This is a genomic window from Bariatricus sp. TF06-38A, from assembly GCF_027690675.1.
In the GTDB taxonomy this organism is placed as follows: Bacteria; Bacillota; Clostridia; order Lachnospirales; family Lachnospiraceae; genus Allocoprococcus; species Allocoprococcus comes.
In genome coordinates this window covers 230686-288356 of record NZ_JAQFCE010000002.1, presented here as the reverse complement: position 1 = coordinate 288356, position 57671 = coordinate 230686, and the positions used below count along the sequence as shown (strand labels likewise).

Sequence of the window (57671 nt, the reverse complement as noted above, 5' to 3'; positions counted from 1 at the left end):
CCAGCTGGAAATGATGGATCAACTGTTCTACCATTTTCTGCTTATCTTCTTTGTTTCCGGTAAATCCAATCCCGATATTCTGCTCCACGGTCATGTTCGGAAACAACGCATAATTCTGAAAAAGATAACCGACTTTCCTTTTTTGTGGCTTCAGAAAAATCTTTTTTCCGGCATCAAAAAGGGTAACTCCGTCAATCACGATCCGCCCTTTTTCCGGTCTTTCGATCCCGGCAATACTTTTCAAGGTCAGGCTTTTCCCACATCCGGAAGCGCCCAGGATTCCGATCCGCTTTTTTTCACTTTTAAAGGCGACATCCAGCCTGAATTTTCCATACTGTTTTTTTATCTCTAGTTCTACCATTGCTTTGTATGTTTCATTCCCTTTCCAAATGCCAGATTCATAAGCACTACTATTCCGAATGCGATCAGGATTACAATTCCGACCCACACGCCTGCCGTCTGATAATCACCGTCCTGGATGACCATTGCAACCCTCTGGGAAATGGTTGCCGTCTTTCCTGGAATATTGCCCGCAAGCATGGAGGTCGCACCGTATTCTCCAAGCGCTCTTGCAAATGCAAGAATTGTACCGGATGCAACTCCAGGACCTGCCGCCGGCATGATCACCCTCCAGAAAATTTTCCACTCCGGCATACCGAGCGTCTGCGCCGCATAGATCAGGTTCACATCCACCTGTTCAAATGCTGCTCTTGCATTCCGGTACATCAGTGGAAATGCAATCACAGTTGCCGCGATCACGCATCCTGCCCAGGACTGTACGATCTTGATATCAAATGTCGTATAAAGATACGATCCAACGGTTCTTCTCGTACTGAAAATGAGCAGCAGGAAAAATCCTGCAACCGTCGGCGGAAGCACCAGCGGCAGTGTCAGAATCCCATCCAGCACAGCCCTGAGACCCGTCTTCGCTTTCAGCACCTTTCTTGCTGCCCATATTCCCAGGAAGAATGACACGATCGTTGCTGCGATTCCTGTTTTGATTGAAATGAAAAGCGGACTCCAGTCAAGTCCTGCAAGGATCTGTCTTATTTCTTCCATATCGTTCCTCTTTTACTCTACGTTTGTATCGAAATAGTAGCTGTCAAAGATCTTCTTTGCGTCATCGGATGTTACATATGCAAGGAAATCATCGGCTGCTTTTTTCTTTGCATCATCTGCCTCTTTATTTTCCACACGGCAGATCGGATAACTCACGTTACCTGTCAGATCATAGCTTACTGTCTGAAGGATCTTGATCTGATCCTCATATCCGTATGTATCAGAATAATAAGTTGTTCCAACTTCGCATGCACCCTCTGTAACGGCGATCAGCACCTTGCTTACATTTGCCTGCTCACTGATTTCTGCTCCACCAAGAGCTTCAGAAACCTGTTCTGTTGTGATGGTAGACGCATCGTCTACTTTGTCCAGAATTCCGAGATTCATCAACGCCTGACGAGTGTATTTTCCAACTGGTACACTTCCGCCTGCAAGTGCAATGCTCTTTGCCTCATTTAAGTTTTCAAGCCCGGTTACTGCTGTATCACTGTCCTTTAATGTGATAACAACTACCTGATTGTTCACTACATTATGGCGTGTTCCTTCTACTACCAGTCCGTCAGCCTCAAGCTGATCCATCTGTTTCTGTGCTGCGGAGAAGAACAGGTCACACTCATATCCTTCTTCGATCTGTGTCAGCAGAGTTCCTGAGCTGTCTGCATTGTAGACGATCTTCACATTCGGATGCTCTTTTTCATAACGCTCTGCAATATCTGTCATTGCCGTATTCAGGCTGGCTGCGATAAATACCTGAAGCTCTACATCCTCTTCTTTGTCAGCCTTTGTTTCTGTCTTTTTGTCTTCTGTTTTTGTGTCGGTCTTTTTACCGTCACATGCAGCAAGTGATGCTGTCATCAGCAGAACCAGACCTGCTGCCACTGTTTTCTTAAATAAGTTATTCTTTCTCATGATTTTAATATCCTCCTTTTCCAAATCCACAGTTTGGAAAAGTACACACCGGACAGGACAGACAAAGTCCTCCCTGTCCAAGAAGCTGGAAATCTTTTTCATGCAGCTTTTCATCACACATAATCCTCGGAAGAACCAGATCAAAAATCGTCCGTTTTGCATACATCACGCATCCCGGAAGACCCATGACCGGAATCTGTCTGCCTTCTTTTTCACAATAAGCAAGCATAAACATGGCTCCCGGAAGAACCGGTGCCCCATAAGTCACCACTTCCGTACAGGCATTTTTGATCGCAAGCGAAGTCCTGTCATCCGGATCTACACTCATTCCACCGGTACAGACGATCAGGTCAGAACCATCCTCGATCAGAGTCTGGATTGCTTCTGTGATCATCTCATGATCATCGTTGCACTGGATCTGCTTCACCTCTGTAACGCCACATTCTTTCAGTTTTTCAATCACAACCGGAGTAAATTTATCCTCGATCCGGTGATAATACACTTCGCTTCCCGTCGTTACGATTCCCGCTTTTTTCTTCTGGTACGGAAGAATCCGGAAAATCGGTTCTTTTCCTGCCACTTCACAGGCCTTCTGCATCTTTTCTTCTTCGATCACAAGCGGAATGATCCTTGTTCCTGCAATCTTATCTCCGGTTTTCACCGGAAAATTTCCATGTCTGGATGCGATCATCATCTCACCAAGACTGTTCACCGCATTCAGCTTTTCGATATTGATCTTCAATACCCCTTCACAGTCGGCGATCAGTTCGATTTTTCCTTCCTTCACTTCGGAAGGATGCATATGCTCACCCTGACAGATCTGACGCAAGATCTCAGCCGCCTCATTTTCATGAAGCATACCTTCCTGTTTTTCCCAGATATAAAGATTCTCTTTTCCCACAGATAAAAGTACCGGAATGTCTTCTTCGGTAACAATATGTCCCTTCCGGAAAACAGCATCCTTTACAACTCCCGGAATAATCTGTGTAATGTCATGGCACAGCACCTGCCCCACTGCATCTTCTGTTCTTACCAGTTTCATTTTTTGTTCCTCACTTTATATGGATTATGGCATAAAAATACCTGCCGTCACTGCGGCAGGTATTCTGCCCAAACCTTTTTATATTTTACCATAAAAAGGATGGATAAATAAGTTGTCCAGACAACTTTTTTATTTTGTTTTATAGACAAAATCGATTGCTTCCGCAACTCCGTTTCCGATCTTTCGTGCTTTATCCGAAATCGTATAACAAAGTTTTTCCTCTATCCTTGCATCCACATCTCCGATCTTCAATCCTTTTTTGACCGGTACACCTTCCTGGAGCATCCCACGGACAATCCCGTGGAGCCTCGCATAGACAGGTTCATCTCCGCACCTTGCAACAATCTGCCCTTTTTTCACCACATCACCAATTCTCGCGACCGGATGCATGATTCCGTCTGCGGATGCCTTTAAAAGGCGTTCCACCGTATAGCCGCCAATATTTCCCGGAATTCCGGTGTTGGGGATTGCACTTCCCTCGCGGATCACTTCGCCCAGATGCTCACCTCTTTGCGTTTCAATCACAAAATGGCAGTCTCCGGCTGCCGTAAAGCCCGGTCCGATACCGATAACAAGAGGAGCGTCACTGATCCGGGTCCCAAGATTCTTTTTTGCCATGATCCCGTCAACCAGTACATCCGGCAGATATTCTTTCCGCACTTCTGCTTTTTCATCCACCATGACAGCAATTTTCCGCGTTGCCATAATTGTTTCTGCTTCTTCAAAATTTTCGGCAAGAACTGCTTCCATTCCTTCTACCACTGCATGTTCTTCGTACACCGCTCTTGAAAATGCCACCTCACGTCTGACGGTGAGTGGGATGGCAACATCCGTCATCAGGATCTGATGTCCTCTTTCCCACAGCTCTGCCGCAATTCCTGTGGCAAGATCCCCGGCTCCTCTTATCAGGATCTTCATTTACTCTTCTTTCTCCTTTGGTAAAACCAGATTCAGGAACACTGCAACCAGAGTAGACAGTGCAACCGGTGATTTACCGAAAATGGTTGTTACCCATGCAGGGAGCTGTGCAAGTGCTGCATTTGCCTGTGTCACACCCATTCCAAGTGCAATGGCAAGTCCTACGATGGATGTATTTCTATAATTCATCTTTGAATTATTGATCAGTTTGATACCCGTCATGGAAATCATTGCAAATACAGAGATTGTTGCGCCTCCAAGCACACATGACGGAATAGTTAGAAGAATATATGCGATCTTTGGCATGATTCCTGCAACCAGCATGATCATCGCTGCAATTCCAAATACTCTCTTTGCTACTACTTTCGTAGAACTTACGATTCCGACATTCTGACTGTAGGTTGCTGTCGGGAGTCCGCTGAAAAATGCGCAGACAATATTGCTGACTCCATAACCAATGATACCACCGCTTAATTCCTCATCCGTCGGCATACGGTCCATTCCTCCGGTCGTCGTTGCTGAAAAGTCTCCGATTGCCTGAATAGAGCTGATTGCAAACAATACCGCAATCGCAACACATGAGGATGGCTCGAATTTAATTCCGAAATGCATCGGCTGTGGGAACTGTACCCATTTTGCCGTTAATACGGAAGAAAAATCCACCATTCCAAAGCCAAGCGCAACTACATATCCAACTATGATTCCGATCAGAACGGAAGAAAGCTTTAAAAAGCCCTTTCCAAAATGATTCAGTCCTGTTACGACTGCCAGTGTGATGATCGCAACAAGCCAGTTCTGCCATGAACCATAATCCGCACTTCCTGCTCCACCTGCCATATAATTGACTGCGGTCGGATACAGCGAAAGTCCGATTGCAAATACAACCGTTCCCGTAACCAGTGGCGGGAAAAGATGACGGATCTGCTTGATAAATATTCCTACAATAATCGCAACAATACCGCCCACGATCTGTGCACCAAGTATTGTTCCAACATCTGCATCCTGTGCAATTGACTGCATGATCGGCACATACGCAAAGCTGATTCCCATAATAACCGGAAGCCCGGCTCCTATCTGATAAGACTTAAATTTGATAAACGGAAAAAGCTGGATGAATGTCGAAATCGCTGACATTGCAAGAGATGCCTGAATCAGGACAACCGTGTCTGATTCTGAAAGTCCGGACACACCGGCAAGAATGATCGCCGGTGCAACACAGCCAATGATCATCGCCACTACATGCTGGAATGCCAGCGGAAGTGCCTGACCAAAGGATGGTTTTCCGTTAAGGTTAAATAGTTCCTGTGAAGTATTACTATTCTTCGTACTCACTTTTTTGCCTCCTTCTCTACCCACTTACAACTTTCGTTGTCAAAGCTATCGTATCTATGATAGCACGAATGGTTTTCAATGACAATTCGGCAATGTTCCATTTTTCAACACACAATTGCTTTATTTTTCCAAAATATTAACGAAATGATGTAATCCGTACTTTTTCACCAGAATCCCGTTCTACTCTTAAGGCGATTCTCTCTGCCATTTTCAGACGTTTTTCGTCATCTGCTTTGTTTAGCACAATATAGAAATCCATTTCCGGCAGGACATTCTTTTTCCCGCCTTTTGCCGAAACAGCCAGCCCTGCCAGATCCTCCTCCGTCAGAACCTCTTCCACTGCTTTTCCAAGTACCTGTGCCACAAGCTCAGGCCGGAAACAGCAGTCTTTTATCCTTTGTCCGATGGCATCGAGTCCATATACAGAAAGGACTATCTGGATCTGCTTTGGAATAACCGGTTCTTTCTCCCCCGGCACTTTCGCCGGAAGCATCCGTGCACCATCCGCTTCCACAAGAACCGGCGCAGGAAGCTCCCAGATCTTTTCCATTACCGGTACAGAAAGGCTTTTGATCCTGCCTCCTCCTGCATCCAGACCGGCGATCACCATGCCTTCTCTTTTATGCACTTCCAGAATTTTTCCGATAGAATCCTCCATTACAAAATAAGGGGCAGTCTCTTTTTTCATATGGGTTGTGGTCACCAGAACCGGGAGGGCACCCTTCTCTTGGTATTCAGCAAGCAGCTGTTTCAAAAGAGAAGTCTTACCTCCCGCACCCACGGCAGCAATTCTCGGTACCATCTGCTCCGTAAGTCCAAGTGCCATAAGCAGAGACTCTTTCCTTTGAAGCTTTCCATTTTCGATGACATATACATGGAAAGTTTTCTCTGTTCCTCCTTCTGTTATCCGCATTTTTTCTATTTCCGGCATATAATCAATATCTTCCAACTCTTTTTCCAGGCTCACCTCGTAAAATACTGCTTTTTCCCGGTATCTGCGGAACACCTTTCTTCCTCCGGCATCTCCTTCCAGTTCCAGAAGTTCTTTCCCGTACTTTGCCGGAAACCAGACCGGATTGCCTTCCTGTCCATTCCAGGTCACACATCCCGGTACAACTTTTGCCTCCCGCTCCATCTTTTCCAGGAATCCTTCCACGCTTTCTTCTGTAAAATAAGGCTGATCCGCCACAAAAAATGCATAGGCATCAGCATCTCCTGCCGCACGGATCCCTGCTTTTACCGAATAGGCTGCTCCTTTATAGCTGTCTTTTGAAATCACTGTTTTTACCGGGAAACGTTCACCTTGCTGCTCGTTTTCCTGAAGTGCTTTTACTTGATGCTCAATCTCCGGATACTGTGTTACCACAATCATTTCCCATTCCGGATGCCTTTGACAGACTTTTACCAGACGGTCGAATAAATAGCGGAACATCGGCTTTTCATCCAACAGATAAAGCAGTTTGTTCTCTGCTTCTGATTGTGGCGGTTCTGTATTTTGCATCCTTTGGCTGTTAAAACGGCGGCTGTTTCCAGCCGCCAGATAAATCAGTTTAATTTTCATTTTCCATAATTCCCATTGCAATCTGTTCACTTGTAATCGGAAGTTCACGGAACCACAGACCTGTTGCATTTGCGATTGCATGCGTCAATGCCGGAGCCGGTGTATTGATGACGATTTCGCCAATCGATTTTGCACCAAACGGTCCGGTCGGCTCATAGCTGCTCTCAAATTCCACATGCAGATTTCCCATATCCATTCGGGTCGGAATCTTGTACTGCATAAATGAATTGTTCAGAAGCTGTCCTTTTTCCGTGTACTGAATATTCTCATAAAGAGTCATGCCGATTCCTTGCACGATTCCGCCTTCCGCCTGTACCCTCGCAAGATTCGGGTTAATAACAGTTCCGCAGTCAACCACTGCATAGTAATCCAGGATCTCGACATGTCCTGTCTCCGGATCCAATTCGATTTCAACAGCGCCTGCCATATAAGGCGGCGGAGATACCGGCGAACTGTGGCTTTCTGTTACCTGAAGCGCAATATCACTTCCACACATTGCCCCTGCTCCGATTGCCGCAAGTGTCACCTCTTCTCCGGTCTTATCGCTTCTTGCAATGTGTCCATCGAAATCAACCTCATCCACTTCACATTTCAGCATCTTCGCTGCCTGTCTGACGATCCGCTTTTTCAGTTCCTCACCGGCTCTTGTCACCGCCATACCGGCCACATAAGTCGTACTTGATGCATAAGAGCCTGAATCATACGGCGAAGTATCGGTATCTGCTCCGGATACTGCAATATCATCCAGATCACAGTCCAGACATTCTGCTGCCATCTGTGCAAGAATCGTATCACACCCGGTTCCCATGTCTGCTGCCGCGATTGACATATTGTAGACACCATCCTCGCCCAGTTTGATCGTTGCAGATCCGACATCTACATTGGAAATGCAGGATCCCTGCATGGCAAGTGCTACTCCGACGCTGCGGATTTTGCCATCCGGCATAACTTTTCTTGGATACTTTTCATCCCATCCGGACATTTCTTTTACTCTCGCAAGGCATTTATCAAGTGCACAGCTATTCGCTGTCTCCCCATAATATGCCGGCATGAACTGTCCTTCTTTGACCATATTCTTCATACGGATCTCCATCGGATCCATGCCAAGTTTTTCTGCCAGTTCGTTAACAGATGTCTCAACCGCAAAGATTCCCTGCGTCGCTCCATATCCACGATAAGCTCCTGCTGCCATCCGGTTGGTATAGACCACATCGTAACGGAACCGGTATGCATCTAATGAACCATAAAGCGGAATCGCCTTATGTCCGGAAAGTCCGACCGTTGTCGGTCCATGTTCCCCGTATGCTCCTGTGTTAGAAAGTGTATACAGATCAATTGCCCGGATATTTCCCTCTTTATCTGCTCCCATGCGAACCGTCACCGCCATATCATGACGCGGTGAGGATGCAATCTGGGATTCCTCTCTTGTAAATACAATTTTCGATGGCTTTCCGGTTTTCCAGGTTACAAACGCCGGATAAACCTCACTTACCGCCGTCTGTTTTGCCCCAAATCCACCACCGATCCTCGGTTTAAACGCACGGATCTTGGATTTTGGTATGCCAAGTGCATTGGAAACAATACGGCGCACATGGTAAACGATCTGCGTAGAACTCATCACATTCAGTCTTCCATACATATCCATAAAGCAGACCGTCTGAAATGGTTCCATCATTGCCTGCTGTGCCGCTTTGACATGATATGTATGTTCTACAACAACATCGCATTCTGCAAGAACTTTCTCTACATCCCCATGTCCATCTTCTGCCTGTGCACAAAGATTCCGCTTGTTATCTGCTCCTACCGGGCACAATGCCTTCCAGCTATCCTCCGGATGCACCAGAATTGGACCATCCAGCGCTTCCTCAGGATCTAATACTGCCGGAAGGACCTCGTATTTGACCTTGATCATCTTCATTGCACGTTCTACGCAGGCTTCATTTTCTCCGGCAATGATCGCTACCGGATCTCCTACAAAGCGAACATGCTGGTCCAGGATCAACCGGTCATACGGACTAGGCTCCGGCCAGGTCTGTCCTGCAATTGTAAAACGCTGCTGCGGTACATCCTTCCAGGTATAGATTGCTTCAATCCCCGGCACACGCATTGCCACATCTGTCTTGATCTCCTGGATCATCGCATTGGCATGCGGACTTCTTAGAAGCTTAACGATCAGACAATCCTTTGGTGCCAGATCATTTGTATATACCGGCTTTCCAGTCACCAGTGCTTTCGCATCTTTTTTTACAAATGGTACTCCTACTGCTTTCATCTGGCTCCTCCTTTTCTTTTGTACTCCAGAAAATCATGGATTCCTCTGAGCTGTCCCTCGTAGCCTGAACAGCGGCAGAGATTCCCCGCAAGGTATTCCCGGATCTCGTCATCACTTGGATCCGGATTCTCGCGGAAAAGTGCGATTGCATTCATGATCATACCCGGATTACAGAATCCGCACTGCTCCGCCCCCTGTCCTGCGATAAAAAAGCCAAATTCTTCTGCTTCCTCCTGCAGTCCTTCCAACGTATCTACCTTGTGCCCGTCTGCTCTTGCAGCAAGCACGGAACAGGAAAGTACCGGCTTCTCATCTAAAAATACGGTACAAAGTCCACAGTTGGAAGTCTCACAGCCGCGCTTTACGCTGTAACATCCATGATTTCTCACGAAATCGATCAGAAGCAGATCAGCTGCGATCTCTTCTGTAATCTTTTTTCCATTCAGTGTCAGACTAATCTGCATTCTTTTCACCTCCGTTTGTGATTCTCTCTAATGCTCTGCGGATCAGAACCTCTGCAAGATGGGTACGATACGCTGCACTTCCACGCATATTGCTTCCCATCGGCACCTGGGTTGCAAGCTCTTTTGCAAATTTTTTCAGATCTGTGCACGCATCCAGCTGTTCTGCCGGAACGTGAATACAGACTGCTTTCATCGGTCTTGCCCCAACTGCCACCTTCAGTTCATCTCCATAACGGTCAGCAGCAACCGCCAGTACCGGAAAATCCGTCTTGGTATTACGGTGTGACTGATAGCTTCCCTTTCCTAGTGTTTTCTTTACGATCACACGGACAAGGATATCATTATCTCTCTCCATCTTTACAAACTCTTCCAGAGAAATGATCCCACCTTTATAAAGTTCTACTTCTGTATCCAGTGCAAGGAAACAGGTCAGTACATCCGAAAATCCAAACCGTCCGAAAATACTTCCGCCGATCGTCGCAAGATTCCGGAACTGTACACCGACAATACTTCTCACACTTTCTCTGATCATATTGCAGCTCAATTCATTTAATCCTTCGTGTAACTCCAGATCACGAAGGGATACCATACATCCAATCTTCCATGCATCCTCCGTCTCTTCAATCTGATCCAGTCCGAGTCCGGACAGATCGATCGCAGTCTGGATCTGCGCAGTACTCATTTTCAGCCAGAGCATTCCACCGACGATCCGGTTCGTCTTTTTCTGGTTCAGTTCATACGCCTGCTCCAGACTCTCTGCTTTCACATATTGTTTTATCTTCAGCATCGTCTCTTTCCTTTCTATTCTTCGTTCTTGTCAAATCCAAGATGGGTATACGCAAGATCTGTGACCACCCTTCCTCTTGGTGTTCTCTGTAAAAAGCCATTCTTCAGAAGATATGGCTCATAGACATCTTCTACGGTTCCGGCATCTTCCCCGATCGCTGCCGCAAGGGTATCCAGTCCTACCGGACCTCCTTGAAATTTTTCAATCATGGTCGTCAAAAGATTACGGTCTACATGATCAAGTCCAAGCCGGTCCACATCCAGAAGATCCAGTGCCTGCCTTGCCACCTCTTCGGTGATCACCCCCTCGTATTTGACCTGGGCAAAATCCCGGACTCTTTTCAAAAGCCGGTTGGCAAGCCTTGGCGTTCCTCTGGAACGTCTTGCCATCTCAAGGGCTCCCTTTTCATCGATCTCCACATCCAGCACGCCTGCTGAACGGATGATGATGGTCTGCAGTTCTTTTTCCGTATAAAATTCCAGACGGTTCACAACCCCGAAACGATCCCGGAGCGGAGCTGTCAGCATTCCGGCACGGGTGGTTGCCCCTACCAGTGTAAAATGCGGCAGATCCAGACGGATCGACCTTGCCGAAGCCCCTTTTCCGATCATAATATCGATTGCAAAATCTTCCATCGCCGGATAAAGTACTTCCTCCACCTGCCGGTTCAGCCGGTGGATCTCATCTACAAAAAGCACATCTCCTTCCTGGAGATTATTAAGGATTGCCGCCATTTCCCCAGGTTTCTCGATCGCAGGACCTGACGTGATCTTGATATTTACGCCCATTTCATTCGCAATGATCCCGGCGAGGGTTGTCTTTCCAAGTCCCGGCGGACCGTAAAACAACACATGATCCAGTGCCTCTCCCCTGCTTTTTGCCGCTTCTATATAAATCTTAAGAGTCTCTTTTGCCTTCGCCTGTCCAATATAATCTTCCAGAAGCTGAGGTCTTAAATGGCTCTCAATTTTTACATCCTCTTCCAGATTCTCTGTGGTAATAATTCTTCTTCCCATCCTAATCCTCTTATATCAAATATTTGAGTGCACCCTTCAGCAGATCTTCCACCGTCGTGCTCTCATCCATTTCCACTTTTCGTACTGCCTGCAGTGCCTCAGTACTTCCATAGCCAAGCGCCGTAAGTGCCTGTACCGCATCTGCCTGAAGTCCTTGTGCATTTACCGTATCTTCAGCGGCTCCATTTGCCGCTTCCACCTGGTGATCCAGTACGTCCTCAATCTTCAGCTTATCCTTCAGTTCCACGATCAGCTTCTCCGCCGTCTTCTTGCCAATTCCCGGTGCTGCTGAAATTGCCTTGATGTCCTTCGACATCACGGCAAATCGAAGTTCGTCTGGTGTAAGCTGCGCCAGAATCCCAAGACCTCCTTTCGGTCCGATCCCACTGACACCGATCAGAAGCTTGAACACAGAAAGCGCATCACGGTTTAAAAATCCATACAGCTGCATAGCATCTTCTTTGACATTCAGATAGGTGTGGATCTTCACTTTACTCCCAACCGGCGGAAGCTGTCCCATCGCCTGTCCGGACATAAAAATCCCGTAGCCCACGCCGCCTACATCTACAATCGCTTTATCTTCTTCGAGAGCTACAAGCTCCCCTCTTATATATGAAATCATCTCTTCCTCCCACGCTATGACAATACGATGCTGCCAAGTCTTTTGAGCATTTCATTTGCCACAACTCCGATAATAAATCCGGTGATCACTCCTGCGATCAGAAGCACCGGCACATAATAGGCGACGCTGAATGTCTCCACGACCAGCATCGCTACGATCAGCTGACCGACATTATGAAAGACACCACCTGCCATGCTGACTCCAAAAACACTGAATGATCCCCGCTTTTTCAAAATCACCATCACTGCAAGGCTTAAAAGTCCGCCTGCCAGACTGTATAAAATACTAAACAGACTGGCAAAAATAAATCCGGACAGCACGATACGCGTCACCGAAAGCAACAGGGCATCCTTTCCACCCATCTTGTACAGTGCCACCACAACGATCAGATTCGCCAGTCCAAGCTTAACCCCCGGAATCCCGATCTGAAACGGGATCAGAGTCTCTACATAACTAAATATCAGCGCAAGGGCAGTAAATACACCAAACCACGCTATTCTGACTGTATTTTTCTTCATATCTTAATTCGTCACCGCATCCAGTTCGGCTTCTTCTCCATCGACAATTTTCAGAACGATCTTATTCGGAAGGCAGATAATACTCTCTCCGTTCCTTGAAATTGCTTTCTGGTGTACACAGATCTGATCCAGACAGTTGGCCGCTGCCATTTTCACTTTTCCGTTCTCGATCTGCACGGTGTTCGTTCCTCCGTTGATCTTAAATGCACGCTCTTTCTGCAGATCCAGTGTCTCTACCACTTTCCCGTCAATCTGTATTTCTACAACGCCTGCGCTTTTCTGGCTCGTGAATAGATGTCCTGCAAAAAAAATGCCTGCCGCAGCAAATACAAGGAGGACAAGAATCAGATCATTCTTTTTGAAACCGGATGCTTTCTCCTCATGGCTCTTATTTTCTTTATGCCTCATAGGGTTCTCCTTTTTCTTTGTTTATTCTAACACATCATTTTATCTAATGCAATCAAGTGTTCGATTGATTTTTTTCATAGGGGAACGTATAATGGGGTAATTGACGAATGGGACGGTTTGTGGAAGAAGAGAATGGGGACGCCGTGAGGGAAGCGAAAGTCCTGCACGCCTCAAGTTGTGCAAACCATTCCGATGAACCACTTAGGGCGAAAATCGTGTTCAGCAATGGCTTCCACGATTTTTGTGTTTCATCTCCATTGCACAAAATAGAGGCGTGCAGGACTTTCGCTTCCCTCACGGCTGTGCATTGGCTGATTGCACAGACCTGAGATTCGTAAATTTTCATTATGTCGTTTTTAGGAAGTTTATGAAAAAAACAATGCTGTAGGTTATGGTTTGAGGAGGTTTGCGATGAAAATAAAAAGTTTGGGAATTGGTATTTGTTTGAGTTTGTTTGGGACTTTTTGTCTGGGTGGATGTTCTGGGAGTTCGCCACAGCCGGTGTCGCGGACGGTGACGGTGTTTGATACGGTGGTGACGATTACGGTTTATGATAAGGATTCAGAGGATGTTCTGGATGCTTGTGTGGCGAAATGTGAGGATTATAATGCGCGGTTTAGCCGGACTTCGGAAGGAAGCGAGATTTATGAGCTGAACCATGCAAACGGGGAGCCTGTGACACTTTCGGGTGATACGGTGGATTTGATTCAGAAAGGCGTGGAATACAGCCGTCTGGCAGATGGAAAGTTTGATATTACGATCGCTCCACTTAGTGACTTGTGGGATTTTAAGAATAATACGGGGACCGTTCCGGATGATGCGGCGATTCAGGAAGCGAAAAGTCATATCGGATATGAGAATGTGAGGGTTGATGGAAATACGGTTCAGCTTCTGGATCCGGAGGCGTCTATTGATCTTGGCGGAATTGCAAAGGGATATATTGCGGATCAGCTGAAAGCATATCTGAAAGAGCAGAATGTATCCCATGCACTGATCAATCTGGGCGGAAATGTGCTGGCTCTTGGCGGCAAACCGGATGGTTCGAATTATAATATCGGTATCCAGAAGCCGTTTGCACAGAATGGAGAAGCGATCACCAGTGTAAAGATCAAGGATCAATCTGTGGTTTCTTCCGGGATTTATGAGCGGTATTTTAAGGTGGGCGACAAGATTTATCACCATATCTTAGATCCGAAAACCGGGTATCCTTATGAAAATGATCTGCTTGGGGTGAGTATTGTCTGTGACTCTTCTACGGAAGCGGACGCACTTAGTACGACCTGCTTTGCGATGGGGTTAGATGATGGATTGAAATATATCGAAGGAATCAAGGGGGCAGAGGCACTCTTTATCACGGATGATTATGAGATTCATTACTCCAGCGGATTTCCAAAGTAAAAAAGTTGAATGATGTAGGTTGTGAGACAAATCAGAAAAATAAATGGTACCAGATTCAGTTGTAAAAAAATTTGAATCCGGTACCATTTATTTTTCTTATGCTTCCTGCTTCACTGTCTCTTCTCCCGGCAAAGCCCAGCGGATTTCGGCTTTGAAGAGGTCTGCTTCGGTTTCGATATGGAAGCTTCCACCTTGGAGACCTACGAAGCTTTTTACGATTGCAAGGCCAAGACCGGAGCCTTCGGTATTGCGGGACTCATCTCCGCGGACGAAGCGTTCTGTAATTTCTTCCGGATTGAAGGTGAGCTCGGTTGCAGAAATATTTTTCAGGCGGATAAATACATCTTTCTCCGTCTTTTCGATTTCCACATAAACTCTTGTTCCCGGAAGTGCATATTTTACAATGTTATTCAGAAGATTCTCAAAGATCCGGTAGGTCTTCTGACTGTCCAGACGAAGAATCACTTTTTCCTCCGGGAAAGTGATCCTGAACTCCAGACCTTTTTCTTCGAACTTATCTTCCAGCTCAAATTTTACCTGTTTAAACAGATTGACGATATCCACATTCATCAAATTCAGGTTTACATTCTGGCTGCTTGCTTTGCTGATCTCAAAGAGGTCTTCGATCAGGACTTTCAGACGCATAGATTTGCGTTCCAGAATATCAATATAATCCTTTCGCTTTTTCTCATCTTTCTCGTTTTTCAACAGATTCACATAGGTTATGATCGCAGTCAGCGGTGTTTTCAGATCATGTGATACGTTTGTGATCAGTTCTGTTTTCATACGCTGGCTTTTTACTTCTTCCTTTACCGCTTTCTTAAATCCGGTCTGGATCTTCTGGATTTCATTACGGAACGGACTGAACACACCAAGATCACCTTCAATCTCTACATCCAGATTTCCATCTGCAATTTTATTGGTTGCCTCCAAAAGCAATGCATATTTTTTCCGGAGATCATTAAAATATTTTTGCAGGATTAGGAACAGGATTACAGAATATACGATCAGTCCTGCAATTCCGTAATACCAGAATGAACAGATCACCAGCAGTATTGCGAAATTGAACAGCACGATTTTCAAAATAATCTTATTATTCTTTTCCTTGAAATTGAACTGATCCAGAGAATGATAAAATGCTTCAATCTTATCCTTGCACCAGTGGATACCGCCTCGGATTCCGTTTCCGAATCTTCTCCAGATCCAGATCAGCAGAACTCTTTTTTTCACATATTCCTTTACTCCAAGAAGCCGGATCTGGCGTACACAGCCGGATACCCAGTACATGACTGCAAAGAAAACAAACCAGACCAGAAAATCGATTGGCCACACATTTCCTTTCGCGTGCATAATCAGTTCTCCAAGATAGCTGAAAATCAGGCTAATTCCAGTAATACCAGTCGCTATCGCAATTTCAAATGGTACATGGAAAATTTTTTCATCTCCTGTATGCAGATCTTTCTTCATCGGAATCAGCCATGCCAGAAGTGCGACCAACAATATAAGAGTCAAGATTGTATAAACCGCCGCGTTTCCTACCATTGAAGTAATCGGATATACCCGCATAACATAAGCATTCAGCTTTGCTTCCGTCATCATGAAATAATAGGTCCTGTCTTTTGGCGAAATATTTTCAATCTCACTTTCATCTTCATATTCAAATATTTTTTCCGGCAGATTTGAGGTCAGGATCTTCAGAACAGCTTCCTGCTTGGTTACTTCCGTTCCCATCACCTGATCAATCTTGATTTCACCGTTTTTGTCAAACGAGATCTTAATCCCAAGAGCATAATCTGCAAGCTCAGTATCTTTCACTTTTTCCCAGGAATCTCTATTCGACCGGTATCCATCGATTACCTCTCCGTTTGCATCCTGCACCTGGTAATTTATATATGCAATCTGCCGGTTAAATTTCTCATCAAATTCCGGATAATAATCATCCAGAAACTTTACGTTATATTCGTTTCCGGATTCTTTGGAATACAATACATAGCAGTCCCGGATAAATGTCTTCATAAAAGACTCACTCGTCTGGTAGTTCTGTGTCAGACTGTCCTGCTCCTTTTTTGCATTCTTATAAAAAGTATTATAGTTTCCTAACACGATCACCGTCGCAAGTAAGATTGCACCTAAAATCAGGACAATCCCTAGTTTATGCCTGTTTTTCGATTTTGTATCCAACGCCCCACACCACCTTTAAATATTTTGGTTCTTTCGGGCAGCTCTCAATTTTTTCACGGATATTCCGGATATGGACCATGATCGTATCGGTATTGATTGCTTTTTCATTCCATACACGCTCGTAAATTTCCTCTGCCGAAAAAACTCTTCCAGGACTCTTCATAAGGAGAAGCAGGATTTTGTACTCAATCGGTGTCAGGCGCACCGGCTCTCCGTCAACCGATACCTCCACCGTAGCTTCATTCAGCTCCAGACCGCCGATCACATGGATATTCTGATTTTCTTCACGGTCTCTTAGCTTCTCTGCAAACATCCGGTATCTTCTGAGCTGTGAATTCACCCTTGCAAGAAGCTCCATCGGTGTAAATGGCTTCGTCACATAATCATCTGCCCCGATATTCAGTCCCATGATCTTATCCACTTCCTCTGATTTTGCCGACAGCATGATCACCGGAAAATCATATTTTTCCCGAAGCTTCATCGTCATACGAATTCCATCCATCCGCGGCATCATAATATCGACGATTGCAAGATGGATTTCCTCTTTCTCGATCACTTCCAGACCTTCAATCCCATCTGCCGCCTGAAATACTTCGTATCCCTGACTTTTCAGGTATATTTCCACACCTTCTCTGATTTCCTTGTCGTCTTCAACGACCAGTACATGATTCATTTCCATAACTGCTTTTCTCCTCTTTTTCTCATCCTTGACTATAGTCTATCTCCTAAAGCTAAAGAGAACCGGAATAGATTTCTAAAGAATTTCTAAAAAAACGAAAAAGCTTTTCAGCAAAGCACTGCTGCCTTGCCGAAAAGCCTGCCAGATACTTATTTAATAACCATAATAGCTTACTCTGCCGATCGCTGCGATGATAACAAAGAAAATCACAAGCACATAGGAAATCACCTGAAGGATCAGGGATGCTCTGCAGTAGTTACGCCGGTTCAGATTGCCACTATTACCAAACGCCCAGATAATATACAGAATCAGTCCCGCACATGGAATAATTCCGACAATCAGCGTTAAAAGCCATTCTCCGGTAGAAAGTGGAGATAGATCCATCTGCTTTGGCGGCATCTGACAATTGTTCTGGCTATTGTAATTGTTATTATAGCCGCTCGCGTTAAATCCGGTATTATAACCGCTATTCTGATACTGGTTGTCAGAGTACCCATTGGTATAAGCTCCGCTCTGATTGGTTCCGTTATAATACGAATTTCCGTTGTAAGTATTATTTTCATAAGTTCCAGAATGGCAAGCGCTTCCGTCCGGTGCTGACTGTCCGTAACCGCTTCCGTTTTCTGACTTTGGCATTTCACCGTAAGTATATGCCGGATGACTTTTTTCTTCCTGCTTTAAATTATCGTCCGCTGCCTCTTTTGGCACGCTATTGTCATTCTTTGCCTGCGGCTCTGCTTCTGTATATCCTGCATTGGGATCGGTGTAAGAAGATGGACTCTTTTCCTCCCCTTCACTATTCTCAGTTATCTGGTCATTTAAGTTATTATCCATATCCCAAAACCTCCTGTGTATTCATTTTTTTCATCATAGCACACCAAAAAGCTGAAAACAATAGCTCTTTTTGCCAAATTACTGAATTCAAAGACCAGATTCTGAATATCAAATCTATTAGCCGGTTATTTGATCCGCAGCCTCTGACCGACATAAATCAGATTCGGATTTTGTAGATTGTTCAACCTTGCGATTTCCTGATAAGATGTTCCGTATATCGTTGCAATTTTCGAAAGCGTATCCCCGGATTTGACGATATGATACTTGTTTTCTTCGGCATTGACTCTGCTTTGTACTTCTTCATACCGTTTCCCCAGAACCGTTTTCCGCACTTCCCCGTTGCCATATTTCCCGGCACGCACTTCCTTTGCCAGTGTCTCTGTACTGGCACCGGAAATATAGTCGATCATCCCCTGCACTTCTCCATATCTGATTCCAAGCCAGCTTTTCCGTTCTTCCCCATTTCCAAATTCTCCACGCATCGTCCGAAAAACCAGATCCAGCGTAGTTCCTTCCTGGTTTTCTTCCTCTTCAGAAGGTTTCTCTGAAGTTGTCTGGTTTCCTTTTCCAGCATACCGGCTCCACGCCTGCCGGTCTCCGTAGAATTTATTCAAATCCAGATTGCCATTCCATCCGCTTAATCTTCCCGAAGAACTGTACTGCCGCATCACACAGGCATATGCACCCTCATTCCATGGATTTTCCTGGTACCCGATTGGCTCCATACTCGCGTACTGCGCTACCCACAGTCCATAGTTTCCGATATTCTGCAATCGGCTCATCATACTTTGCTGCACATAAATCACAGGATTGACGCTGGTCTTTGTTGAAATATAATTACACCAGGCTTTCACCCATTCCCGGTCATTCACACCAAATGCCGGATTGGACCGCCCTTCCCAGTCCAGCACAAGCATTGCCTCCCCCACACGGCTCCCTGCATTCTTCAGAAAATATTCTGCCTCCGCCTGTATATTTCCACCAGACGCATAGTGATAAATGCCCAGGCATTTCCCTGCTGTTTTCGCCTGGCGGTAGGCTCTTTCGTAATCCGGATTTACATAACCGGTTCCTTCTGTCGCCTTAATCACCACAAAATCACACGGGACAACCGCAAGATTGATCCCACTTTGCCAGTTACTGATGTCAATTCCATTTAATGCCATACCACTTCTACTCCTACTCTTCTTTTCCTGCCTGCTTGATAATCTGATGGATGTAGGTACTCAGTCCTGCAACAACAATGCCCTGCGTTACGGATGCGAAAACTGCGGTCAACACATCCTGTGCTCCTGCGAAATGTGCGGTAGATGTCACCCAGATCCCGCAGATGATAATGCCTGTCGCCCCAAGAGTGATCGGAATATATTTATCTTTGATAAATTCTGCTTGTTTAAGTGCAATTCCGAAAAAGTATAGAACTGCGGTCACAATAAGCAGTTCCGGTTTTACATAATCCATAAGTTGCTCCATTATCTGGATAGCCTGCCTTTCTTTTTTAGAACTTTAAGGAAGATTTTATATATAAACGATTCAATCAGATGTGATATTAGTATATGTGAGAAATAGGATTTGGTGTCAAAAGAAAGTAATGCCCTGTTGGCTTAATTTTGCATACGTATTGATTTAATGCGTATCCTGATCACTTATATAACCGGCTAAAAGAGCTTTCATTTCCTCTTCAAAATAATTTACTTTTTCTTCACTCACTGCTTTTACCTCCATACATAAAAATAGAAGACTCAGCTATTAACCAAGTCTTCCGTAATGTTTTTAGTCTGTTATTTTAATTTCTTTAATATCGTGTTCATTAAACCCTATCCAGTCGCCAGGACGTTGAGGACAATCTTCGATACAAATTCCAGCTACTCCTTCTGGCTCATTATCTTCAGGATAAATATAGTCAGATACAATTCCCTCAAATATTTCGTTATCAATATCTGTAATTTTTACTCTTTTTCCTTCTAAATCCTTTGTTATTTTCATACTTATTTGATTTCCTTTCTTGGATATACATGAGTTCCGGTTTTAGAATATACGATCATACCGGCATCAGTTTCTACTTTCTTCCCGTTTATATCTAAATGAACACCAATAGCTTTCGTATCTGTAAATTTTTCTTTCCGTAACCAATTTACATTTTTGTCAAGTAACGGGGTTCCCTTTCCACTGTGTTTATCAACTAATCTTTGTGCATAATCTAAATCACCGTACAAATAGCTCAGTAAGAGTGCTTCATTTAAAAGATGCAATGGAAAATGGAATATATGTAGATAAGAAGGGTGAAAGTAGAACACCGTCTCCATCTACAAAAGAACGAATCAAATCAATGTTTAGATTGAGCTTGAAAAAGTAGATCTTGAAAACCGGGAAATAACTGGTGATATGAAGACTAAAGCAGGTACTAACCGAACAGTTCCTATTCATCCTAGAATTAGACCTCTTGTTATTAAATGGTACAATAAGGCACAAGAGTTGAACAGTGAATACTTATTTAATTGTACTGATACGAATACAGCAAGATCTAATTTAATGCTAACATATGATAAGTATAGACGTAGAATAGAAGCACTTGTTGATGCTTTAGAATTGAATCCAGATCACAGACCTCATGACGGTAGAAATACTTTTATAACGATGTGCAAAAATGCTGGTGTAGATGAATATGCCATTAAAACAATGGTGGGTCACGAAATATACGACATTACTGAAAAAGTCTATACTAAGCGTGACCCACAATGGTTGCATAATGAAATACTGAAAATACAGTAGTTTTTTTGATATCTAGTGTATCAGTAGGGTGTATCAGTAATGTATCAGTAGTATATCAGTTACCTACTTTTACACACTTTTTACTACTATCTACTGCATTCACAAGCCCTTATTTTACGCGGTTTCTTAGAATTTACCAGCTTTGTGAGCTTCCTCGATACTTACAGCAACAGCGACTGTCATTCCGACCATCGGGTTGTTACCTGCACCGATAAGACCCATCATTTCTACGTGAGCCGGTACAGATGAAGATCCTGCGAACTGTGCATCAGAGTGCATACGTCCGAGTGTATCTGTCATACCGTAAGAAGCCGGTCCTGCTGCCATGTTGTCCGGGTGAAGTGTACGTCCTGTACCACCACCTGAAGCAACTGAGAAGTATTTCTTTCCTGCTTCTACGCATTCTTTCTTGTATGTACCTGCAACCGGATGCTGGAAACGTGTCGGGTTTGTAGAGTTACCTGTGATAGAAACGTCAACGCCTTCTTTCCACATGATAGCTACACCTTCACGTACATCATTTGCACCGTAGCAGTTTACTTTAGAACGGAGTCCGTCAGAGTAAGCGATTCTCTGAACTTCTTTCAGTTCTCCTGTATAATAGTCATAGTCTGTCTGAACATATGTGAATCCGTTAATTCTTGAAATGATCTTTGCAGCATCTTTTCCAAGACCGTTCAGGATAACACGAAGAGGTTTCTGACGAACTTTGTTTGCTTTTTCAGCGATACCGATTGCACCTTCAGCAGCTGCGAATGATTCATGTCCTGCAAGGAAGCAGAAGCAGTCTGTTGTTTCTTCAAGAAGCATCTTTCCAAGGTTACCATGTCCCAGACCTACTTTTCTCTGATCTGCTACAGATCCCGGAATACAGAAAGCCTGAAGTCCTTCTCCGATTGCTGCTGCTGCGTCTGCTGCTCTTGTACATCCTTTTTTGATTGCGATTGCTGCACCTGTGATGTAAGCCCAGCATGCGTTTTCAAAACAGATTGGCTGAATACCTTTGATCTGGTTGTATACATCCAGTCCGGCATCCTTTGTGATCTTTTCAGCTTCTTCGAGTGAAGCAATGCCATAGCTGTTTAAAACTTCATTGATTTTATCAATTCTTCTCTCATATGATTCAAATAAAGCCATTTAATTGTCCTCCTGAAAATATTGTTGCCTATATAACCCGTTAATTACTTATGTATGTAATTAGTTTTTACGCGGATCAATGATCTTAACGGCATCAGCTACACGTCCGTACTGTCCTTTAGCTTTTTCCCAAGCTTCGTTCGGAGTATCGCCTGCTTTGACAAAGTCTGTGAATTTTCCAAGACTTACGAACTGGTATCCGATGATTTCATCATGGTCATCAAGAGCGATTCCTGTTACATAACCTTCTGCCATTTCCAGGTAACGTGGTCCTTTTGCGAGAGTTCCGTACATTGTACCAACCTGTGAACGAAGTCCTTTACCAAGGTCTTCAAGTCCTGCACCGATCGGAAGTCCTTCTTCTGAGAATGCACTCTGAGTTCTTCCGTATACGATCTGTAAGAAAAGTTCTCTCATTGCTGTATTAATTGCATCACAGACAAGGTCTGTGTTAAGTGCTTCCAAAATAGTCTTTCCTGGAAGAATTTCTGAAGCCATAGCTGCGGAATGAGTCATTCCTGAACATCCGATAGTCTCCACAAGTGCTTCCTGAATAATACCATCTTTAACGTTCAAAGTAAGTTTGCATGCACCCTGCTGTGGAGCACACCAGCCGACACCATGTGTAAGACCGGAAATATCTTTGATTTCTTTAGCCTTTACCCATTTTGCTTCTTCCGGAATTGGAGCTGGTCCGTGGTTTGCACCCTGAGCTACCGGACACATCATTTCTACTTCATGTGAATAAATCATGTTAAAACTCCTTTCAAATACATCTGTTTTTCTTTTATAAGGCGTTTGTGATTGTTTTAACACCATATGTATTTATTTTCGCACAATTTTCGACATTCGTCAATTGTTACTTTGTACAAGATTCCAGAACTCACTATCTGTTTTATATTCAATTATTTCTTTCATAGTAAACGGCGCTGTGATCCATCCACTCTCCGCAGATGATTTTTTCCCATCTCCCGGGTAATGGTAAGTAATTCCGATCTCAATTCCATCCTTATCTACAAAGAATGCATCAAAGTACCGGTTCTCCAGGATTTCCCCATTTAAAATCTGTCGGAAATCATTTAATTTCACATTGCTTAACACCTCTGCCGATGGTGTTTCACCCTTCATCTTTTTCATCCAATCGTGCATAAATGCATCGCTTAGATCCACGATATCTGCCACTTCAAACTGCTTTGCGTCAGAAATACGGATGTTGCGGGTACGGAGGTCACAATACTGCGCAGAAGTATTTCCTGCATAATAAATATCATTGAATGCTACGCTGATAAAATCTTCTCCTGCATAAGAAACCTTGTACGTTACAAGACTTCCCAAAAACGGGTTCGATTCCTCCAACATTTTCTCTTTCATAGAATCACTCGGAGCCAGATATAAGGTATTGACCGTACTCATCGCACAGTCCTTCAGCATTTCATTGACCTTGTCAATATTTTCACCTTCCACACCTGTGATCTGCGGATATTTGACATCAAACTGCATCGGATATTCGCCTTTATTTCCATTGGAAAAATAAGTGTAATTTTCCTCCGTGATCGTATACGGCAGATTTTCTGCCTCGTAGCCTTCAATTGCCTCGATTCCCTGTGCTTCTTCAGAACTGCTGTCCTTATTATCCTCTTCATTTCCATTACTGCCAAAGATATCGTCAATTTCTCCGTCCTCATCCGGGTTATATTCAAAAATCTGTGACGAATCCTCCTGTTTTCCTTCACCACTCGCAAAATTGCTGATGATTTTTCCGAAAAGCAGTCCCAGGAATATCAGAAAAATAAGTACGGTAACTGCGATCCCGATAAAAAGTCCCGTATGTTTCTTTCCATTATAGGAAGATCTTACATTTGCCGGTGATATCATCAAATCCATCGGAACAAAACGGATCCCGTTCTTTTCCTGAACCGGTGCCAGATCCCGGAATCCCATATGGTGATAAGCTTCCGTACTCACAACCGATGCATTGACCGTCATACGCATCAGAGCAAACTGCATCGTACAGTATCTGCACATTTCACCAACAAGAGCCTTCGCAATCCCTTTTCTCCGCAAATCCGGGCGGACAAACAGAAGGGAAATATGTCCATCCCTCCGCACGGCTCCGACACCGCCAAGATCCTGTCCTTCTACCGCGCCAAAGACGATCATCTCTCCGCTTTCGACAAGAGGCATAAAATTCTCCATCTTGATAAAACGGGCAAATTCCTCGATTCCCTGCTGTGTACAGGAATTGGCGTTTTCTCTGATAAATACATCCCATACCAGATGCAGACCTTCCACAACCTCCTGACTGCTATATAGTCTTTTTATGATCATTTTTCTGTACCTCATCTTTTCCAGAATGAACTGGTTTTCTCTCTTACGCCCTCTTTAAAAGTTCTTCCCGCAAGAGCGTGATCGCACGCGCAACCGCATAGTCCCGGTTCTTCTCACGATTGCCGGTAAAACGGTACTCTCTTACCGTTACCTCTCCTTTTACCGCACATCCGATATACACAAGTCCGACCGGTTTTTCCGCTGTACCGCCGCCAGGTCCTGCGATTCCGGTTACACTAAGTGCCGCATCCGCACTTGCCGCCTTTGCTGCCCCAAGTGCCATCTCCGCTGCTGTCTGTTCACTAACTGCCCCGTAGGTTTCCAGTGTCTCATGCTTCACACCAAGGATCTTTTCCTTCGATGCATTCGCATAAGTAATATATCCTTCATTGTACACGCCGGAAGCTCCTGCCACATTCAGAAGTCTGCCGGAAAGCTTTCCGCCTGTACAGGATTCTGCCGTTGTCACAGTCATCTTCTTCTCTTCCAGAAGACGGATCACTGACTCTTCCAGTGTCACATTCTCTTCGGTCGTATAAACAGCATCACCAAAACGCATCTTCATCTCTTCGATCATCGGCTCCATCAGTTTTTCTGCCGCTTCTTCAGAGCAGGCTCTTGCAGTCACACGAAAATGTACCTCTCCTGTCTTTGCATAAGGCGCAAGCGTCGGATTGGTCTGTGCATCCATCAGATCCGCAACCATGGTCTCTGCCCTGCTTTCCCCGATCCCGCACACTTTTACCATATGGGAATAGATTCCCTCCGGCTGCTTTTTATTGAGGTACGGTGCAATGTCGTGTTCAAACATCGGCTTCATCTCATTCGGAGGACCAGGGATCAGGATCGCTGCTTTGCCGCGCTCTTTATCCTCCAGGATCAGTCCAGGTGCCGTTCCGTTCAGATTATCGATCACGATCGCGCCTTCCGGAACCAACGCCTGCTTCCAGTTATTTTCCGTTACTTTTTTACTCTTTATCTTTTCAAAATAATCCTGGATCCGTGCTTTGGAACGTTCATCCATATAAAGTTTTCTGCCAAATACCTTTGCAGTTACTTCTTTTGTCAGATCATCCTTGGTAGGGCCAAGTCCCCCTGTCAGAATTACGATATCAGCGCGCTCTATTGCCTGGCGGATTGCTTCTTCCATACGCTCTTCATTGTCACCGACAACAGTCTGGTGATATAAAGAACAACCTAGCAGAGCACATTTCTCTGCTAGGTATGCTGCGTTTGTATTCACAATGTTGCCAAGTAAAATTTCAGTGCCGACAGAAATCAGCTCTACAACCATTTTACATGCCTCCCTGTGTTAATACCTGTTTGTTCTTTGCAATATAATCGATCAGTGAAACGACGGTCAGGAGCAGTGCTACCCATGTAAGGACTGTTCCTACAACATTCCACACACCGCCCAGATCCATGATCAGCACAATGATCAGTGCCATCTGTGATACGGTTTTGAATTTGCCCCAGTAGCTTGCCGCAATGACGATTCCATTGTCAGAAGCAACCAGACGGAATCCGCTGATGATAAATTCTCTGGCAATGATCACCAGAACAACAATGACATTCAGTCGGTTCATAGATGTCAGACAGATCAGCGCGGTACATACCAGCAGCTTGTCTGCAAGCGGATCCATAAATTTACCGAAGTTCGTTACCAGGTTGTACTTTCTGGCGATTTTCCCATCCAGCATATCCGTCAGGCTGGCAACACAGAAGATCACAAGTGCGATCCACTTATCTGCTGCTCCGGTAATATCAAATAACATAAACACTACAAAAAACGGAATTAAAATCACTCGTAAAATCGTTAACTTATTTGGTAAATTCATAATAACTCTCCTATCAAATCATAATCTGCTGATCCGGTCACTTTTACCTTTGCAAAATCTCCCGACATCAGTTCTTCCGATGTGTTCACAAAAATAAGTCCGTCTACATTCGGCGCATCCCGGTAGGTTCTTCCCACATAGGCATTCTCATCTGCTACCTTGCCTTCGATCATCACAAGCAGCTCTTCCCCAATCCGGTCTTCTGCCTGGTCAAATACGATATCCTGTTGAAGTTCCATGAGATCTGCCTGACGTTCCTCTTTGACTTCTTCCGGGATCTGATCCGGCATAGATGCTGCAGGAGTATCCTCTTCCGGTGAGTAGGTAAATACGCCAAGTCTGTCGAATTCCATCTGATCCACAAAATCCATCAGCTCTTCATGCTGTTCCTGTGTCTCTCCCGGGAATCCAGTGATCAAAGTTGTGCGAAGTGCGATATCCGGAATCTCACGTCGAAGCTTCTCAATGGTCTCGATGAGCTGCGCTCTGGAAGTCCGTCTTCCCATTCTCTTCAGGATACCATCGCTTGCATGCTGGATCGGGAGATCCAGATAATGGCAGATCTTTGGTTCCTCCTTGATCACCTGAATCAGCTCATCCGTGATTTCCTCCGGATAGCAGTATAAAATACGGATCCAGCGAAGTCCGCTGATCTTGCAAAGCGCTCTCAAAAGCTGTGGAAGCCGCTTCTCCCCGTACAGATCGGTTCCGTACATGGTGGTCTCCTGTGCTACCAGGATCAGCTCCTTCACCCCTCCGTCTACCAGATTCTGCGCTTCCTCCAACAGATGCTCCATCGGCACACTCCGAAAATCTCCTCGTACCTTCGGGATAATACAGTAAGTACAGTGCTTGTCACAGCCTTCTGCAATCTTCAGATAAGCGAAATGTCCGCCGGTCGTCACCATACGGTGCGTGTCTGTCACCGGGAGATAATCCACATCCTTCATAGTCAGGCGCACATCTCCGCGCTCCATCGGACTGTCGCTTAAAACTCCATCGATCACGTGCGCGATCTCTTCATAAGAAGTCGTTCCGAGAACCGCATCAACCTCCGGGATTTCCTGAATGATCTCTTCTTTGTATCTCTGTGCAAGACAGCCTGTTACGATCAGGGCTTTTAATCTACCGGTCTTCTTCAGATCTGCCATCTCAAGAATATTCTGGATACTCTCTTCCTTTGCGTCATGGATAAAGCAGCAGGTGTTAATGATAATGACATCTGCCATTGTCTCATCGTCCACCATCTGATGACCGTCCTTTGCAAGAATCCCAAGCATGACCTCCGAATCCACAAGGTTCTTGTCACAGCCTAATGAAATGAATAATATATTCATAAAATAAATTTCTCCTCAAGCATAATTTCTGGGCGGCAGGGAAAATCATCTTCACCGGAAAATAAAATTCCCTATCATAAGAATACCCCGCAGACAGCTGCAGGGTATCGAACTTCTTTTATTTATCTGCATCTTCTGCAATAATTTTGATCTTTCCACTGTTCAGCTCATCAATTGCAATAGAAAGCGGCTTTTCGCCGTCCTTAACAGGAACAAGCGGCATCTCGCCGTCAATGATCTGTCTCGCTCTCTTTGCTGTTGCAAGAACGATAGAATAACGGCTGTTGACAATCTTAGTTGCGCCTTCTTCCACGTCCTGATTTACTACTTTCATCAAATCGGTATATGATGGATGTAACATAAATTCTGCTCCTTTCCTACAGTTCCTTCAGTTCTTTTCTGATATCATCTATAAAGTCAGCATTCCGGCTTACCCGGTCATGCTCACCCTGAATAATGCTGTGCATCTCTTTTGCGCAGCGCTCCAGGTCATCATTGATCACAAGATAATCGTACTTCTCTACGCCCTGTGATTCTTCTACTGCCCGCTTCATTCTCGAATCGATCACTTCTGCGGTCTCGGTTCCCCGTCCTACCAGTCTGTCTTTCAGTACCTGCGCACTCGGCGGAGTCACGAACATCAGCAGGGTATCCGGATACTTCTCTTTCACTTTCAACGCACCCTGGATCTCAATCTCAAGGATCACATCCTTGCCTGCCTCTAACTGCTCCATAACATACTGCTTCGGAGTTCCATAGTAATTTTCTACATATCTAGCATACTCTATAAGCTCATCACGCGCAATCATTTTTTCAAATTCTTCTTTGGTTCTGAAAAAATACTCTCTTCCATCTTCTTCCCCAACACGAGGCTGTCGCGTGGTTGCAGAGATCGATAATGCATAATTATCATAGTCCTGCATCAGCTTTTTCATCAGTGTTCCCTTACCGGCTCCGGAAAATCCGGATACTACAATAAGGATTCCTTTTTTTTCTCTCATAATCAGTTCTCCTGCATACTCAGACATTGAAATGTTATTTTAACACATCTTTTTACATTTTTCAAAGCTTTATTCAATATTTTGAATCTGCTCACGGACTTTTTCAATCTCAGTCTTCAGATCGATCGCATAATTGGATACTTCCAGATCATTTGCCTTGGATAAGATCGTGTTCGCCTCACGGTTCATCTCCTGCGCAATGAAATCAAGCTTGCGTCCGATTCCCTCTGTCTGTTCCAGAGTTTCCTTCATATGCTTGATATGGCTTTTCAGCCTTACCACTTCTTCATCTGTACAGATCTTGTCAGAGAAGATCACAACCTCAGCCGCGATCCGTCCTTCGTCAATCTGGGTGTCCCCAAGAAGCTCCTTCACTTTCGTTTCCAGCTTCTCTCGGTATTCAGCAACGATCTGCGGAGATCGCTCTTCAACCCTGGCAACAACTTCCAGCATTCCATCCAGCTTGCCAATGATATCCTTTTTCAGGTTCTCACCTTCTGTAGTCTTGGTCTGTACAAACTGTTCGCATGCGCCTTTCATTGCTTTTTCAAGACCACTCCACAGTTCTTCCTCATCCACAGACTGTTCTTCCATCGTAAGGACTTCCGGGCAGCGTGCAAGTGTAGATACCCGCACATCATTGTCAAGCCCAAACTGTTCTTCCATCTGCTTAAAGCTTGCCATATATTCTTCTGCCAGCTTCTGATTATATTTCAAAGTCATCTGGCTTTCTGTCATATCTTCATACCCGATGAAAATATCAATCTTTCCTCTCTGCACATACTGCTTGAGCAAGTTGCGGATCGCGGACTCAAAGAAGTTAAGCTTTTTTGGCATACGGATATTCACATCCAGGTAACGGTGATTAACCCCCTTCATCTCTACGGTAAATTTGCGGTCTGCTTCGGCGATCTCACACCGTCCAAAGCCTGTCATACTTTTTATCATTTGATTTTCCCTCTTCTTACTGACCTTTTAAGGGCCGTTTTACTATCGATTATTATAGTTCATTTACACTTACTCGTCAACCGGGTGACAGGGCATTTTCACTTGTCTATGCATGCCTCTCTATGCTATAATGAGCCCATTGAAAAAAGAATGTGCCCTGGCATATTCCCGGATAAATATGAGGTGAATTTTTAAAATGGCTTTTGATGGAATTACAATCGCAAATATCGTAAAAGAATTAAATGATACCATCCTGAACGGGCGGATCGCCAAGATCGCACAGCCGGAAAATGATGAACTGCTTCTCACGATCAAACCTGCAAAAGGACAGGTAAGACTGGTCATCTCCGCAAGTGCATCCCTGCCGCTGATCTATCTGTCCAGAGATAACAAACCAAGTCCGATGACTGCGCCGAATTTCTGTATGCTTCTGAGAAAACATATTGCAAATGGCCGCATCGTAGGCATTTTTCAGCCTTCCCTGGAGCGGATCATCCGCTTCGAGATCGAGCACCTAGATGAACTTGGAGATCTGTGCCGCAAATCCCTGATCGTTGAGATCATGGGCAAGCACAGCAATATTATTTTCTGTAATGAAAAAGGAATGATCATCGACAGTATCAAGCATGTTTCCGCGCAGATGAGTTCTGTGCGTGAGGTTCTTCCGGGAAGAGAATATTTTATCCCGGATACTATGAAAAAAGAGAATCCACTTGGCATACCGGAGGAAAATTTCACACAGGAACTTCTCTCCAAACCAATGCCGGTCGGAAAAGCGATCTACAACAGTTTTACCGGAATCAGTCCGGTTGTCGCCGAAGAGATCTGCTATCTGGCAGGAATCGACTCTTCTGTTCCGGCATCGGAGATGTCCGGTGATCTGCTGGCGCATCTGTACCGGCAGTTTACCTATTTTATGGAGCAGGTGACAGAAAGCAAATTCTCTCCTGCTATTTATTACGATGGAAATGAGCCGAAAGAGTTCTCATCTCTTCTGCTCACCCACTTTTCCAGCTATCAGGTAAAATCTTATGATTCGATTTCCGAAGTGATCCGGACTTATTATTCTTCCCGTGATCTGATCACCCGGATCCGCCAGAAATCTTCGGATCTGCGCCGTGTGGTTCAGACAGCACTGGAACGTAACCGCAAGAAATACGACCTGCAGTTAAAGCAGCTTCGCGATACGGAAAGCCGCGATAAATACAAGGTATACGGAGAACTGATCCACACCTACGGTTACAATCTCGAAGAAGGTGCAAAAGAACTGGAAGCACTCAATTATTATACTAACGAAATGATCAAAATTCCGCTGGATCCGCAAAAAACACCGCAGGAAAATGCAAAGAAATATTTTGACCGGTATAATAAACAGAAACGTACTTTCGAGGCTCTTTCAGAACTGATCAAAGAAACGAAAGATGAGATTGATTATCTGGAGTCCGTCAGCAAATCCCTGGATATTGCACGAAGCGAGGATGACCTGATCCAGATCAAGGAAGAACTGATCGAAAGTGGATTTATCCGCAGAAAGCAGTCTGCCAAAAAGGTGAAGATTACAAGCAAACCGTTCCACTATATTTCTTCAGACGGTTTCCATATGTATGTTGGAAAAAATAATCTTCAGAACGAAGAACTCACCTTCCATTTTGCAAATGGCGGGGACTGGTGGTTCCATGCGAAAAAGGCACCGGGTTCCCATGTCATCGTGAAGACGAACGGGGAAGAACTTCCGGACCGGACCTTTGAAGAGGCAGCCAGACTTGCTGCGCATTACTCGAAGAATTCCGGGGCTGAAAAGGTGGAGGTTGACTATGTAGAGAAAAAGCAGGTTAAAAAACCCAATGGAAGCAAGCCTGGGTTTGTCGTGTATTATACCAATTATTCGATGATGATAGATAGTGATATTTCTGGGATTCAGGAAGTACAATAAGATAGGTTGTGACACCACCAGAGAAGAATAAAATCCACCCCATTCCAAGTTGTGCAAAGCATTCCGATGAGCCTCTTAGGGCGAGAATCGTGTTCAGCAAAGGCTTCCACGATTCTTAAGTCTCATCTCCATTGCACAAGATAGGAATGGGGTGGATTTTATTCGATATCAGTATTTACTTGATCTCATATACTTTATCTAACTGCGTCATACATGCCTGGATTTTCTTTATGCCCTCAGCGTCGGCTGGGGTTCCGGAGAAGTAGTAGGTGACTTTGCCTGGGGTACCTGGTCTGGTTTGTTCGGGGAGAACTCTTTTTAGCTGGCGGAGGGTGCCTTCGTTGCCGTCTACGAAATGGATTTCTCCCGGGAAGATTTTGCGGAAGGATTGTTTGAAGTAGTTGAAGTGAGTACAGCCAAGTACGACTGCAGCATACTGGTTGAGTGTATAGCTCTGAAGGCTGTTTTTCAGGTATTCATCTACTTCCGGGTCCTGGAATCTTCCGGCTTCGGCAAAGCGGACCAGTTTTGGAAGTGGCGCAAGGTCTACTTCGTGTTCGGTATCTACTTTTTCCAGAAGGCTGTGTAATTTTTCTCCGGCTATCGTAACCGGTGTTGCTGTTACCAGGATCCGTTTCTGCATATCCTGATAGAGCTTGAGCGCGCGCTTGACTGCCGGTTCCATACCGACGATCGGTACGGCAAATTCGCCTCTGAATTCTTTCGTTGCCACGCTGGTTGCCGTATTACAGGCGATTACGATTGCATCAACCTCCTTCGCGATCAGGAAATTCAGAACCTCTTCTACATATCCTTTGATCTGTTCCCTCGTCTTTTCTCCGTATGGAACATGCTTTGTATCCGCATAATATATAAATTCTGCTTCCGGCATCTTTTTCAGTGCGCGGTGAAGCACAGAAAGTCCGCCGATCCCTGAATCATATATTCCGATTTTCATTGGTGTTACCTCGATTTCTTATTTTCTTATCTGGTTTAAAGCCAAAATCTGTATCTATTTTTATTCAATTTAATGATGTGAGTGTCAAAAGTAAATTTTGCCACTCACTGATGTAACCGGATTGCTCCATTGCTATGCAATTCCCGCAATGTTCGATTTAAAAGTCAAAATCTGCATAATCTTCCGGCAGGAAACGATGATAAATAATATGGCATCCTTCATCTTTAAAGCAATAATAATACTTGTCTTCTCCCTCTTCAAACCGGATCATCCGGTCAAATTCTCCATTATCCATAGGTTCTGCCACGATCTTGTCTGAATGAGAACGGAACAATACTTCGATATCTTCCATCGTGCAGCCATGCTTTGCGACAAGTTCCACCAGCTCTTTGATAAATTCATTCGGTTTCATATTTTCATGCACATATTCCGATGCTTTTTCCGATAAAGCAAAGCAAAAACGGTCCTTTGCATGTGTAATCCCGACTTCCCCGAAAATATCTTCTGCTGCTTTCGGAAAATCTGCAAGGAGCTCCTGCATTTCTTCCGAATCTGCATTCGTCTCCATAAAATGATTCAGTGAACTGAGCGGATAATAAAGCCGGATCATCTCTTTCCGATATCCGAGCTTTGCCTGCTCTTCCTTTACCAGATCGATTAAACTCTTTTCCAAACGCTCGTATCCCATATATATTAAAACTCCTGTCTTGATAAAATTATGTAAGTCTGCTGCTGCAAACAAAAATATTTTATCACATTCTTTCCATTTTCGCCACTCACACCGTTGAAGAATTCCCTTATTTTCGTTATCATAAAAGAAATATACATTATTTTCAGTATAAAAGACTCTTCAAGAATATAAACACAATTTGGAAAACAGGAATCGAAACTTAAATATCCAGATACCTGGGAGGTTAAAACACATGGATGAACAGACAATCAGACAGCGGATTTCCACGCAGCGTGATTTTTTTGCAACCGGCGCAACACTTCCGCTTTCTTTTCGATTAAAACAATTAGAACAGCTAAAACTTGCACTCAAACACCATGAACAAGATCTGTACACAGCACTAAAAGCGGATCTTGGAAAAAGCCGGATGGAAAGCTATATGTGCGAAATCGGTCTGACGCTTTCCGAGCTTACCTGGATGCAAAAGCATTTACCAAAGCTGATGCGCTGTAAAACCGTCCCTACTCCGCTGGCACACTTCGCCGCCAAAAGCTTTCAATCGCCATCCCCCTACGGAACCGTACTGATCATGAGTCCCTGGAATTACCCGGTACTCCTCACTTTAGAACCGCTGATCGATGCGCTCGCCGCCGGAAATACCGTCATCCTGAAACCAAGCGCTTACGCTCCACACACCAGTCAGATTCTGAGTCAGCTTCTCAAGGAATGCTATCCACCGGAATATGTAACGATGATCACCGGAGGCCGGGAAGAAAATCAGGCGCTCTTAAACCAGCATTTTGACAAAATCTTTTTCACCGGAGGAAAAACGGTTGGAAAAGAAGTCCTTCGTCATGCTGCCGAATACCTGACTCCCGTCACTCTGGAGCTTGGTGGGAAAAGCCCGTGCATCGTGGATTCCACGGCGAAAATTTCTCTCACCGCAAGACGGATCGTATTCGGAAAATATCTCAACTGCGGACAGACCTGCGTTGCCCCGGATTATGTCCTCTGCGATGCTTCTGTTCGAAACCAGCTGCTTCAGGCACTGGAAAAAGAAATCCACCGGCAGTTTGGCAAACAGCCTCTTCAAAATCCGGATTATGGGAAAATCATCAACGAAAAACATTTTCACCGGCTGCAGAACCTGATTGCTGCCGATAAACTGGTCTGTGGAGGTGAGTCCGATCCATCTGCCCTACGCATTGCCCCGACCATCCTAAAAGATGTCACCTGGGACGATCCGGTCATGGGCGAAGAAATTTTCGGACCGATTCTTCCGGTACTTACCTATTCTGACCTGAATGATGCAATCCGGCAGGTCGAATCCCATCCACACCCGCTTGCACTCTATCTTTTCACCGAAGATCCTGCTGCCAAAAAGAAAGTCCTTGCCAGATGCCATTTTGGCGGCGGCTGCATCAACGATACCATCATCCACCTCGCCACCAGCCAGATGCCGTTCGGCGGTGTCGGAGAAAGCGGCATGGGATGCTATCATGGAAAAGAAGGATTTGAATGCTTCACACATCAGAGAAGCATAGTCGATAAGAAAACCTGGATGGATCTGCCGATCCGGTATCAGAAGTACCGGTTCTGGAAAGAAAAAATGCTGAGAGGCTTCCTGCGCTAGGATTAGCGCGGGAAGATCTTCCCAGCAGATATAACATCACGAACTTCCCTTCTCATACTTCTCAATCAGACACTGATGTTCTTTGCTGTTTTTATCATTTAAATTCTTCGATTAAATTGCACGGAAAGCATTCTGCACATCCTTCATCTTCCAACAAAAAATCTACTATTTTCTTTGCAAGCCTTCTTCCTCGCTCACTATGAAATACTCTGAATAGCATGTCCAGAGTCTCTTGCAACCCGCACTCAGATATCTGACTAGAAGTGCACTTGAATTTGTTATAAAAACCAGTTCATCAGCATTTTATATTCGATGCTTCCCACTTTTGCATCCGCAGAAATTTCTGCTGCTTTCTTTCCAGAACATCCTGCAAGCAAAGCTACTAACATTCCAAAAATGATCCATTTTTCTGTTCTCATCTGATCTCCATTTCTTTTCGCTGTATTTTCCGGCACATCTATCACATCAAAAGGGCTCCTCATCATAAATATCTGCCGCAATTATCCAGAATGCTCTGTACTCCCCGCAAATCGAATATTGAAATTCCAGGAAATTATTTCTGGATAATATCAGCACTTTTCACTCAGACATGTTCTGAGACACTTGCATACGATCTTCCATATCGCCCATCCGATAAACATCCCAACTGTATTTGTTACCACATCATCCAATTGTAAATATCCTCTCTGCGTAATATGCTGTGTGATCTCTATACCACAGGAACATAAAAAACCAATCAGCACACATTTCCAACCGCTTCTGACTTGTTTAAAAACTATTGGTAACAATACACCAAAAGGAATAAACATAATAATATTCTCAATAAACATAGCATGCATATGGAAAGAATGTCCCCATGTTTCAAATAACACTAAACTAATTTCTTTCCTGCTCCCCGCTTCTCTTGAAAAAAAGACAGTCTGAAAGGTAACAATAATATAGGCAATAAATAGTATCCAAGCAATTCTATATTTTTTATTAATTCCATTATCCTTTTCCTGCTTTTGAGAACCTTTCTTATACACTCAACTAATAAAAAGTACAAGACAAGCACTAAAAATGATTGCCGGAATCAGCCACATTACTGGTTGATTAAAATCTTGAATTATTATTTTTTTGTACAACTTGATTTTTAATCACCTTCCTTTTTAGTATCATATCAAATCAATTATTTCAGATATTTTTATTCTTTCTTCCTTCAACAGGCTCACTTCAATTACAACAATGGTATCGCATACTTTTTCATTTTGTGCCTCCAAACGATTTTACCACTTATCCAAGATTGTTTTCAATATTATCTTTTAGTAATAATTATATCCTAAAATAAATTTCTAAATTCCACCTCTTCGTCTCGGAATGAATGACTCATCCTTGTCCACAGCTTTGTTCTTATATTTTCTGATGCTTCTTCTGTTTTTTATTGCTTCGATCATTTTTCCTCATATTCTCCTTAACCTCGTCCGGTACATCGATCAGACCGAACCGGTAGAACATTCCGTATATGATTAGGGTGTCAAAATAGAAAAAAAGTTGCGATATTTTGATAAAGTTTTACAGTTAAAGCACCTAAATCCGTTATGCCTAACTTGACGAAATATGTCAAAAATGATAACATTATTTATGTTATAGAAAAATACTGGGTAAAAAAAGTCGCTTAAGTAGAAGATAAGCGACTTTTGTTTTTATGATTAATCCAAAAAAGTGCCGCTCCATCATCGTTTTGATGACTTCGCGGCACTTTTATATACTCTACTATAAATAATTTCTTCCACTTCTAATTATCTCCCACACCCGGTGTCCCACGCTTCCATAGTAATAACTCATCGGAGCATCTCCCGGAAAATACCTTACCATTCGGTACACATAATATAGAATCAGTCCTACGCACAGAAGAATCACCCATTTTCCAAGACTCTTCGTTTCTTTTCTCTGTATGTATCTCCGCATGCCAAACCATCCCACCAGAATAATCACACCATAAATAAACGGATGCATTTTCCATGCCCCGGCAAAGTCCCCTCGCAGCACCATAAACATCGCTCTTGTAAGCCCGCATCCCGGACAAGGAAATCCCGTCATGATCACCATTGGACACAGACTGTATAAAAACTTTCTTCCTATAACAAAATAAATTGCAAATACAAGAATCGCAATGCGGATATTCCATAAGTCCTGTAAAAGCATCTTTATTCCTGCTATTAATCTATTTTTCACAAAAGTGTTCCCAACTTTCTTATTGAGGTGCATCTTTTTTCAAAATATCCTGCACATAATCAATCGGTCTTTTTACTGCTTCCGAAATCATATCATCTGTAAAATCCATTTCATGTAAACTCCAGATAAATTTAACAGTTGTCTCCTCTCGCCCTTCTTCTCTGCCTTCTTCTCTCCCTCTTCTAACTAATATATCACTAAATCCCGTCATCGTCATAGCCACATCCTCCTTAAATTCATCTTCCCATTCAATATGTGAATATGTCTCTATTTCTTCTATATTTCCCACAAATACCTGATTAAGATAATCAAATATCCCTTTCTCTTCTGATTTTTCTCCCATTCGGATTACGAATCCTGAACTTCGAATCAAACCGAATCAACTTATCCGAGCCTCCGGAAAGTTCTGTGTCTTCGCCCCGTATCCGATATTCATCCGTCTCCGAAACCGGTGCGTCACTGACAACCTCATCCGATATAATCGATGCAAGATCCAGACAATTCAGGATCTCTTCCTGCGAACACCCTTCAAATTCCGGAATCACCATCTCCATAATCGGCACAATGATCTCTTTGCTCTTAAAGAGTTTCTTCACGCCCTTGTCATACTCTGCGCCAATATTTACAGATGATGCAATGTCGTATTTTGTCTCTATTTTCATTTCTATTTTAGATGATTTTCCACCTAACCGTCAACCAATAATTTTTCTTTTCCTTCTCCATTTTTTCTATTATAACATACCCCACGATATTCTAAAAATTAAATTTTCCTAACTTTCTCTTTCCATCCTTTCATCCTTCCGCAGTCGAATGAACTCAATAAAAAAAGGATCCGGATGTATTTGCAGAAGCCTAAGAAAAACTTGTTCTTAGCCTCCGAAACAGCATCCGGATCCTTTTTTTCATTATTTATTTACTTAATGATCTTCTTCGGACATTTCTCCGCACATTTTCCACAGTTTGTACATTTTTCCGGATCAATGTGTGCGATGTTATCTACTACATGTACTGCATCAGATTCACATACTTTTTCACACATCTTACATCCGATACATCCTACGGAACATACGCTCATAACGTCTTTTCCTTTATCTTTTGAGCTGCACTGTACGAGATGCTTCTGTTCATAAGGTACAAGCTCGATCAGATGTTTTGGACAAGTGGCGATACATTTACCACAGGCTTTACATGCTTCTTTGTCAACTACTGCAATTCCGTCTACGATATGGATCGCATCGAACGGACATGCCTTTACGCAGCTTCCGAAACCAAGACATCCGAAAGAACATCCTTTTGGTCCGCCATTCTGCATCATGGCTGCCATCTGGCAATCTGTAATTCCTGTATAATCATATGCCTGTTTTGCTTTTTCGCAGGTTCCTGCACATTTTACAAATGCAACTTCGTGTACGCTTTCACCGGCTTCTTCGCCCATGATCGCTGCGATCTTTGCTGCTACCGGAGCACCGCCGACCGGGCACTGTCCTACCGGAGCTTCTCCTTTTGCGATAGCTGCTGCAAGACCGGAACATCCGGCATATCCACATCCACCACAGTTGTTACCCGGAAGTTCTGCGAGAATCGCTTCTTCTTTTTCATCTACTTCAACTGCAAATTTCTTGCCTGCAATTCCAAGGAAGACACCGATGAATACGCCGGTACCGCCTACGATAAGTGCAGCAATCAATACTCCTGTTATACTCATAACACGGTCCTCCTTCTGTTAAATGATTCCTGAGAATCCAAAGAACGCGATGGACATCAGTGCTGCTGTAAGCAGTACGATCGGCGTTCCCTGGAAAGACTCACTGATATCGTTGTATTCGATCTTCTCACGGATACCAGCCATGATCACGATCGCGATCGTGAATCCGACTGCTGTGGAGAATCCGTATACAACACCTTCAAGAATGTTATATCCTTTTGTTACACAGTTCAGTGATACACCAAGTACTGCACAGTTTGTTGTGATCAACGGGAGATATACACCAAGTGCATTATAAAGCGGAGGCATAACCTTCTTGAGGAACATTTCTACAAACTGAACGAGTGCTGCGATAACCAGGATAAATACGATGGTCTGCAGATACTCAAATCCTGCCGGATGTAAGATGAACTGGTAGATCGCACCGGTAATGAAAGATGCGATTGTAATAACGAAAACAACTGCGCCGCCCATGCCGGCTGCTGTCTCAATTTTCTTAGAAACACCAAGGAAAGGACAGATACCGAGGAACTGGCTGAGTACGACGTTGTTAACAAGCGCCGAACCAACTGCTATAATAAGTAATTCTTTCATCTCTTATCTCCCTCCTATTCCTTTTCCTGACCTGTCGGGAACACGTGTCCGTCGCATCCGCCGCATGAAGCACATCCGCCTTCACAGCATCCCTGCGCTTTAACAACTTTCTTTCCTTTTGCTTCCAGTTTCTTCATGATCTTGTTACGTGCCGCAACAAGGAATGCAAGGACAAGGAATGCACCAGGAGCAAGGATGAAAATAGTAACAGGTTCGTAGATATCAGGCATAACCTGAAATCCGAATAATTTTCCGGAACCAATCAGCTCTCTGACGATACCGATGCAGGTAAGACCAAGTGTGAATCCAAGTCCCATACCAATACCATCAAATACAGATGGAAGGACCGGGTTCTTTGATGCATATGCTTCTGCACGTCCAAGGATGATACAGTTAACTACGATCAGAGGAATATATACACCAAGTGATGCATAAAGACTAGGTACAAAACCTTCCAGAAGGAACTGTACCACGGTAACAAGTGTTGCTACGACTACGATAAATGCCGGCATACGAACCGAATCCGGAATGATCTTACGCAGCATGGAAATCAAAAGGTTTGAGAAAATCAATACCACTGTGGTAGAAAGTCCCATACCAATACCGTTGATTGCGGATGTTGTAACCGCCAGTGTCGGACACATACCAAGCATCATAACAAAGGTCGGGTTTTCTTTTACAAGACCGTTATAAAGTCTTTCTGTACATTTATTCATTTCCACTACCTCCTAACGCTGTCTGGTAATATCCAAGTGCTGTGTTGACAGCTCCTGTGACTGCACGGGAAGTGATGGTTGCACCACTCAAAGCATCGATCGGCTGTCCGTCTCCGCCATCTTTGGATACATAGAATTTTTCAGCCTGCTGTCCTGCAAACTGATTGTAAAAGCTTGGTTCTTTCGCACGCATACCAAGACCTGCTGTCTCGCTGATGGAAAGGAAAGAAATGCCATTTACCGTACCGTCACTCATGATACCGACTGTGATCTGGATATCTCCGCCGTAACCATCTTTGTCTGTTACTGTTATAACATAACCAGCTTCGCTTCCATCCATAACAGCAGAATAGACTTCATCTACTGTTGCATTCGTTCCCATCTTTTTGATTGCTTCTTTGGCAGCTTTCTGATCTACGTCCATTGCCTCAAAGGAATCTGCTTCCGGATAAACGGCCTGACAGGCTTCCTGTTTCTGCTTTGCCTGTGTCTGTGCGATTGGACCTTTTGTCACTTCGTAAGCAGCTCCAAGTACCAGACCGGATACAACGGTGATTGCTGCAAGGATCAGTGTATTTTTGATAATCTTATTCATTATTTTTCTCCTCCTTTACCGAAAGGCTTTGGAAGAGTAACTCTCTCGATCAGCGGTACAAGAAGGTTACTGAAGATGATCGCATAAGATACACCTTCTGCTGAACCACCGAACAGACGGAACAGACCAGTCAGACATCCAAGAAGGATACCATATACGATCTGCCCTTTTTTGGTAATCGGGGAAGTTACATAATCGGTTGCCATAAACCATGCTCCAAGCATCAGACCACCACCACAGAGTTCTGCTGTCATGTACTGAACGTTGAAGAATCCAATTCCATCTACAAATCCACCGAAGATTCCGATGAAAAGTGCAAATGTCACAATATATGTACCCGGGATACGAAGATCAATGATTCCTTTGAGAATCAAGATGATCGCTCCGATCACGATTGCGATAACGGATGTCTCACCGATGGTTCCGGCAATATTTCCGATCAGCATGTCCATGCTGTTCACACCGTCAAGTGCTGCATTTCCTGCTTCGATATTAGCACGGATCGTTGCCAGTGGTGTTGCACCGGATACGCCGTCATATACGAAGCTTGTCATTCTTCCTGTGAAGGAAATAAGAAGGAAACATCTTGCTCCGAGTGCAGGGTTCATGAAGTTCTGTCCCAATCCACCAAAGAGCTGCTTTACAACCAGGATTGCGAATACACTTCCGATGATTCCCATCCAGATCGGGGCTGTCGGCGGAAGGTTGAGTGCAAGCAGAAGTCCTGTAACTGCGGCACTGAAATCCTTGATCGTAATCTTTTTATGCATCAGTTTTTCGTAAATGTACTCCGTAAGAACTGCTGCTGCTGTTGTCACAATAACAAGCAGCCATGCATGTGTGTCACGGAAGTTGTAAATTCCAAAGAAAGTTGCCGGTAACAGAGCGATGATAACCCACAGCATGATATTGCCGGTTGTCTCTTTAGAACGGATATGTGGTGAAGATGATACTTTTAACTGTTCACTCACTTTTATTCACCTCTTCCTCTCTATTCTATTTTTTCTTTTTGTTGGCAAGTGCGGTTTTTCTCATCGATCCGATTGCCTGCTTCAGTTGTCTCTTAGCCGGACATACATAACTGCAGGATCCACATTCTACACATTCAAGACCATTGAATTTGAGGAACGCTTCTTCGTCATGGCGTTCTGCAAAATCAGCCAGTCTTGACGGAATAATGCGGCTTGGACAGGCGTCAACGCACCGTCCGCAGTTGATACATGCTGTCGGTTCACAGGCTGATACTTCATCTTTTGACATGCAAAGAATAGATGAAGATGTCTTGGTGATCGGTGTATCGGTCGTATACATCGCAAATCCCATCATCGGTCCACCTGAAATAACTTTTTCACAGCCTTCTTTGAGTCCGCCGGCAGCTTCGATCAGTTCGTTCTGGTTGGTTCCGAAGAGTACTTTGTAGTTACCAGGATTTACAACTCCATCCCCTGTTACAGTAACGACACGTTCCATAGAAGGAATGCCTTTTACTACTGCATTGTAAATGCTGATGATGGTCTCTACGTTGTCTACTACACATCCAGCATCTGCCGGAAGCATGGTAGAATTGATCGCACGTCCTGTATTTGCAAAAATCAGCTGACGTTCTGCGCCCTGTGGGTACTTGGTCATCATCTCTCTGACTTCCATACGAGGCTCGTCCTTGGTCAGCTCTTTTAATTTTGCGATACAGTCCGGTTTGTTATCTTCGATTGCAAATAAACCTTTCGCATTGTCAAAAAGCTTCAGGATCACACGCATACCTTCTACCAGAAGTTCCGGATTCTCCAGCATTCTTCTGTAATCGGCAGTAATATACGGCTCACATTCCGCACAGTTTGCAATGATATAATCAATCTTGTCTGGCTCTTTTGGTGAAAGCTTCACTCTGGTAGGGAAACCTGCTCCACCCATACCTACTACGCCAGCCTCTCCAATGATATTCAGAATCTCTTCTTTTGTCAGTTCAGAAAGAGGTTTTGGCTGTGGATATTCTACTTCTTCATACTGACCGTCATTTGCAATGATGATACTGTTCACTTTAGAACCTGTCGGATTCACACGTGGTTCAATCGCTTTTACAGTACCTGATACGGATGCATAGATCGGTGCAGACACGAAGCCCCCCGCTTCGGCAATTTTCTGCCCTTTAAGCACATGGTCACCTTTTGCTACTACTGGCTTAGCCGGTGCTCCGATATGCTGGGATAACGGGTATACAAGATCACCCTGTGGCAGAAGTTCTACGATTGCCTTGTCTTTCGCAAGACTTTTTCCGTCGTTCGGATGAACTCCGCCTTTAAATGTCAAAAGTCCCATTTTGATATCCTTCCTTCCTGTTTTCTCTCTTATAAATATACTAAAATAAATCCTACAATTCCAGTAACTTTCGTCATTTTATTGTATATTTTCCAGTACATCTTGTCGTTTTTTTAACACAATAGTCTCCTTACACAAAAAAGAGAGGCTACTACGACCTCTCTTTGTGAATTTTCTGACTATTCGGTAAAATTTTTCATCTTACTTATCGAGATCACTTATGGATCCGAAAACTTTTTTCAGCTGTAGTTAGTTATGTCTACCAGTTTTTTTCAAACAAAAGATAGAGACTTCAATCAGTCTCTATCCTTGTATATCTTATTTAATTATTCTTCAGTTTCTTCCTGAGCTTCTGCATTTTCAAGTGCTTTCATGCTAAGGCTGATCTTCTTGTCAGCTTCGTTAAGATCTACGATCTTAGCTGTAATCTCCTGACCTACAGAAAGTACGTCTGAAGGTTTTTCAACATGTGCTCTTGAGATCTGTGATACATGAAGGAGTGCATCTACTCCAGGAGCAAGTTCTACGAATGCACCAAAGTCTGTCATTCTTGCAACTTTTCCTGTTACAACTGTACCTACAGCGTACTTCTCAGCTGCGTTAGCCCATGGATTTGTCTCCGGAAATTTTAAGCTGAGTGCAACTTTTGTATCATGGATATCTTTAACAAGAACTTTAAGAGTTTCACCAACTGTGAATACTTTCTTCGGATTGTCAACTCTTCCCCATGACATCTCAGAGATATGAAGAAGTCCGTCTACTCCGCCGAGATCGATAAATGCACCGAAATCTGTTACGTTCTTAACTGTTCCTTCGATCACATCACCGACTTTAAGTTTAGCGAAGAGTTCTTTCTGCTTTTCTGCTCTTTCAGCAACAAGAAGCTGTCTTCTGTCACCGATGATACGGTTTCTTCTTGGATTGAATTCGCTGATAACAAATTCGATTTCCTGATCTTTGTACTTAGAAAGGTCTTTTTCGTAAGTATCTGATACAAGACTTGCCGGGATGAATACTCTTGCTTCATCTACAACAACGCTTAATCCACCGCCAAGAATCTGAGTAACCGGTGCTTTCAGGACTTCTTTGTTCTCGAATGCTTCTTTTAATCTTTCGTTACCTTTTTCTGCAACAAGTCTCTTGTATGTAAGAAGAACCTGTCCTTCTCCATCATTGACTTTCAGTACTTTAACAGTCATCGGATCACCAACAGAAACAACAGTTGTAAGATCTACACTGTTATCATTGGTATATTCACTTCTGGTGATGATACCGTCTGCTTTGTATCCTATATTTAAGATGATTTCATCTGGCTTAACATCAATTACAGTACCATCTACGACCTCTCCATTATGAATTGTTTTAAATGACTCGTCTAACATTTGTTCAAAAGTTAATTCTGACATTATTTTGAACCTCCTCAATTATATTGTTGGGCGTGGATGCCCCTGCTGTAATACCTACTGTTTCCACGGACCTTAATTGATTCATATCAAAATCGTCAAGTGTCTGTATATAGTACGTATTGTGACATTCCCTGCTGCATATTTCATACAGTTTCTGGGTATTGGAACTATGTTTGTCTCCGATTACAATCATAGCATCCACCTCTTTTGCAATGCTCCTTGCTTCTGTCTGACGCTCTCTGGTTGCATTACAAATCGTATTTAAAACACTTATATCATAACCCTTTTCTGAAATAATTTCAACTAAATCTTTGAATTTATTGTAATTAAATGTCGTCTGAGACACAATACAAATTCTTTCGGATGTAGTATTTTCAAATTTTTCTGCTTCTTCTGCATTTTTTATAACGGTTACATTTTCTCCTGCCCAGCCCCGGATTCCTTCAACCTCAGGGTGATCCGGATTACCAATGATAATGATCCGGCTGCCTTTTTTACTTTCTTCGGCAACAATCTTATGGATTCTTTTCACAAACGGACAGGTTGCATCTACATATTCGATGCCTTTTTCATCCATTAGGTCACAGATTCTCTTTGGAACACCATGAGAGCGGATAATCACCAGTCCTTCTTCCAGACCTTTCAGTTCTTCCTCACTGTGCAAGACTTTTACGCCATGTGCTTCCATGTCCTTTACAACCTCTTCATTATGGATGATCGGACCATAAGTATAGATCTGTTTTCCCATTTGTTTTTCAACCTGCTCATATACTGTATCGACAGCGCGTTTTACACCAAAGCAGAATCCGGCACTTTTTGCGCGTATTACTTCCATTTTTAGGTTCCTCCTGTTGTTTTTATTTTTCTGATAAGTGATTCTTTTTACATACTTAGAAATTTGAAACATGCATAGCGCAGATTCATCCGCATCTTCAGATTACATTTTTCGCCCGGAACAGTAAGTTTTTTCATGAACCGGTTCAGTGTACGTTTCTCATATTCTTCCATCAATTTACACATATGTCGAAAATCTCCCTTCGTCATACACAAATTATAATTTCTCACAGTATCCGAATAATCTGCTCATATATCAGTATTTCTTTCGGTCCAATATTCTTATTATCATGATAATGACCAAAGAACCACTTCTTAAAATTTACCCGCTGCTTCACTAACTCCAGATAATCTGTCATGGAATCTGCTGAAAAAGTCTTATCTACAAATTGTTTCTGGGTACTTGTAGCACAACAATGACTGATAATAAAATCTACCTCATTGTTATACTGAGATAAATTTCTTAATCCTTCTTCCATTTCCTCTTTTGAAGCCATTTCTTCCTTCCACCACGAAATATGATTCACACGATAAGGCAGCCATTCCTTATCCAGTTCTTTCTTTTTCTTCTTGAAATCCGGTGCTTCTGGATCAAGTATTCCACCTTCTATATCATGACTTTTTGCTCCGCCGAATACAAAAAATTTCTTTCCGCAAAGTTGAAAAACCTGTCCTCGCATAAGATGGATCACCGAAGGTCTAATCTTATGTACATTTCCACCATTCCATTTTTCTATAGGATAGCTGTAAAGCCTGTCAAAATTCTCATGGTTCCCCTCACAAAAAAGAGTTGTAAAAGGACGATCTTCCAGCCAGTCCATCCAATGCTTCTCATGTTTATTTTCTTCAAAGCGATTCCATACTCCGCCAAAATCACCGCAGATAATGACATAATCATCTTTTGTCATTTCATATTGTTCCGGGAAAATTTTAGTATTGAACCTGGTAAAATCAGCGTGACAGTCGCCGGTTACATAAATCATCCTTACTGCTCCTCTTTGATTAAATATTTTACAGGGACTTCTTTTGTTAACCATACTCCATTTTTTGATAAGAAAAATGAATATCCATCGTCATACATATCTTTTGTTTTTACGATATAAAGCACTGGTTTTCCGTGACGTGAGCCGACTTTCGTAGCTGTAGCTGCGTCTGATGATAAATGCACATATAGCCTACCCTTTGGAATCAATCCTTGTTGATCAATGGATGCAACATATTTTTCTCCAGTTCCATGCCAGAGCGTTTCAGGCGGTATTGCTGCTGGTAATTCTACATCAACAGGAATCGAATGTCCCTGATTTGCCCGAATCTTTGTTTTATCTTCATTAAAGGTAAATCTTTGCTTATTATCTGTCCAAACAATTTCTTCCAGCATTTCTCTATTAAATTCACGTGTTTTCGAAATTCCGGCAATCAGCCCGTCTACATTTGCCCAACCATGTTCATCTAATTGAATTCCAATTGTTTCTGGTTTATGGCGCAGGATTAAACTTACAAATTTACTTGTACTTGTTAAATTCATTTTCATTCTCTTTTCTTTTGGAAAATTCATATCTTTATATTACCATAATCAAATATACTGCACAATAAATGACCCAACTTATTTATACCGATTTTTGTATAAATAAACCAGGTCATTTTCTTATCACTCTTAATCAACGCAAGCCGTGTAATTCGTTAACTTAAACTTGATAATGAACGCATAACTAAATCAATATCTTTATTTTCCAATTCCTGAATAATATGTAAATATGTTTTCTGTGTTGTTGTTATACTCGAATGTCCCAATCTTCTTGCTACACTAGCAATAGATACGCCTGTAACCAGCAGCAAAGACGCATGCGTATGCCGCAATCCATGAATTGATATTACCGGTATATTACATTCTTTACAATGTCTTGCAAGTATATTATTTACCGTTGAATTGTATACTGCACCATCAACAAAAATTGGTTTATCCTCTGGCAAATGTTTAATTAATTCAGAAAATCTCATTCCTGTTTTTGCAACCAACATAATAAAATAGTCCCAATTCACCTTATCTTTCAGCTCTAGTGATGCCAATAAATTGTTGCCCTACTTGTCACGGTAATTATCCTGCTCGAATCATCGATGTTATAAATGGTGAAGCGGATTGCCCTTATTGTTCCGGTCGTAAAGCACTTCCTGGAAAAACATCCTTTGCCGCGCTTCATCCTGATTTAATGGAAGATTGGGATTTTATTGCAAACTATTGCCTTGTAAATCCCGATGAAATATTAGATACATATTCACAAAAGGTTTGGTGGAATTGTAAAAGAAGTTCTGAACACAAATATCCGTTAAGTCCAGCTGATAAAATTTTCTATCAGAAGAGACATCGTGAATCCTGCCCTTATTGTAAAGGACGCCGTAGAAAAAAGAAATTTTTCTAAAATTAACAAAATAGTTTCATCAAAAAAGGAATTTTCAAATGGTTGATTACCAAATGAAAATTCCTTTATTTTGTACGTTTTCGAGTTTTTATTAAAAAATTGGCTTTTAACTTTCCTCGGAATTATGTACGTTTTCGCCCGTTTTATCAATTTTTCAAATTTAAGTTCTTACGGAATAATGTACGTTTTTGAGCTTTTTCAGTAAAAAAATTTTTTTACTTAAAATTCCTCTTCTAATTAAAAAAGTGCGTAACAGAAATATTTTCTGTTACGCATCTTTTACTTACCTAAAGAGATCTTATTCTTACCAGTATCTTCTATACCAGTGGTATGCATAATTAACACTTGTATAACATACGACCTCACCCGGCTGCGGTGCATGAATCATCTGTCCGCCTCCTGCGTAGATTCCCACATGTCCTCCGTAACACACAACATCACCCGGCTGTGGGTCTGACACTGCCTGTCCGCCACTTCCCTGACTGTATGAGTTACGTGTAATTGGAATACCACATGCCTGATGTGCCAGGTATACAAGACCTGAACAATCAACACCACTTCCCGAAGTACCGCCCCATACATAAGGAACTCCAAGGTATGCTGCTGCTGCACTTAAAATAGCGCTTCCGTTGCCATATGTACTTCCACCGTTATCACTACTGCTGTTATTATTACTTGTATCCGGAGTCACTGTCGGGGTACTTGGCGTACTCGGTGTACTTGGCGTACTTGGTGCACTCGGTGTAACGGTTGTGTTGTTATTACCATTGTTATTTGTTGTATTACCTACAGTCTGTGAACCACTGTTGCTTGTCGATGCAACGGTCGAATTTGACTTTGTTGACTCAGCTGCTTTTGCTGCCTTTGCAGCTTCTTCTGCCTGCCTCTTTGCTTCAGCTGCTGCTACAGCTGCCTGAAGCTGTTGATCCAGATCTGCGACTTCTTCTTTCTTAGATTCCAGCGTATTACTCAGCGTCGTCTGCTCTGCCTCATAATCAGACTGCATAGACTCCAGATTCGCCTGATCTTCTTCAAGCTGTGCTTTCAGATCTGCAATCTGCTGCTTGGTATCAATATATTCCTGAAGCTGCTTTCTGTCATAACTATGTACGTTCTGAACATACTCTGCTTTGTTAAGCAAGTCTGAGAAATTCTCAGCACTGATCAGAGTCTCAATCGCAGTCGAGTTGCCTTCTTCATACATATACTTGATACGCTTCTTCATATCTTCGTACTGCTGATGTTCTTTTTCTTTAGCAACAGTAAGATCATCCTGTGCCTGTGTGATCTGCTGACCTGTTGACACCAGATCATCTTCCAGCTTACTCATTTTTTCAATTAGTGTCTGCAATTCTGACTGAAGAGAATTCACTTCACTCTGTGCTGCATTTTTACTATTCTGCAGATTGCTGACATCATCTGCAAATACTGGCGTAACTACCATTGAACTTGCAAGAACAGATGCCAAAAATACTTGTTTAAATTTTATCATAATCACCCATCCTATATTTTTTACTAATTATTTTCCTAACCTTGTGGTCGATTATATACCATTTTTCTATTTTTTGCAATACAATTTAACATTTTTGTAATATTCTACTAGGGTATCATAATATACTGATATTTTCGTTATCACTCCTAATAACCATTCCTTGCGTAATCCTTATTATTTATGCTAAACTGACTTCATAATCAATAAATCTAGAATACTAAATAAGAAAGAAGGATTCCACTATGAATTTCAAATTCAACCATAACAACTTAAATGTACGTGACCTTGAAAAATCAATTCAATTCTACAAAGATGCACTCGGACTCACCGTAGTCCGCGAAAAAGATGCTGCTGACGGAAGTTTTAAGCTCGTCTACCTCGGTGATGGAAGCTCCGTTCATCAGCTCGAGCTCACCTGGCTTCGCGACATGGACCGCCCATACGACCTCGGCGACAACGAAATCCACCTCGCCTTCACCGTAGACGACATGGATGCCGCCCTCGCACACCATAAAGAAATGAACTGCGTCTGTTTCGAAAATGAGTCCATGGGCATCTACTTCATCGAAGACCCAGACGGTTACTGGTTAGAAATTGTACCTGAAAAATAAATCTATTGCACATTTTCATTAAAGGCGTAGCCCGCCGCAAGGTGCAGGAACCACTTCCTACACCTTGCGGCGGGTTACGCCTTCATAAAATCAAACGCCACTAATTACTGTACTGACAGATTCGTATACCCCATCAGATCCAGATCTATCTGCTGTGCCGCTTCTCTTCCTTCCCGGATTGCCCACACAACCAGCGACTGTCCTCTGTGCATATCTCCTGCCGTAAATATATTCGGCACATTCGTTTTATACTCACCCGGAGCTGTTTTAACATTCGTGCGCTCATTGACTTCCACACCGAATGCCTTTGTCACATAATCCTCACTTCCGAGGAACCCCGCTGCGATCAGCACCAGTTCTGCATTTACCGTGTACTCACTTCCTGCGACCTCTGCCATCATCATACGTCCGGTCTTTTCATCCTTCTTGCTTTCCAGTTTCACAAGAACCACCTTGCAAAGATTTCCATTCTTATCTTTGACAAATTCCTTTACCGTTGTCTGATAAACCCTCGGATCATGTCCCCAGAGAGCAATTGCTTCCTGCTGACCATAGTCTGTCTTGCAGACTCTCGGCCACTCCGGCCATGGATTCATAGCGCTTCTCTCATCCGGAAGTTTCGGCATCATTTCCAGCTGAAGAACGGATTTTGCACCATGACGGATCGACGTTCCAACACAGTCATTTCCCGTATCGCCACCACCGATGACAATTACATTTTTGCCCTTTGCAGAAATATATTCGCCTTCTTTCAGCTGCATCTCATTTTTCCAGAGACATTTCGTAGTTGATTTCAGAAAATCTACTGCAAAATGGATTCCTTTTGCATCTCTTCCGGGTACTTTTATATCACGCGGATGGGATGCACCGCAACAAAGCACCACCCGGTCAAACGCTTTCAGAAGTTCTGCAGATTTCTTATCTTTTCCAATATTGCAGCCAGTTTCAAAACGGATGCCTTCTTCTTCCATTACTGCAAGTTTCCGGTCGATGAACTGTTTTTCCAGCTTCATATTCGGGATTCCATAACGGAGAAGTCCACCCGGCTTATCTTCCCGCTCAAATACTGTTACCAGATGTCCTCGTTTATTTAACTGATCTGCGACTGTGAGACCGGAAGGTCCGGAACCGATTATCGCTATCTTTTTGCCGGTACGCGCTTTCGGCGGACATGCTTTTGCATATCCCTTTTCGTAAGCATTTTCAATAATCCCATATTCATTTGCTTTAGTCGTCACCGGGCTTCCATGCAGGTTGCAGGTACATGCCGCCTCACAAAGTCCCGGGCATACCCTGGAAGTAAATTCCGGAAAATTGTTTGTCTTTTTCAGCCGGTAATATGCCTCTTCCCAGTTGCCGTGATAAATCAGGTCATTCCACTCCGGCACCAGATTATGCAGAGGACAGCCGCTTGCCATCCCTGCGATCATCTGTCCCGCCTGGCAGAACGGGACGCCGCATGCCATAAATCTGGCGCCCTGTATTTCCTGCTCTTCTTTTGACAGAGGCGTGTGGAATTCCCGGAAATGCTTAATTCTCTCTTTTGGAGATTCGCACTCTGCATCGCGTCTGTCATAATCCATAAATCCTGTTGCTTTTCCCACGTTTTTGGCCTCCTATCTTCCTTCTTTGATCGCATAAAATGCTTCGGTTTTTGCCTGTTCGCTGCTGAGACCTTTTTCTTCCAGCTGAAGGATGCGGGTCAGCATTCTCTCGTAATCACGCGGAATGATCTTCTTAAACTTCGGCAGGTATTCTTTGAAATGATCCAGGATTTCTTTTCCCGTCTCGGAATTGGTTGCTGCTACATGTTCTTCGATCATACCTTTCAATTCAGATACATCGAACTTAGATGTTACTTTTTCGATATTAACCATCTGTTTGTTGACTTTTGTATAAAGATCACTGTCCATATCCAGAACGTAGGCAACACCGCCACTCATACCTGCTGCAAAGTTCTTTCCGGTCTTGCCAAGAATTGCAACCCGTCCACCAGTCATATATTCGCATCCATGATCACCGACCCCTTCTACAACTGCTGTTGCTCCGGAGTTACGGACACAGAAACGTTCGCCTGCCACACCATTGATATAGGCTTTTCCGCTTGTTGCACCATAAAGCGCTACGTTACCAATAATAATATTTTCATCAGCTTTAAATTTCACACCAGTCGGCGGATAAACGATCAGTTTACCACCGGAAAGTCCTTTTCCAAAATAATCATTGCTGTCACCGGTCAGTTCCAGTGTCAGACCTTTTGGTATAAATGCTCCGAATGACTGTCCGCCTGCGCCCTTACATTTCAGCACATAGCTGTCTTCTTCCAGTCCGTCCGGATAACGTCTTGTAATCTCAGAACCGAAGATTGTGCCGAATGTACGGTCTGTATTTTTTACATCCAGCTCCAAGATTCTCTTCTGTTTCTTTTCCAGTGACGGAAGAAGTTCCTTTACTAGAACTCTTTCATCCAGTGTTTTATTTAGTTCAAAATCAAAGACTTTCTTCGGATTGAAGATCATGCCTTTCTTCTCTTTTGCATACGGATTATTGAGGATTCTGGAAAGATCCAGTGTTGCGGCACGTTTGGATGTCGGCACATCTCTCACTTTCAGAAGGTCTGTCCTTCCCACCAGTTCATCCACAGTACGAATGCCAAGTTTTGCCATATATTCTCTTAATTCTTCCGCGATAAAACGCATGAAGTTGATGACATATTCTGGTTTTCCGGCAAATCTCTTTCTCAGTTCCGGATTCTGGGTTGCAATTCCGACCGGACAGGTATCTAGGTTACATACACGCATCATTACGCACCCCATGGTTACAAGCGGTGCCGTCGCAAATCCAAATTCCTCTGCACCGAGAAGTGCTGCGATCGCCACATCACGACCGCTCATCAGCTTACCGTCTGTCTCGATACGGACTCTTTCTCTCAGTCCGTTCTGGATCAGTGTCTGATGTGTTTCAGAAAGTCCAAGCTCCCACGGAAGTCCGGTATTATGGATAGAACTTCTCGGTGCAGCTCCTGTACCTCCGTCATAACCGGAGATCAGAACCAGTCCGGCTCCTGCTTTTGCAACACCCGCTGCAACCGTTCCGACACCGGCTTCAGATACCAGTTTGACAGAAATTCTTGCATCCTTGTTTGCATTTTTGCAGTCATAGATCAGCTGTGCCAGATCTTCGATCGAGTAAATATCGTGATGCGGCGGCGGTGAGATCAGTCCCACACCCGGCGTAGAATGTCTGGTTTTTGCTACCCAAGGGTAAACCTTTCCCCCCGGCAGATGACCACCTTCTCCAGGTTTTGCTCCCTGTGCCATCTTGATCTGGATCTCTTTTGCACTGACAAGATATCTGCTTGTAACGCCAAAACGTCCACTGGCAACCTGTTTGATCGCAGAGCCTCTGTCGGTTCCAAGGCGCTCGATATCCTCTCCGCCTTCACCTGAGTTTGACTTACCGTGCAGTGCATTCATTGCAAGGGCAAGGGTTTCGTGTGCTTCCTTTGAAATTGATCCGTAAGACATTGCACCGGTCTTAAATCTGGTCACGATCGAATCCACACTCTCTACTTCTGAAAGCGGAACTCCTTTCTTTGGATAATTGAAGTCCATCTGTCCACGGAGCGTGATTCCTTTGGATTCTTCATCAACCATCTGCGTGTACTGCTTGAACATTTCATAATCCCCGCGTCTTGTGGACTGCTGGAGCATATGGATCGTTCTCGGGTTGTACAGATGCTTTTCACCACCGCTCTTCGACTTGTGCTGTCCCACACTGTTCAACGTCAGATCTACGGAAAGTCCCAGCGGATCAAAGGCCTCGGAATGCCTTGCCATATAATCTTTTGCAATTTCTTCCAGTCCGATACCACCGACACGGCTGACAGTTCCGGTGAAATATTTTTCAATGAATTCCGGTTTTAATCCAATCGCTTCAAAGATCATGGATCCCTGATAAGACTGGATCGTGGAAATTCCCATCTTCGATGCAATTTTGACAATTCCGCTTATAACAGCTTCATTATAGTCATTGACTGCTGCATAATAATCTTTCTGAAGCATATCTGTATCGATCAGCTGTTTGATCGATTCATGTGCAAGATACGGGTTGATCGCAGATGCACCATATCCCAAAAGCGTTGCGAAATGATGTACTTCTCTTGGTTCTCCGGTCTCAAGGATCATGGCAACCTCTGTTCTTCTCTTAGTTCTTACCAGATGCTGATGAACCGCTGATGTTGCAAGCAGGGACGGGATCGCAATATGATATTCATCCACACCTCTGTCACTTAAGATCAGGATATTCATGCCTTCACGGATTGCACGGTCTACCTGGATAAACAGATAATCGATCGCTTTTTCCAGGCTGGAGTTTTTATAATAAGTAGTAGAAATTTCTGCCACACGGAAACCGTCGACTTTCATGTTACGGATCTTCAGGAGATCGGTATCTGTCAGGATCGGATCATTGATCTTCAGTACATGACAATTTTCCTCTTTCTGTTCCAAAAGGTTTCCTTCTTCTCCGACATATACCGTTGTCGAAGTCACGATTTTTTCACGGATCGCGTCGATCGGCGGGTTCGTTACCTGTGCAAATAACTGTTTAAAATATCCAAACAAAGACTGATGCTGCTCAGAAAGAACGGCAAGTGGTGCATCGATACCCATGGCTCCGATTCCTTCGCTTCCATTCATTGCCATATTTAAAATAGAAGTCTTCACTTCTTCGTAAGAATATCCAAATGCTTTCTGCAGTCTCTGGCATTCTTCTCTAGAATACTGCGGTACTTTCTGATTCGGGATCTTTAAATCGCTTAAATTGACCAACTGACTGTTCAACCATTCGCCATAAGGCTGTCTTGCCGCATATTCTTCTTTCAGTTCCTGGTCGTCGATGACACGCCTCTGAACAGTATCAACAAGAAGCATCTTACCTGGATGGATTCTTTCTTTGACTACGATCTTCTCCGGCGGGATATCCAGAACACCAACCTCAGAAGAAAGGATCAGTGTGTCATCATCTGTGATGTAATATCTGGAAGGTCTGAGTCCATTTCGGTCAAGTACGGCTCCTAAAATATCTCCATCTGAGAACAGGATGGATGCCGGTCCGTCCCATGGCTCCATCATCGTTGCGTAATACTGATAGAAATCCTTGATTTTCTGTGACATCGTTGCATTCTGTGCCCATGGCTCCGGGATGGTGATCATAACTGCCAACGGAAGCGGCATGCCACTCATCACCATGAATTCCAGCGTGTTATCCAGCATGGCAGAATCGGAACCTGCGGTATTGATTGCCGGAAGGACTTTATAAAGCTCTCCTTCCAGATGCTCGGATTCCATGTTTTCCTCTCTGGCCCGCATCTTATCTGCATTGCCACGAATGGTATTGATCTCTCCGTTATGTACGATGAAACGGTTCGGATGTGCTCTTTCCCAGCTTGGATTAGTGTTTGTACTGAATCTGGAATGTACAACTGCAATTGCAGATTCATAATCCGGGTTCTGCAGATCTTCAAAGAACATCCGGAGCTGTTTTACAAGGAACATTCCTTTGTACACGATGGTTCTGCTTGACAGGGATGCTACATAGGTATCATCACTGCTCTGTTCAAAGACTCTTCTTACCACATAAAGTCTGCGGTCAAAATCCAGTCCTTGTTTTACTTTTTTCGGTCGTTCGATAAATCCCTGCATAATGCACGGCATGCATTCGAGTGCTTTCTTTCCAAGGATCTCTTTACGGATCGGCACTTCCCTCCATCCAAGGAATTTCAGTCCTTCTTTTTCGACAATAACTTCGAAAATATTTTTTGCCTGATTCCTTTTCAGTTCGTCCTGTGGGAAGAAAAACATTCCCACACCGTAATCTCTCTCAGAACCTAAAAAGATGCCGAGGGGACGACAGACATTTGTAAAGAACTTGTGCGAAATCTGTAACAGTATTCCTACACCGTCTCCTGTCTTCCCTTCGGCATCCTTGCCAGCTCTATGTTCAAGATTTTCTACGATTTTCAGCGCATTTGCGACTGTATCATGACTCTTTTGCCCTTTGATGTTCACAACAGCTCCGATACCGCAGTTGTCATGCTCAAAATCAGGGCTGTATAAGCCTTGTTCTGTATTTTGTTGTATTACACTCATATAACCTGCCCTTTCTGTAAAACGGTTTTGTTGTTGCTTTTATGATTTAACACTATACAGCATTTGTCTGCAAAAGTAAACCCCTAATTTTACAGAAATTGTCAGATATTATTTATTTTGTAAACTTTTTCAGTATTTTTCAGTTAATTATCGTATTTCTTGTCTTATATTTTTTATTTTTACATAAATTATAACAGTAATCAACGTAGCCAGTACAGTAATTCCAACTGCTTTTCCCTCTGTTCCCAGAATCCATTCAAAGCCCCCATACCACGAAAGCAATAATGACGTAATATTCACAACAATATGGAACAGAATCGGAGCTGCAATATTCCGGAATTTCTCATAAATGCAGGCAAGCAGAAGTCCGAGTTCCATTGCATAAAGTCCCTGTGGCAGATTTCCATGACCGACACCGAACAAAATGGATACAAACACACCTGCCTGCACAGCGGTAAGGCTCTCGCGCATCCGCCGGTAGATCATCCCGCGGTAAACAAGCTCTTCTGCGACCGGAGCCAGAATCCCGGCTCCCGCCAGCTGAAGCCAACGCGGTGCACTGTAAATGATCTGCTCTGTGCTCTGATAAACCTGGCTGATCCTCTGCATATTCATCAGCATGACGATATCATTCATCGCCACACACGCAGTCACTGCACCGACGATCATAACAAGCCACATTCCATATCGGGAAGCCGCTTTATATTTCCACCAGGATTCCTGCTGCTTTTCATAGCGTCCCTGATCTTTCCGGTAGATCCACGCAATCATTGGGATCGTGATGATCGAAGAGACTGCCCCAATTCCCATATTGCTGCGCAGACCGCAGGAAAGTGCAAATGTCGCTACTGCGATCTCCACACCCCATTTGATCAGAACCGCACTGAACAAATACCAGATAATTCTCCCTGTTTTCCTGTCTCGCATTCTTCATCTCCGCCTTCTCTTACTCAAAAACTTTTCGGATTGCCTCTTCACTTCCATTTACAGAACCCTGTACCATGACCGGTTTTCCACCGCCTCTTCCGTCAAACTGTTCTTTGAGGATCTTGCTGTACGGGCGCACATCCTCTGTCTCACTGCCGATCACATAACGGTATCCACTCTCTTCGTTTCCTGCAAATACCGCACATACTTCTGTTCCTTTTTTCAGTACAAGGTTCATAAGCTCACGTGGTTCATTCCCACTTAATTTGCTATCAAAAATACAGACCTTTTTCTGTCCCTCCGGAATTTTTTCTGCCTGTGCTTCAAGAATCTGATATCTTGTCTCTGCAAGTTCACTCTTCAGCTGTGTACATTCCTCTTTTACGCGTTCAACTGCTTCAGCAATCAATTCTTCCTTCGCTGAAAGGCTTCCCATGATCGCCTTCACACTTTCTTCTTTCTGCTGATAATCCTTCAGTGCCCTTCTTCCGCACAGCATAGTGATCCGGATACCGCCTTTATAATTCTGACTCTGCACCAGTTTGATAAGACCGATCTCTCCGGTAAAATACACATGCGGTGCACAACAGGCACACACGTCATATCCCGGTATCGTCACGATACGCACCTGTCCGTCAATCTCTATCTTACTGCGGTAATCCAACGTCTTCAATTTTTCTTTGGACGGATAACTTATCTGAACCGGTACATTTGCAAATACCGCTTCATTTGCCGCATTTTCCACCTCGCGAAGCTCCTCCTTCGTGAGCGGACCACTTAAGTCCAGAGTGCACAGCTCATCATTCAAATGGAATCCCACATTATCATATCCAAAACGTGCATGAACGATTCCCGATACGATATGTTCTCCGCTGTGCTGCTGCATCCGTGAAAAACGTTTGTCCCAGTCGATCTGACCGGTCACGGTCTTTCCTTCTTCCAGTTCTCCTTCCAGATAGTGAAAGATCTGTTCTCCTTTTTCCTGTACATCATATACTCTGATCCCGTCAATCACTCCGGTATCTGCTGCCTGACCGCCGCCTTCTGGAAAAAAGGCAGTTCTTGAAAGAACTGCCTCATATCCGTTATCACACGGGCGGCAGGACACAACCTCCGCAGTAAATTCCTGCATGTGAC

60 protein-coding genes (2 of these 60 only partly in view) are annotated in these 57671 nt (G+C 43.6%); 6 read left to right on the top strand and 54 right to left on the bottom strand.

The window, feature by feature from the left end:
• From PG418_RS03590 to PG418_RS03525, 14 genes are all read right to left on the bottom strand, one after another.
• Nucleotides 1-361: the start of a sulfate/molybdate ABC transporter ATP-binding protein gene (locus tag PG418_RS03590; RefSeq protein ID WP_055247203.1), read on the bottom strand. 689 nt of this gene lie to the left of the window's left edge; only the first 361 of its 1050 coding nucleotides appear in the window; it begins with the start codon at nucleotides 359-361; its stop codon lies beyond the left edge, outside the window.
• On the bottom strand, nucleotides 355-1059 hold the full coding sequence (gene modB, locus PG418_RS03585) for a molybdate ABC transporter permease subunit (protein ID WP_368276416.1): 705 nt from the start codon (nucleotides 1057-1059) through the stop codon (nucleotides 355-357). The genes PG418_RS03590 and modB overlap by 7 nt, the downstream gene beginning before the upstream one ends.
• Nucleotides 1060-1071: 12 nt before the next feature.
• Nucleotides 1072-1968 carry a molybdate ABC transporter substrate-binding protein gene (modA, locus tag PG418_RS03580; RefSeq protein ID WP_498837074.1) on the bottom strand — a complete coding sequence of 299 codons (897 nt, stop codon included), beginning with the start codon at nucleotides 1966-1968 and terminating at the stop codon, nucleotides 1072-1074.
• Between the two features lie 4 nt (nucleotides 1969-1972).
• Entirely contained in the window at nucleotides 1973-3010 is a 1038-nt protein-coding gene (locus PG418_RS03575) for a molybdopterin-binding protein (RefSeq protein ID WP_498837073.1), read from the bottom strand.
• A 129-nt stretch (nucleotides 3011-3139) separates the two neighbouring features.
• On the bottom strand, nucleotides 3140-3928 hold the full coding sequence (yqeB, locus tag PG418_RS03570; protein WP_117556017.1) for a selenium-dependent molybdenum cofactor biosynthesis protein YqeB: 789 nt from the start codon (nucleotides 3926-3928) through the stop codon (nucleotides 3140-3142).
• On the bottom strand, nucleotides 3929-5260 hold the full coding sequence (locus PG418_RS03565) for a uracil-xanthine permease family protein (RefSeq protein WP_055155574.1): 1332 nt from the start codon (nucleotides 5258-5260) through the stop codon (nucleotides 3929-3931).
• A 136-nt stretch (nucleotides 5261-5396) separates the two neighbouring features.
• Nucleotides 5397-6821 (bottom strand): selenium cofactor biosynthesis protein YqeC, encoded by a 1425-nt coding sequence (gene yqeC / locus PG418_RS03560; protein WP_177999123.1) that lies wholly within the window; start codon nucleotides 6819-6821, stop codon nucleotides 5397-5399.
• Complete coding sequence (locus PG418_RS03555) at nucleotides 6811-9093, bottom strand: xanthine dehydrogenase family protein molybdopterin-binding subunit (protein ID WP_498837072.1); 2283 nt, start codon at nucleotides 9091-9093, stop codon at nucleotides 6811-6813. Before PG418_RS03555 ends, yqeC begins: the two co-directional genes overlap by 11 nt.
• The gene (locus PG418_RS03550) at nucleotides 9090-9557 is read right to left on the bottom strand and encodes a (2Fe-2S)-binding protein (RefSeq protein WP_498837071.1); all 468 of its coding nucleotides are present in this window, start codon (nucleotides 9555-9557) and stop codon (nucleotides 9090-9092) included. The genes PG418_RS03555 and PG418_RS03550 overlap by 4 nt, the downstream gene beginning before the upstream one ends.
• Nucleotides 9547-10344 (bottom strand): FAD binding domain-containing protein, encoded by a 798-nt coding sequence (locus tag PG418_RS03545; RefSeq protein WP_498837070.1) that lies wholly within the window; start codon nucleotides 10342-10344, stop codon nucleotides 9547-9549. Before PG418_RS03545 ends, PG418_RS03550 begins: the two co-directional genes overlap by 11 nt.
• A 14-nt stretch (nucleotides 10345-10358) precedes the next feature.
• A complete protein-coding gene (gene ruvB / locus PG418_RS03540) occupies nucleotides 10359-11360 on the bottom strand; it encodes a Holliday junction branch migration DNA helicase RuvB (RefSeq protein ID WP_117556028.1) in 1002 nt (333 codons plus the stop codon).
• Between the two features lie 10 nt (nucleotides 11361-11370).
• On the bottom strand, nucleotides 11371-11982 hold the full coding sequence (gene ruvA / locus PG418_RS03535; protein WP_055155575.1) for a Holliday junction branch migration protein RuvA: 612 nt from the start codon (nucleotides 11980-11982) through the stop codon (nucleotides 11371-11373).
• 14 nt (nucleotides 11983-11996) lie between these two features.
• On the bottom strand, nucleotides 11997-12500 hold the full coding sequence (locus PG418_RS03530) for a Gx transporter family protein (RefSeq protein WP_055155576.1): 504 nt from the start codon (nucleotides 12498-12500) through the stop codon (nucleotides 11997-11999).
• A gap of 3 nt (nucleotides 12501-12503) precedes the next feature.
• Nucleotides 12504-12908 (bottom strand): NusG domain II-containing protein, encoded by a 405-nt coding sequence (locus tag PG418_RS03525; RefSeq protein WP_498837069.1) that lies wholly within the window; start codon nucleotides 12906-12908, stop codon nucleotides 12504-12506.
• A gap of 411 nt (nucleotides 12909-13319) precedes the next feature.
• Here PG418_RS03525 and PG418_RS03520 point away from each other — a divergent pair, with 411 nt between their 5' ends.
• Nucleotides 13320-14306 carry an FAD:protein FMN transferase gene (locus tag PG418_RS03520; protein WP_498837068.1) on the top strand — a complete coding sequence of 329 codons (987 nt, stop codon included), beginning with the start codon at nucleotides 13320-13322 and terminating at the stop codon, nucleotides 14304-14306.
• 96 nt (nucleotides 14307-14402) lie between these two features.
• Here the strand turns inward: PG418_RS03520 and PG418_RS03515 are convergent, their stop codons facing one another.
• The 7 genes from PG418_RS03515 to PG418_RS03485 form a co-directional block, all read right to left on the bottom strand.
• Nucleotides 14403-16487: a sensor histidine kinase gene (locus PG418_RS03515; protein ID WP_498837067.1), complete on the bottom strand. Its 2085-nt coding sequence runs from the start codon at nucleotides 16485-16487 to the stop codon at nucleotides 14403-14405.
• Nucleotides 16459-17166 (bottom strand): response regulator transcription factor, encoded by a 708-nt coding sequence (locus PG418_RS03510; RefSeq protein ID WP_008375161.1) that lies wholly within the window; start codon nucleotides 17164-17166, stop codon nucleotides 16459-16461. The genes PG418_RS03515 and PG418_RS03510 overlap by 29 nt, the downstream gene beginning before the upstream one ends.
• A gap of 153 nt (nucleotides 17167-17319) precedes the next feature.
• Nucleotides 17320-18000 (bottom strand): hypothetical protein, encoded by a 681-nt coding sequence (locus PG418_RS03505; protein ID WP_498837066.1) that lies wholly within the window; start codon nucleotides 17998-18000, stop codon nucleotides 17320-17322.
• Between the two features lie 125 nt (nucleotides 18001-18125).
• Nucleotides 18126-19166, bottom strand: coding sequence for a GH25 family lysozyme (locus tag PG418_RS03500; protein WP_498837065.1), 1041 nt, complete (start codon nucleotides 19164-19166; stop codon nucleotides 18126-18128).
• Nucleotides 19167-19179: 13 nt separating this feature from the next.
• Nucleotides 19180-19473: a phage holin family protein gene (locus PG418_RS03495; protein WP_172676441.1), complete on the bottom strand. Its 294-nt coding sequence runs from the start codon at nucleotides 19471-19473 to the stop codon at nucleotides 19180-19182.
• Nucleotides 19474-19773: 300 nt separating this feature from the next.
• Nucleotides 19774-19986 carry a hypothetical protein gene (locus PG418_RS03490; RefSeq protein ID WP_055155584.1) on the bottom strand — a complete coding sequence of 71 codons (213 nt, stop codon included), beginning with the start codon at nucleotides 19984-19986 and terminating at the stop codon, nucleotides 19774-19776.
• 2 nt (nucleotides 19987-19988) lie between these two features.
• On the bottom strand, nucleotides 19989-20306 hold the full coding sequence (locus tag PG418_RS03485; RefSeq protein ID WP_416387094.1) for a polymorphic toxin type 50 domain-containing protein: 318 nt from the start codon (nucleotides 20304-20306) through the stop codon (nucleotides 19989-19991).
• A gap of 31 nt (nucleotides 20307-20337) precedes the next feature.
• Between PG418_RS03485 and PG418_RS03480 the strand changes: the two genes are divergently transcribed.
• On the top strand, nucleotides 20338-20772 hold the full coding sequence (locus PG418_RS03480; protein WP_330583836.1) for a tyrosine-type recombinase/integrase: 435 nt from the start codon (nucleotides 20338-20340) through the stop codon (nucleotides 20770-20772).
• A 126-nt stretch (nucleotides 20773-20898) separates the two neighbouring features.
• Here PG418_RS03480 and PG418_RS03475 read toward each other — a convergent pair whose 3' ends face one another.
• From PG418_RS03475 to PG418_RS03435, 9 genes are all read right to left on the bottom strand, one after another.
• Nucleotides 20899-21909, bottom strand: a complete 1011-nt coding sequence (locus PG418_RS03475) for a GGGtGRT protein (RefSeq protein ID WP_008375150.1) — start codon at nucleotides 21907-21909, stop codon at nucleotides 20899-20901.
• A 60-nt stretch (nucleotides 21910-21969) separates the two neighbouring features.
• A complete protein-coding gene (locus PG418_RS03470; RefSeq protein WP_022220480.1) occupies nucleotides 21970-22662 on the bottom strand; it encodes an iron-sulfur cluster assembly scaffold protein in 693 nt (230 codons plus the stop codon).
• Between the two features lie 99 nt (nucleotides 22663-22761).
• Nucleotides 22762-24237 (bottom strand): GNAT family N-acetyltransferase, encoded by a 1476-nt coding sequence (locus PG418_RS03465; RefSeq protein ID WP_498837064.1) that lies wholly within the window; start codon nucleotides 24235-24237, stop codon nucleotides 22762-22764.
• A 43-nt stretch (nucleotides 24238-24280) separates the two neighbouring features.
• Nucleotides 24281-25531: a competence/damage-inducible protein A gene (locus PG418_RS03460; RefSeq protein WP_498837063.1), complete on the bottom strand. Its 1251-nt coding sequence runs from the start codon at nucleotides 25529-25531 to the stop codon at nucleotides 24281-24283.
• 1 nt (nucleotide 25532) lies between these two features.
• Nucleotides 25533-26075 (bottom strand): CDP-diacylglycerol--glycerol-3-phosphate 3-phosphatidyltransferase, encoded by a 543-nt coding sequence (pgsA, locus tag PG418_RS03455; RefSeq protein ID WP_055155589.1) that lies wholly within the window; start codon nucleotides 26073-26075, stop codon nucleotides 25533-25535.
• Entirely contained in the window at nucleotides 26072-27412 is a 1341-nt protein-coding gene (gene rimO / locus PG418_RS03450) for a 30S ribosomal protein S12 methylthiotransferase RimO (protein WP_498837062.1), read from the bottom strand. Before rimO ends, pgsA begins: the two co-directional genes overlap by 4 nt.
• Nucleotides 27413-27530: 118 nt before the next feature.
• Entirely contained in the window at nucleotides 27531-27773 is a 243-nt protein-coding gene (gene rpoZ / locus PG418_RS03445) for a DNA-directed RNA polymerase subunit omega (protein ID WP_022220478.1), read from the bottom strand.
• 16 nt (nucleotides 27774-27789) lie between these two features.
• Nucleotides 27790-28413 carry a guanylate kinase gene (gene gmk, locus PG418_RS03440; RefSeq protein ID WP_022220477.1) on the bottom strand — a complete coding sequence of 208 codons (624 nt, stop codon included), beginning with the start codon at nucleotides 28411-28413 and terminating at the stop codon, nucleotides 27790-27792.
• Between the two features lie 69 nt (nucleotides 28414-28482).
• Nucleotides 28483-29361 carry a YicC/YloC family endoribonuclease gene (locus PG418_RS03435; RefSeq protein ID WP_008375132.1) on the bottom strand — a complete coding sequence of 293 codons (879 nt, stop codon included), beginning with the start codon at nucleotides 29359-29361 and terminating at the stop codon, nucleotides 28483-28485.
• Nucleotides 29362-29557: 196 nt separating this feature from the next.
• On the opposite strand from PG418_RS03435, the gene PG418_RS03430 reads away from it, so the two are divergent.
• Nucleotides 29558-31294: an Rqc2 family fibronectin-binding protein gene (locus tag PG418_RS03430; protein WP_498837061.1), complete on the top strand. Its 1737-nt coding sequence runs from the start codon at nucleotides 29558-29560 to the stop codon at nucleotides 31292-31294.
• Nucleotides 31295-31469: 175 nt separating this feature from the next.
• On the opposite strand, the gene murI is transcribed toward PG418_RS03430, so the two are convergent.
• Both murI and PG418_RS03420 read right to left on the bottom strand, forming a co-directional pair.
• Nucleotides 31470-32252, bottom strand: a complete 783-nt coding sequence (murI, locus tag PG418_RS03425) for a glutamate racemase (RefSeq protein ID WP_498837060.1) — start codon at nucleotides 32250-32252, stop codon at nucleotides 31470-31472.
• A gap of 157 nt (nucleotides 32253-32409) precedes the next feature.
• Nucleotides 32410-32940 carry a DUF3877 family protein gene (locus PG418_RS03420; RefSeq protein ID WP_173686573.1) on the bottom strand — a complete coding sequence of 177 codons (531 nt, stop codon included), beginning with the start codon at nucleotides 32938-32940 and terminating at the stop codon, nucleotides 32410-32412.
• A gap of 214 nt (nucleotides 32941-33154) precedes the next feature.
• Here PG418_RS03420 and PG418_RS03415 point away from each other — a divergent pair, with 214 nt between their 5' ends.
• Complete coding sequence (locus tag PG418_RS03415) at nucleotides 33155-34555, top strand: aldehyde dehydrogenase (RefSeq protein WP_498837083.1); 1401 nt, start codon at nucleotides 33155-33157, stop codon at nucleotides 34553-34555.
• Between the two features lie 278 nt (nucleotides 34556-34833).
• Here PG418_RS03415 and PG418_RS03410 read toward each other — a convergent pair whose 3' ends face one another.
• The 17 genes from PG418_RS03410 to PG418_RS03330 all read right to left on the bottom strand — a co-directional run bounded on the left by PG418_RS03410 (nucleotide 34834) and on the right by PG418_RS03330 (nucleotide 47002).
• Nucleotides 34834-35019, bottom strand: coding sequence for a hypothetical protein (locus PG418_RS03410; RefSeq protein ID WP_498837059.1), 186 nt, complete (start codon nucleotides 35017-35019; stop codon nucleotides 34834-34836).
• Between the two features lie 105 nt (nucleotides 35020-35124).
• Nucleotides 35125-35580 carry a VanZ family protein gene (locus PG418_RS03405; protein WP_498837058.1) on the bottom strand — a complete coding sequence of 152 codons (456 nt, stop codon included), beginning with the start codon at nucleotides 35578-35580 and terminating at the stop codon, nucleotides 35125-35127.
• 727 nt (nucleotides 35581-36307) lie between these two features.
• Nucleotides 36308-36739: a DUF2752 domain-containing protein gene (locus PG418_RS03400; protein ID WP_498837057.1), complete on the bottom strand. Its 432-nt coding sequence runs from the start codon at nucleotides 36737-36739 to the stop codon at nucleotides 36308-36310.
• A gap of 49 nt (nucleotides 36740-36788) precedes the next feature.
• On the bottom strand, nucleotides 36789-37058 hold the full coding sequence (locus PG418_RS03395; RefSeq protein WP_498837056.1) for a hypothetical protein: 270 nt from the start codon (nucleotides 37056-37058) through the stop codon (nucleotides 36789-36791).
• A gap of 19 nt (nucleotides 37059-37077) precedes the next feature.
• The gene (locus PG418_RS03390; RefSeq protein ID WP_498837055.1) at nucleotides 37078-37431 is read right to left on the bottom strand and encodes a hypothetical protein; all 354 of its coding nucleotides are present in this window, start codon (nucleotides 37429-37431) and stop codon (nucleotides 37078-37080) included.
• 251 nt (nucleotides 37432-37682) lie between these two features.
• Nucleotides 37683-38474, bottom strand: a complete 792-nt coding sequence (locus PG418_RS03385) for an RnfABCDGE type electron transport complex subunit B (RefSeq protein ID WP_008375116.1) — start codon at nucleotides 38472-38474, stop codon at nucleotides 37683-37685.
• Between the two features lie 18 nt (nucleotides 38475-38492).
• Nucleotides 38493-39068: an electron transport complex protein RnfA gene (locus tag PG418_RS03380; protein WP_055155598.1), complete on the bottom strand. Its 576-nt coding sequence runs from the start codon at nucleotides 39066-39068 to the stop codon at nucleotides 38493-38495.
• Between the two features lie 14 nt (nucleotides 39069-39082).
• A complete protein-coding gene (gene rsxE / locus PG418_RS03375) occupies nucleotides 39083-39784 on the bottom strand; it encodes an electron transport complex subunit RsxE (protein WP_022220472.1) in 702 nt (233 codons plus the stop codon).
• Nucleotides 39777-40379: an RnfABCDGE type electron transport complex subunit G gene (locus tag PG418_RS03370; protein WP_022220471.1), complete on the bottom strand. Its 603-nt coding sequence runs from the start codon at nucleotides 40377-40379 to the stop codon at nucleotides 39777-39779. Before PG418_RS03370 ends, rsxE begins: the two co-directional genes overlap by 8 nt.
• Nucleotides 40379-41350 carry an RnfABCDGE type electron transport complex subunit D gene (locus PG418_RS03365; protein ID WP_022220470.1) on the bottom strand — a complete coding sequence of 324 codons (972 nt, stop codon included), beginning with the start codon at nucleotides 41348-41350 and terminating at the stop codon, nucleotides 40379-40381. The genes PG418_RS03370 and PG418_RS03365 overlap by 1 nt, the downstream gene beginning before the upstream one ends.
• A gap of 25 nt (nucleotides 41351-41375) precedes the next feature.
• A complete protein-coding gene (gene rsxC, locus PG418_RS03360; RefSeq protein WP_022220469.1) occupies nucleotides 41376-42695 on the bottom strand; it encodes an electron transport complex subunit RsxC in 1320 nt (439 codons plus the stop codon).
• Between the two features lie 326 nt (nucleotides 42696-43021).
• Nucleotides 43022-44101 (bottom strand): 30S ribosomal protein S1, encoded by a 1080-nt coding sequence (gene rpsA, locus PG418_RS03355; protein ID WP_008375104.1) that lies wholly within the window; start codon nucleotides 44099-44101, stop codon nucleotides 43022-43024.
• Entirely contained in the window at nucleotides 44082-44936 is an 855-nt protein-coding gene (gene ispH / locus PG418_RS03350; protein ID WP_008375102.1) for a 4-hydroxy-3-methylbut-2-enyl diphosphate reductase, read from the bottom strand. The genes rpsA and ispH overlap by 20 nt, the downstream gene beginning before the upstream one ends.
• 47 nt (nucleotides 44937-44983) lie before the next feature.
• The gene (locus PG418_RS03345) at nucleotides 44984-45121 is read right to left on the bottom strand and encodes a hypothetical protein (RefSeq protein WP_156337624.1); all 138 of its coding nucleotides are present in this window, start codon (nucleotides 45119-45121) and stop codon (nucleotides 44984-44986) included.
• A 41-nt stretch (nucleotides 45122-45162) separates the two neighbouring features.
• A complete protein-coding gene (locus PG418_RS03340; RefSeq protein ID WP_498837054.1) occupies nucleotides 45163-45918 on the bottom strand; it encodes a metallophosphoesterase in 756 nt (251 codons plus the stop codon).
• A 2-nt stretch (nucleotides 45919-45920) separates the two neighbouring features.
• Entirely contained in the window at nucleotides 45921-46460 is a 540-nt protein-coding gene (locus PG418_RS03335; protein ID WP_498837053.1) for an RNA 2'-phosphotransferase, read from the bottom strand.
• 155 nt (nucleotides 46461-46615) lie between these two features.
• A complete protein-coding gene (locus PG418_RS03330) occupies nucleotides 46616-47002 on the bottom strand; it encodes a site-specific integrase (protein WP_498837052.1) in 387 nt (128 codons plus the stop codon).
• Between PG418_RS03330 and PG418_RS03325 the strand changes: the two genes are divergently transcribed.
• Nucleotides 46996-47352, top strand: coding sequence for a zinc-ribbon domain-containing protein (locus tag PG418_RS03325; RefSeq protein WP_498837051.1), 357 nt, complete (start codon nucleotides 46996-46998; stop codon nucleotides 47350-47352). The two genes, PG418_RS03330 and PG418_RS03325, sit on opposite strands and share 7 nt — an antisense overlap.
• A gap of 304 nt (nucleotides 47353-47656) precedes the next feature.
• Here PG418_RS03325 and PG418_RS03320 read toward each other — a convergent pair whose 3' ends face one another.
• Entirely contained in the window at nucleotides 47657-48844 is a 1188-nt protein-coding gene (locus PG418_RS03320; protein ID WP_498837050.1) for a C40 family peptidase, read from the bottom strand.
• 242 nt (nucleotides 48845-49086) lie between these two features.
• On the opposite strand from PG418_RS03320, the gene PG418_RS03315 reads away from it, so the two are divergent.
• The gene (locus PG418_RS03315; protein WP_117556070.1) at nucleotides 49087-49455 is read left to right on the top strand and encodes a VOC family protein; all 369 of its coding nucleotides are present in this window, start codon (nucleotides 49087-49089) and stop codon (nucleotides 49453-49455) included.
• A gap of 104 nt (nucleotides 49456-49559) precedes the next feature.
• On the opposite strand, the gene PG418_RS03310 is transcribed toward PG418_RS03315, so the two are convergent.
• From PG418_RS03310 to PG418_RS03295, 4 genes are all read right to left on the bottom strand, one after another.
• On the bottom strand, nucleotides 49560-51059 hold the full coding sequence (locus PG418_RS03310; protein ID WP_498837049.1) for a glutamate synthase subunit beta: 1500 nt from the start codon (nucleotides 51057-51059) through the stop codon (nucleotides 49560-49562).
• Nucleotides 51060-51071: 12 nt separating this feature from the next.
• Nucleotides 51072-55607, bottom strand: a complete 4536-nt coding sequence (gltB, locus tag PG418_RS03305; protein ID WP_498837048.1) for a glutamate synthase large subunit — start codon at nucleotides 55605-55607, stop codon at nucleotides 51072-51074.
• Nucleotides 55608-55754: 147 nt separating this feature from the next.
• On the bottom strand, nucleotides 55755-56534 hold the full coding sequence (locus tag PG418_RS03300; protein WP_498837047.1) for a CPBP family intramembrane glutamic endopeptidase: 780 nt from the start codon (nucleotides 56532-56534) through the stop codon (nucleotides 55755-55757).
• Nucleotides 56535-56553: 19 nt separating this feature from the next.
• On the bottom strand, nucleotides 56554-57671 hold the 3' portion of the coding sequence (locus PG418_RS03295) for an alanyl-tRNA editing protein (protein ID WP_055155608.1). 28 nt of this gene lie beyond the right edge of the window; 1118 of the gene's 1146 nt are visible here — the last part of the coding sequence; the start codon falls outside the window, past its right edge; its stop codon occupies nucleotides 56554-56556.

Excerpts from the sequence above, each read along its gene's own strand:
- modB (WP_368276416.1), bottom strand. The coding sequence starts at position 1,059 with ATGGAAGAAATAAGACAGATCCTTGCAGGACTTGACTGGAGTCCGCTT.
- modA (WP_498837074.1), bottom strand. The coding sequence starts at position 1,968 with ATGAGAAAGAATAACTTATTTAAGAAAACAGTGGCAGCAGGTCTGGTT.
- PG418_RS03575 (WP_498837073.1), bottom strand. The coding sequence starts at position 3,010 with ATGAAACTGGTAAGAACAGAAGATGCAGTGGGGCAGGTGCTGTGCCAT.
- yqeB (WP_117556017.1), bottom strand. The coding sequence starts at position 3,928 with ATGAAGATCCTGATAAGAGGAGCCGGGGATCTTGCCACAGGAATTGCG.
- yqeC (WP_177999123.1), bottom strand. The coding sequence starts at position 6,821 with ATGAAAATTAAACTGATTTATCTGGCGGCTGGAAACAGCCGCCGTTTT.
- PG418_RS03555 (WP_498837072.1), bottom strand. The coding sequence starts at position 9,093 with ATGAAAGCAGTAGGAGTACCATTTGTAAAAAAAGATGCGAAAGCACTG.
- PG418_RS03550 (WP_498837071.1), bottom strand. The coding sequence starts at position 9,557 with ATGCAGATTAGTCTGACACTGAATGGAAAAAAGATTACAGAAGAGATC.
- PG418_RS03545 (WP_498837070.1), bottom strand. The coding sequence starts at position 10,344 with ATGCTGAAGATAAAACAATATGTGAAAGCAGAGAGTCTGGAGCAGGCG.
- ruvB (WP_117556028.1), bottom strand. The coding sequence starts at position 11,360 with ATGGGAAGAAGAATTATTACCACAGAGAATCTGGAAGAGGATGTAAAA.
- ruvA (WP_055155575.1), bottom strand. The coding sequence starts at position 11,982 with ATGATTTCATATATAAGAGGGGAGCTTGTAGCTCTCGAAGAAGATAAA.
- PG418_RS03530 (WP_055155576.1), bottom strand. The coding sequence starts at position 12,500 with ATGAAGAAAAATACAGTCAGAATAGCGTGGTTTGGTGTATTTACTGCC.
- PG418_RS03525 (WP_498837069.1), bottom strand. The coding sequence starts at position 12,908 with ATGAGGCATAAAGAAAATAAGAGCCATGAGGAGAAAGCATCCGGTTTC.
- PG418_RS03520 (WP_498837068.1), top strand. The coding sequence starts at position 13,320 with ATGAAAATAAAAAGTTTGGGAATTGGTATTTGTTTGAGTTTGTTTGGG.
- PG418_RS03510 (WP_008375161.1), bottom strand. The coding sequence starts at position 17,166 with ATGGAAATGAATCATGTACTGGTCGTTGAAGACGACAAGGAAATCAGA.
- PG418_RS03505 (WP_498837066.1), bottom strand. The coding sequence starts at position 18,000 with ATGGATAATAACTTAAATGACCAGATAACTGAGAATAGTGAAGGGGAG.
- PG418_RS03500 (WP_498837065.1), bottom strand. The coding sequence starts at position 19,166 with ATGGCATTAAATGGAATTGACATCAGTAACTGGCAAAGTGGGATCAAT.
- PG418_RS03495 (WP_172676441.1), bottom strand. The coding sequence starts at position 19,473 with ATGGAGCAACTTATGGATTATGTAAAACCGGAACTGCTTATTGTGACC.
- PG418_RS03490 (WP_055155584.1), bottom strand. The coding sequence starts at position 19,986 with ATGAAAATAACAAAGGATTTAGAAGGAAAAAGAGTAAAAATTACAGAT.
- PG418_RS03485 (WP_416387094.1), bottom strand. The coding sequence starts at position 20,306 with ATGGAGACGGTGTTCTACTTTCACCCTTCTTATCTACATATATTCCAT.
- PG418_RS03475 (WP_008375150.1), bottom strand. The coding sequence starts at position 21,909 with ATGGCTTTATTTGAATCATATGAGAGAAGAATTGATAAAATCAATGAA.
- PG418_RS03470 (WP_022220480.1), bottom strand. The coding sequence starts at position 22,662 with ATGATTTATTCACATGAAGTAGAAATGATGTGTCCGGTAGCTCAGGGT.
- PG418_RS03465 (WP_498837064.1), bottom strand. The coding sequence starts at position 24,237 with ATGATCATAAAAAGACTATATAGCAGTCAGGAGGTTGTGGAAGGTCTG.
- PG418_RS03460 (WP_498837063.1), bottom strand. The coding sequence starts at position 25,531 with ATGGTTGTAGAGCTGATTTCTGTCGGCACTGAAATTTTACTTGGCAAC.
- pgsA (WP_055155589.1), bottom strand. The coding sequence starts at position 26,075 with ATGAATTTACCAAATAAGTTAACGATTTTACGAGTGATTTTAATTCCG.
- rimO (WP_498837062.1), bottom strand. The coding sequence starts at position 27,412 with ATGAATATATTATTCATTTCATTAGGCTGTGACAAGAACCTTGTGGAT.
- rpoZ (WP_022220478.1), bottom strand. The coding sequence starts at position 27,773 with ATGTTACATCCATCATATACCGATTTGATGAAAGTAGTAAATCAGGAC.
- gmk (WP_022220477.1), bottom strand. The coding sequence starts at position 28,413 with ATGAGAGAAAAAAAAGGAATCCTTATTGTAGTATCCGGATTTTCCGGA.
- PG418_RS03435 (WP_008375132.1), bottom strand. The coding sequence starts at position 29,361 with ATGATAAAAAGTATGACAGGCTTTGGACGGTGTGAGATCGCCGAAGCA.
- PG418_RS03430 (WP_498837061.1), top strand. The coding sequence starts at position 29,558 with ATGGCTTTTGATGGAATTACAATCGCAAATATCGTAAAAGAATTAAAT.
- murI (WP_498837060.1), bottom strand. The coding sequence starts at position 32,252 with ATGAAAATCGGAATATATGATTCAGGGATCGGCGGACTTTCTGTGCTT.
- PG418_RS03420 (WP_173686573.1), bottom strand. The coding sequence starts at position 32,940 with ATGGGATACGAGCGTTTGGAAAAGAGTTTAATCGATCTGGTAAAGGAA.
- PG418_RS03400 (WP_498837057.1), bottom strand. The coding sequence starts at position 36,739 with ATGCTTTTACAGGACTTATGGAATATCCGCATTGCGATTCTTGTATTT.
- PG418_RS03390 (WP_498837055.1), bottom strand. The coding sequence starts at position 37,431 with ATGAAAATAGAGACAAAATACGACATTGCATCATCTGTAAATATTGGC.
- PG418_RS03385 (WP_008375116.1), bottom strand. The coding sequence starts at position 38,474 with ATGAGTATAACAGGAGTATTGATTGCTGCACTTATCGTAGGCGGTACC.
- PG418_RS03380 (WP_055155598.1), bottom strand. The coding sequence starts at position 39,068 with ATGAAAGAATTACTTATTATAGCAGTTGGTTCGGCGCTTGTTAACAAC.
- rsxE (WP_022220472.1), bottom strand. The coding sequence starts at position 39,784 with ATGAATAAATGTACAGAAAGACTTTATAACGGTCTTGTAAAAGAAAAC.
- PG418_RS03370 (WP_022220471.1), bottom strand. The coding sequence starts at position 40,379 with ATGAATAAGATTATCAAAAATACACTGATCCTTGCAGCAATCACCGTT.
- rsxC (WP_022220469.1), bottom strand. The coding sequence starts at position 42,695 with ATGGGACTTTTGACATTTAAAGGCGGAGTTCATCCGAACGACGGAAAA.
- rpsA (WP_008375104.1), bottom strand. The coding sequence starts at position 44,101 with ATGTCAGAATTAACTTTTGAACAAATGTTAGACGAGTCATTTAAAACA.
- ispH (WP_008375102.1), bottom strand. The coding sequence starts at position 44,936 with ATGGAAGTAATACGCGCAAAAAGTGCCGGATTCTGCTTTGGTGTAAAA.
- PG418_RS03345 (WP_156337624.1), bottom strand. The coding sequence starts at position 45,121 with ATGTGTAAATTGATGGAAGAATATGAGAAACGTACACTGAACCGGTTC.
- PG418_RS03340 (WP_498837054.1), bottom strand. The coding sequence starts at position 45,918 with ATGATTTATGTAACCGGCGACTGTCACGCTGATTTTACCAGGTTCAAT.
- PG418_RS03335 (WP_498837053.1), bottom strand. The coding sequence starts at position 46,460 with ATGAATTTAACAAGTACAAGTAAATTTGTAAGTTTAATCCTGCGCCAT.
- PG418_RS03325 (WP_498837051.1), top strand. The coding sequence starts at position 46,996 with ATGCCAATAAATTGTTGCCCTACTTGTCACGGTAATTATCCTGCTCGA.
- PG418_RS03320 (WP_498837050.1), bottom strand. The coding sequence starts at position 48,844 with ATGATAAAATTTAAACAAGTATTTTTGGCATCTGTTCTTGCAAGTTCA.
- PG418_RS03315 (WP_117556070.1), top strand. The coding sequence starts at position 49,087 with ATGAATTTCAAATTCAACCATAACAACTTAAATGTACGTGACCTTGAA.
- gltB (WP_498837048.1), bottom strand. The coding sequence starts at position 55,607 with ATGAGTGTAATACAACAAAATACAGAACAAGGCTTATACAGCCCTGAT.
- PG418_RS03300 (WP_498837047.1), bottom strand. The coding sequence starts at position 56,534 with ATGCGAGACAGGAAAACAGGGAGAATTATCTGGTATTTGTTCAGTGCG.